Annotated in this window: 49 protein-coding genes, 1 tRNA gene, 2 pseudogenes and 1 riboswitch (2 of these 53 cut by a window edge); of the genes and pseudogenes, 30 read left to right on the top strand and 22 right to left on the bottom strand. The window is 45.8% G+C overall.

Translation table 11 applies throughout. From position 1 onward, the window contains the following. Positions 1-1,330 carry the 3' portion of an ABC-F family ATP-binding cassette domain-containing protein gene (locus ACESON_RS10185; RefSeq protein ID WP_373109672.1) on the top strand. 308 nt of this gene lie to the left of the window's left edge, so only the last 1,330 of its 1,638 coding nucleotides appear in the window; the start codon falls outside the window, past its left edge; the stop codon is at positions 1,328-1,330. Between the two features lie 90 nt (positions 1,331-1,420). On the opposite strand, the gene ACESON_RS10190 is transcribed toward ACESON_RS10185, so the two are convergent. Then, positions 1,421-1,666 carry an HPr family phosphocarrier protein gene (locus ACESON_RS10190; protein WP_177958978.1) on the bottom strand — a complete coding sequence of 82 codons (246 nt, stop codon included), beginning with the start codon at positions 1,664-1,666 and terminating at the stop codon, positions 1,421-1,423. Positions 1,667-1,965: 299 nt separating this feature from the next. Between ACESON_RS10190 and ACESON_RS10195 the strand changes: the two genes are divergently transcribed. The 7 genes from ACESON_RS10195 to gdhA all read left to right on the top strand — a co-directional run bounded on the left by ACESON_RS10195 (position 1,966) and on the right by gdhA (position 11,114). Continuing rightward, positions 1,966-3,831 carry an ABC-F family ATP-binding cassette domain-containing protein gene (locus ACESON_RS10195; RefSeq protein WP_373109674.1) on the top strand — a complete coding sequence of 622 codons (1,866 nt, stop codon included), beginning with the start codon at positions 1,966-1,968 and terminating at the stop codon, positions 3,829-3,831. A gap of 270 nt (positions 3,832-4,101) precedes the next feature. Further along, positions 4,102-4,314: a FeoA domain-containing protein gene (locus ACESON_RS10200; RefSeq protein WP_177958980.1), complete on the top strand. Its 213-nt coding sequence runs from the start codon at positions 4,102-4,104 to the stop codon at positions 4,312-4,314. A gap of 92 nt (positions 4,315-4,406) precedes the next feature. Continuing rightward, complete coding sequence (gene feoB, locus ACESON_RS10205; RefSeq protein ID WP_373109676.1) at positions 4,407-6,413, top strand: ferrous iron transport protein B; 2,007 nt, start codon at positions 4,407-4,409, stop codon at positions 6,411-6,413. Positions 6,414-6,481: 68 nt separating this feature from the next. Next, the gene (locus ACESON_RS10210) at positions 6,482-6,859 is read left to right on the top strand and encodes a cation transporter (RefSeq protein ID WP_177958982.1); all 378 of its coding nucleotides are present in this window, start codon (positions 6,482-6,484) and stop codon (positions 6,857-6,859) included. A gap of 133 nt (positions 6,860-6,992) precedes the next feature. Next, positions 6,993-7,295: a DUF6110 family protein gene (locus ACESON_RS10215; protein ID WP_373109677.1), complete on the top strand. Its 303-nt coding sequence runs from the start codon at positions 6,993-6,995 to the stop codon at positions 7,293-7,295. 80 nt (positions 7,296-7,375) lie between these two features. Continuing rightward, complete coding sequence (locus ACESON_RS10220) at positions 7,376-9,502, top strand: heavy metal translocating P-type ATPase (protein ID WP_373109679.1); 2,127 nt, start codon at positions 7,376-7,378, stop codon at positions 9,500-9,502. Between the two features lie 277 nt (positions 9,503-9,779). Continuing rightward, positions 9,780-11,114 (top strand): NADP-specific glutamate dehydrogenase, encoded by a 1,335-nt coding sequence (gene gdhA / locus ACESON_RS10225; protein ID WP_177958991.1) that lies wholly within the window; start codon positions 9,780-9,782, stop codon positions 11,112-11,114. A 173-nt stretch (positions 11,115-11,287) separates the two neighbouring features. On the opposite strand, the gene ACESON_RS10230 is transcribed toward gdhA, so the two are convergent. Continuing rightward, positions 11,288-11,461 (bottom strand): hypothetical protein, encoded by a 174-nt coding sequence (locus ACESON_RS10230; protein ID WP_177958985.1) that lies wholly within the window; start codon positions 11,459-11,461, stop codon positions 11,288-11,290. Positions 11,462-11,677: 216 nt separating this feature from the next. Between ACESON_RS10230 and ACESON_RS10235 the strand changes: the two genes are divergently transcribed. The 5 genes from ACESON_RS10235 (at position 11,678) to ACESON_RS10255 (ending at position 16,195) form a co-directional block, all read left to right on the top strand. Then, on the top strand, positions 11,678-13,315 hold the full coding sequence (locus tag ACESON_RS10235; RefSeq protein WP_373109681.1) for a DUF4118 domain-containing protein: 1,638 nt from the start codon (positions 11,678-11,680) through the stop codon (positions 13,313-13,315). Beyond that, positions 13,308-14,018 (top strand): response regulator, encoded by a 711-nt coding sequence (locus ACESON_RS10240; RefSeq protein WP_177958987.1) that lies wholly within the window; start codon positions 13,308-13,310, stop codon positions 14,016-14,018. The genes ACESON_RS10235 and ACESON_RS10240 overlap by 8 nt, the downstream gene beginning before the upstream one ends. Positions 14,019-14,440: 422 nt before the next feature. Continuing rightward, positions 14,441-15,319, top strand: a complete 879-nt coding sequence (locus tag ACESON_RS10245) for a DUF3881 family protein (protein ID WP_177958988.1) — start codon at positions 14,441-14,443, stop codon at positions 15,317-15,319. A 302-nt stretch (positions 15,320-15,621) separates the two neighbouring features. After that, positions 15,622-15,693: transfer RNA gene (locus tag ACESON_RS10250), tRNA-Arg, on the top strand. Positions 15,694-15,970: 277 nt separating this feature from the next. Further along, positions 15,971-16,195 carry a helix-turn-helix domain-containing protein gene (locus ACESON_RS10255; protein WP_373109683.1) on the top strand — a complete coding sequence of 75 codons (225 nt, stop codon included), beginning with the start codon at positions 15,971-15,973 and terminating at the stop codon, positions 16,193-16,195. Between the two features lie 248 nt (positions 16,196-16,443). Here ACESON_RS10255 and ACESON_RS10260 read toward each other — a convergent pair whose 3' ends face one another. Continuing rightward, entirely contained in the window at positions 16,444-17,262 is an 819-nt protein-coding gene (locus ACESON_RS10260; protein ID WP_373109685.1) for a MerR family transcriptional regulator, read from the bottom strand. 82 nt (positions 17,263-17,344) lie between these two features. On the opposite strand from ACESON_RS10260, the gene ACESON_RS10265 reads away from it, so the two are divergent. Continuing rightward, entirely contained in the window at positions 17,345-18,040 is a 696-nt protein-coding gene (locus ACESON_RS10265; protein ID WP_373109686.1) for a YitT family protein, read from the top strand. Between the two features lie 96 nt (positions 18,041-18,136). On the opposite strand, the gene ACESON_RS10270 is transcribed toward ACESON_RS10265, so the two are convergent. After that, positions 18,137-19,153 (bottom strand): DUF4349 domain-containing protein, encoded by a 1,017-nt coding sequence (locus ACESON_RS10270; RefSeq protein ID WP_373109688.1) that lies wholly within the window; start codon positions 19,151-19,153, stop codon positions 18,137-18,139. Between the two features lie 225 nt (positions 19,154-19,378). Between ACESON_RS10270 and ACESON_RS10275 the strand changes: the two genes are divergently transcribed. From ACESON_RS10275 to ACESON_RS10300, 6 genes are all read left to right on the top strand, one after another. After that, positions 19,379-20,416 (top strand): ABC transporter ATP-binding protein, encoded by a 1,038-nt coding sequence (locus tag ACESON_RS10275; protein WP_373109690.1) that lies wholly within the window; start codon positions 19,379-19,381, stop codon positions 20,414-20,416. Positions 20,417-20,439: 23 nt separating this feature from the next. Next, positions 20,440-21,381: a carbohydrate ABC transporter permease gene (locus ACESON_RS10280; RefSeq protein ID WP_373109692.1), complete on the top strand. Its 942-nt coding sequence runs from the start codon at positions 20,440-20,442 to the stop codon at positions 21,379-21,381. Positions 21,382-21,404: 23 nt separating this feature from the next. Further along, complete coding sequence (locus ACESON_RS10285) at positions 21,405-22,223, top strand: ABC transporter permease subunit (RefSeq protein ID WP_177958767.1); 819 nt, start codon at positions 21,405-21,407, stop codon at positions 22,221-22,223. Positions 22,224-22,303: 80 nt separating this feature from the next. Then, on the top strand, positions 22,304-23,650 hold the full coding sequence (locus tag ACESON_RS10290; RefSeq protein WP_177958766.1) for an extracellular solute-binding protein: 1,347 nt from the start codon (positions 22,304-22,306) through the stop codon (positions 23,648-23,650). Between the two features lie 20 nt (positions 23,651-23,670). Further along, positions 23,671-24,969 (top strand): alkaline phosphatase family protein, encoded by a 1,299-nt coding sequence (locus ACESON_RS10295; protein WP_177958765.1) that lies wholly within the window; start codon positions 23,671-23,673, stop codon positions 24,967-24,969. Continuing rightward, positions 24,962-25,828, top strand: coding sequence for an HAD family hydrolase (locus ACESON_RS10300; protein WP_373109695.1), 867 nt, complete (start codon positions 24,962-24,964; stop codon positions 25,826-25,828). The genes ACESON_RS10295 and ACESON_RS10300 overlap by 8 nt, the downstream gene beginning before the upstream one ends. 66 nt (positions 25,829-25,894) lie before the next feature. On the opposite strand, the gene ACESON_RS10305 is transcribed toward ACESON_RS10300, so the two are convergent. From ACESON_RS10305 to ACESON_RS10315, 3 genes are read right to left on the bottom strand one after another with little or no spacing between them, the layout of a single operon-like run. Continuing rightward, positions 25,895-27,637: an ABC transporter ATP-binding protein gene (locus ACESON_RS10305; protein WP_373109697.1), complete on the bottom strand. Its 1,743-nt coding sequence runs from the start codon at positions 27,635-27,637 to the stop codon at positions 25,895-25,897. Continuing rightward, complete coding sequence (locus tag ACESON_RS10310; protein ID WP_373109699.1) at positions 27,634-29,358, bottom strand: ABC transporter ATP-binding protein; 1,725 nt, start codon at positions 29,356-29,358, stop codon at positions 27,634-27,636. Before ACESON_RS10310 ends, ACESON_RS10305 begins: the two co-directional genes overlap by 4 nt. A 43-nt stretch (positions 29,359-29,401) precedes the next feature. After that, positions 29,402-29,950 (bottom strand): GNAT family N-acetyltransferase, encoded by a 549-nt coding sequence (locus tag ACESON_RS10315; RefSeq protein ID WP_177958761.1) that lies wholly within the window; start codon positions 29,948-29,950, stop codon positions 29,402-29,404. An 85-nt stretch (positions 29,951-30,035) separates the two neighbouring features. Here ACESON_RS10315 and ACESON_RS10320 point away from each other — a divergent pair, with 85 nt between their 5' ends. Together ACESON_RS10320 and ACESON_RS10325 are read left to right on the top strand one after the other, a co-directional pair. Beyond that, positions 30,036-30,887, top strand: a complete 852-nt coding sequence (locus ACESON_RS10320) for a MerR family transcriptional regulator (RefSeq protein ID WP_177958760.1) — start codon at positions 30,036-30,038, stop codon at positions 30,885-30,887. 90 nt (positions 30,888-30,977) lie between these two features. Continuing rightward, positions 30,978-31,076, top strand: a riboswitch (purine riboswitch). Between the two features lie 22 nt (positions 31,077-31,098). Continuing rightward, positions 31,099-32,472 carry an NAD(P)/FAD-dependent oxidoreductase gene (locus tag ACESON_RS10325; RefSeq protein WP_373109701.1) on the top strand — a complete coding sequence of 458 codons (1,374 nt, stop codon included), beginning with the start codon at positions 31,099-31,101 and terminating at the stop codon, positions 32,470-32,472. 66 nt (positions 32,473-32,538) lie between these two features. Here the strand turns inward: ACESON_RS10325 and ACESON_RS10330 are convergent, their stop codons facing one another. Both ACESON_RS10330 and ACESON_RS10335 read right to left on the bottom strand, forming a co-directional pair. Next, positions 32,539-33,375 carry an alpha/beta hydrolase fold domain-containing protein gene (locus ACESON_RS10330; protein ID WP_177958789.1) on the bottom strand — a complete coding sequence of 279 codons (837 nt, stop codon included), beginning with the start codon at positions 33,373-33,375 and terminating at the stop codon, positions 32,539-32,541. 55 nt (positions 33,376-33,430) lie between these two features. Beyond that, the gene (locus tag ACESON_RS10335; protein ID WP_177958788.1) at positions 33,431-34,804 is read right to left on the bottom strand and encodes an extracellular solute-binding protein; all 1,374 of its coding nucleotides are present in this window, start codon (positions 34,802-34,804) and stop codon (positions 33,431-33,433) included. A 315-nt stretch (positions 34,805-35,119) separates the two neighbouring features. Here ACESON_RS10335 and ACESON_RS10340 point away from each other — a divergent pair, with 315 nt between their 5' ends. After that, complete coding sequence (locus ACESON_RS10340) at positions 35,120-36,118, top strand: substrate-binding domain-containing protein (protein WP_177958787.1); 999 nt, start codon at positions 35,120-35,122, stop codon at positions 36,116-36,118. Between the two features lie 82 nt (positions 36,119-36,200). After that, complete coding sequence (feoB, locus tag ACESON_RS10345) at positions 36,201-38,588, top strand: ferrous iron transport protein B (RefSeq protein ID WP_373109704.1); 2,388 nt, start codon at positions 36,201-36,203, stop codon at positions 38,586-38,588. A gap of 93 nt (positions 38,589-38,681) precedes the next feature. Here feoB (ACESON_RS10345) and pdxA read toward each other — a convergent pair whose 3' ends face one another. From pdxA to ACESON_RS10370, 5 genes are all read right to left on the bottom strand, one after another. After that, the gene (pdxA, locus tag ACESON_RS10350) at positions 38,682-39,686 is read right to left on the bottom strand and encodes a 4-hydroxythreonine-4-phosphate dehydrogenase PdxA (protein ID WP_373109830.1); all 1,005 of its coding nucleotides are present in this window, start codon (positions 39,684-39,686) and stop codon (positions 38,682-38,684) included. A 131-nt stretch (positions 39,687-39,817) separates the two neighbouring features. Beyond that, on the bottom strand, positions 39,818-40,774 hold the full coding sequence (locus tag ACESON_RS10355; protein WP_177958781.1) for a 2-keto-3-deoxygluconate permease: 957 nt from the start codon (positions 40,772-40,774) through the stop codon (positions 39,818-39,820). Positions 40,775-40,816: 42 nt separating this feature from the next. Then, entirely contained in the window at positions 40,817-41,947 is a 1,131-nt protein-coding gene (locus tag ACESON_RS10360) for a glycerate kinase (RefSeq protein ID WP_373109705.1), read from the bottom strand. Positions 41,948-41,967: 20 nt separating this feature from the next. Then, positions 41,968-43,245 carry a nickel-dependent lactate racemase gene (larA, locus tag ACESON_RS10365; protein WP_177958779.1) on the bottom strand — a complete coding sequence of 426 codons (1,278 nt, stop codon included), beginning with the start codon at positions 43,243-43,245 and terminating at the stop codon, positions 41,968-41,970. 34 nt (positions 43,246-43,279) lie between these two features. Further along, on the bottom strand, positions 43,280-44,503 hold the full coding sequence (locus ACESON_RS10370; protein WP_373109707.1) for a four-carbon acid sugar kinase family protein: 1,224 nt from the start codon (positions 44,501-44,503) through the stop codon (positions 43,280-43,282). Positions 44,504-44,678: 175 nt separating this feature from the next. On the opposite strand from ACESON_RS10370, the gene ACESON_RS10375 reads away from it, so the two are divergent. Both ACESON_RS10375 and ACESON_RS10380 read left to right on the top strand, forming a co-directional pair. Continuing rightward, entirely contained in the window at positions 44,679-46,484 is a 1,806-nt protein-coding gene (locus tag ACESON_RS10375; protein ID WP_373109709.1) for a PrpR N-terminal domain-containing protein, read from the top strand. Positions 46,485-46,618: 134 nt separating this feature from the next. Then, the gene (locus tag ACESON_RS10380; protein ID WP_177958776.1) at positions 46,619-47,491 is read left to right on the top strand and encodes a shikimate dehydrogenase; all 873 of its coding nucleotides are present in this window, start codon (positions 46,619-46,621) and stop codon (positions 47,489-47,491) included. 24 nt (positions 47,492-47,515) lie between these two features. On the opposite strand, the pseudogene ACESON_RS10385 reads toward ACESON_RS10380, so the two are convergent. Beyond that, positions 47,516-47,887 (bottom strand): annotated as a pseudogene (locus ACESON_RS10385) (zinc-binding dehydrogenase); the annotation flags it as partial. 110 nt (positions 47,888-47,997) lie between these two features. On the opposite strand from ACESON_RS10385, the gene ACESON_RS10390 reads away from it, so the two are divergent. Beyond that, on the top strand, positions 47,998-48,462 hold the full coding sequence (locus tag ACESON_RS10390) for a sigma-70 family RNA polymerase sigma factor (protein ID WP_177958775.1): 465 nt from the start codon (positions 47,998-48,000) through the stop codon (positions 48,460-48,462). A gap of 25 nt (positions 48,463-48,487) precedes the next feature. Next, a complete protein-coding gene (locus ACESON_RS10395) occupies positions 48,488-49,627 on the top strand; it encodes a DUF3298 domain-containing protein (protein WP_177958774.1) in 1,140 nt (379 codons plus the stop codon). 29 nt (positions 49,628-49,656) lie between these two features. Here ACESON_RS10395 and ACESON_RS10400 read toward each other — a convergent pair whose 3' ends face one another. The 6 genes and pseudogenes from ACESON_RS10400 to yedE all read right to left on the bottom strand — a co-directional run bounded on the left by ACESON_RS10400 (position 49,657) and on the right by yedE (position 54,266). Beyond that, complete coding sequence (locus tag ACESON_RS10400; RefSeq protein ID WP_373109712.1) at positions 49,657-50,775, bottom strand: suppressor of fused domain protein; 1,119 nt, start codon at positions 50,773-50,775, stop codon at positions 49,657-49,659. A gap of 190 nt (positions 50,776-50,965) precedes the next feature. Then, a complete protein-coding gene (locus tag ACESON_RS10405; protein WP_373109714.1) occupies positions 50,966-52,126 on the bottom strand; it encodes an RNA-guided endonuclease InsQ/TnpB family protein in 1,161 nt (386 codons plus the stop codon). Then, positions 52,074-52,199, bottom strand: a pseudogene (locus ACESON_RS10410) (IS607 family transposase); the annotation flags it as partial. The pseudogene ACESON_RS10410 and the gene ACESON_RS10405, both read right to left, overlap by 53 nt. A gap of 532 nt (positions 52,200-52,731) precedes the next feature. After that, positions 52,732-52,974, bottom strand: a complete 243-nt coding sequence (locus tag ACESON_RS10415; RefSeq protein WP_373109716.1) for a DUF3343 domain-containing protein — start codon at positions 52,972-52,974, stop codon at positions 52,732-52,734. Further along, complete coding sequence (locus ACESON_RS10420) at positions 52,974-53,177, bottom strand: sulfurtransferase TusA family protein (RefSeq protein ID WP_177958074.1); 204 nt, start codon at positions 53,175-53,177, stop codon at positions 52,974-52,976. Before ACESON_RS10420 ends, ACESON_RS10415 begins: the two co-directional genes overlap by 1 nt. 3 nt (positions 53,178-53,180) lie before the next feature. After that, positions 53,181-54,266, bottom strand: coding sequence for a YedE family putative selenium transporter (yedE, locus tag ACESON_RS10425; protein WP_177958075.1), 1,086 nt, complete (start codon positions 54,264-54,266; stop codon positions 53,181-53,183). 268 nt (positions 54,267-54,534) lie between these two features. Here yedE and ACESON_RS10430 point away from each other — a divergent pair, with 268 nt between their 5' ends. Continuing rightward, positions 54,535-55,692 carry an aminotransferase class V-fold PLP-dependent enzyme gene (locus ACESON_RS10430; protein WP_373109717.1) on the top strand — a complete coding sequence of 386 codons (1,158 nt, stop codon included), beginning with the start codon at positions 54,535-54,537 and terminating at the stop codon, positions 55,690-55,692. Between the two features lie 68 nt (positions 55,693-55,760). Beyond that, positions 55,761-56,693, top strand: a complete 933-nt coding sequence (locus ACESON_RS10435; RefSeq protein ID WP_373109719.1) for a selenium metabolism-associated LysR family transcriptional regulator — start codon at positions 55,761-55,763, stop codon at positions 56,691-56,693. Positions 56,694-56,759: 66 nt separating this feature from the next. Here the strand turns inward: ACESON_RS10435 and ACESON_RS10440 are convergent, their stop codons facing one another. Continuing rightward, on the bottom strand, positions 56,760-57,671 hold the 3' portion of the coding sequence (locus ACESON_RS10440; protein ID WP_177958078.1) for a TRAP transporter large permease subunit. It continues 390 nt past the right edge of the window; only the last 912 of its 1,302 coding nucleotides appear in the window; the start codon falls outside the window, past its right edge; the stop codon is at positions 56,760-56,762.

The following is a 57,671-nucleotide window of genomic DNA, read 5'->3' on the forward strand; positions in this document are numbered from 1 at the left end:
TATGAAAGAGGATTTCTCTGACGAGGACGGTATCCGGGCTGCAGAGCTGGAAGGTGAGTTTGCAGAGATGAACGGCTGGGAAGCCGAGTCTGACGCAGCGAACCTGTTAAACGGTCTGGGCGTTGATACCAGCTTCCACTACAGCCTGATGAAGGATCTGACTGGTGCCCTGAAGGTAAAGGTGCTGTTAGCGCAGGCGCTGTTCGGAAATCCGGATATTCTGCTTCTGGACGAGCCGACTAACCATCTGGATCTGGATGCGATTGCATGGCTGGAGGAGTTCCTGATTAATTTTGAAAATACGGTAATTGTCGTTTCTCATGACCGTTACTTCCTGAATAAGGTCTGCACTAATATTGCTGATATTGACTATGGCAAGATTCAGCTTTATGCTGGTAACTATGATTTCTGGTATGAGTCCAGTCAGCTGATGGTTAAGCAGATGAAGGAGGCAAACCGGAAGAAGGAAGAGAAGATTAAGGAGCTGCAGGAATTTATTCAGCGCTTCTCTGCCAACGCTTCCAAGTCCAAGCAGGCAACCTCCAGAAAGCGTGCCCTGGAAAAAATTGAGCTGGACGATATTAAGCCTTCCAGCCGTAAGTATCCGTATATTGATTTCCGTCCCGCACGCGAGATCGGTAATGAGGTTCTGAAGGTAGAGAATCTGACAAAGACCATTGATGGTGAGAAGATTTTAGACGGCCTGACCTTTACTCTGAACCGGGATGACAAGGTTGCCCTGGTTGGCCCGAATGAGCGTGCCAAGACCGTTCTCTTCCAGATTCTGGCAGGAGAGATGGAGCCAGATGAGGGTTCCTATAAATGGGGACTGACCACAAGCCAGTCTTATTTCCCCAAGGATAACAGCGCTGAGTTTGACAGTGATGATACGATTGTAGACTGGCTGACTCAGTATTCTCCGGAAAAGGATGTTACTTATGTTCGCGGTTTCCTGGGACGTATGCTGTTTGCCGGCGAAGACGGCGTAAAGAAGGTGAAGGTGCTTTCCGGAGGTGAGAAGGTGCGCTGTATGCTTTCCAAGCTGATGATTTCCGGAGCCAACGTTCTGATGCTGGACGAGCCGACCGACCATCTGGATATGGAGTCAATCACTGCCCTGAATACAGGTCTTGTAAAATTCCCGGGCGTGCTGATTTTCTCTTCCCGTGACCACCAGATCGTGCAGACTACGGCAAACCGCATTATGGAAATTGTAAATGGCCAGCTGATTGATAAGATTACTTCTTATGATGAGTATCTGGAAAGCGATGAGATGGCAAGAAAGCGTTTTGTATTCTCTGTATCAGAGAAGCAGGAGGAGGACAACTAAAAGCGACAGCCCTATTCGATTTCATCATTGGAATGAAATGGAAAAGGGCTGTCCTTTTTCTCTTTGGATTGTCTGGGTTATTCATTGTTGTTATGCCTGAAAAATCCTTTCGATAGTTTTTTCTGCGTCCAGCTCATCCTGACCGTTAAAGAAAAAACGGAGAGTTTTGCCGTGGAATCGCAGGTTGCGAATCATCTCGTCGTAGTTTTTTACATTGACCTGAATATTGTCGCATTCTACAAAAATATCACAAAGGAATGCGTTGGCTGTGTCAATGAGAAAGGAAAGCGGCACCGGTCTGTAGCGCCGGCATGTGTCTACCTGCCTGGATATCATAATAATTCCCCCTTGGTATGCACAAATATCCTTTTGCAGAAGCCGGGTGAATGGGTTACGGTGCAAGTGAACGGGTGACAGAAATGAAATACAAATGCTTCAGATAAAATCAGATATAAGCAGTTTAACATAAACTCTTTTAGAAAACAATGTTTTTATAGAGAAAATGCATTAAGATTTCGATAAAAAGCGATGAATAATTATAATTATCGCACAATATTACTTTATTTTTTTAAGTTCTTGTCAGATTTTGGCAAAACAGCTCCTGTTACAGGAAATATAAAGGGAGAGATACCGCAATGAATTTAATTAATATTGAGAAGATAACAAAGGTGTTTGCAGAACGGAAAATATTTGATCAGGCATCATTTTTCCTGCAGGAAGGAGAAAAGGTCGGGATCATCGGCATTAACGGAACCGGAAAGACTACGCTTCTGAAAATGCTGGCTGGAATGGAAGAGCCGGATGAGGGAACGATTACAACAGCTAATCATGTGGTTATCCGCTATCTGCCTCAGCATCCGGAGTTTGAACCGGAGATGTCCAGTCTGGAATGCGTTTTGGCGGGCAATGTGTCTGAGGAAAACCGCTGGACGATCGAAAGTGATGCAAAGACCATGATGACCCGTCTTGGAATCCGGGATTTTGAACAGCCGGCAGGTCAGCTTTCCGGAGGACAGAGAAAGCGGCTTGCGCTGATTTCCGTTTTGCTTTCCCCGGCAGATATTTTACTGCTGGACGAGCCGACTAACCACCTGGATAATGATATGGCGGACTGGCTGGAGGAGCACCTGAAAAAATGGAGAGGCGCTCTGATTATGGTAACCCATGACCGCTATTTCCTGGACAGTGTCTGCAATCGAATTGTGGAAATAGACAAGGGCGCGGTATACAGCTACCAGACCAATTATTCCGGCTTTCTGGAGCTGAAGGCTCAGAGAGAGGACATGGAGGCGGCCAGTGAGAGAAAACGCCAGTCTATTCTGCGGGTAGAGCTGGAATGGATGCGCAGAGGGGCAAGGGCCCGTTCTACAAAGCAGAAGGCTCACATTCAGAGATATGAGGAGCTGAGGGATCGGGAAGCTCCGGTACAGGATTCAAAGCTGGAATTAAGCTCGATTTCCACACGTCTGGGAAAGACAACGGTTGAGCTGGATCATATCTGCAAGGGATACGGGGAAAGAAAGCTGATCGATGATTTCAGTTATATTTTCTTAAAGGGTGATCGGGTAGGCTTTATTGGCTCTAATGGATGTGGAAAGTCCACGCTGATGAAAATAATTGCAGGGCTGCTTGCTCCGGATTCTGGTCAGGTTGTTGTGGGGCAGACGGTGAAAATGGGATATTATGCCCAGGAGATTGCATCGGAAGTGCCGGAGGAGGACGCAGACAGCCATGGCATTGATTTTTCTTATATGAATCCGGAGCAGAGGGTGATTGATTATGTGAAGGATACGGCAGAGTATATTCAGACCGTGGATGGAGTTTTATCTGCTTCGGCTATGCTGGAAAAGTTTTTATTTACACCGGAGAAACAGTACAGTCCCATTGGAAAGCTGTCCGGCGGTGAGAAAAAACGGCTGAACCTTTTGCGTGTGCTTTGTTCTTCTCCTAATTTTCTGCTGCTGGACGAGATTACCAATGATCTGGATATTGCCACTCTGACGATTTTGGAGGATTATCTGGATCGCTATGAGGGAATTGTGGTTGCCATATCCCATGACCGTTATTTCCTGGATCGTACCATGAAGCGTATTTTTGCCTTTGAGGGAGATGGAAAGCTCAGACAGTATGAGGGCGGATATACGGATTATGCAGCCAGAAAGGCAGCAGAGGCTGCCCTGGAAGAGGAAGAACAGGGCGGCAGCAGAACAGCGGCAAAGCAGGAAACGCCTGTAAAAGAAAAGGGACAGCGGACCCGCGGCCCGCAGAAGCTGAAGTTTACCTACAGAGAGCAGAAGGATTATGAAACCATAGAGGCGGATATGGCAGCTCTTGAGGAAAAGATTGCCGAACTGGATCAGGCTATAGAGGCCTCTGCCCATGATTTTGTAAAGCTGAATCAGCTGATGGCGGAAAAGGAGGAGGCAGAGACTGCTCTGGAGGAGAAAATGGAGCGGTGGATGTATCTGGAGGATCTGGCTGCAAGGATTGCGGAGCAATAAGGGGATTATAGAATTCTGGTTTAAAGGGGCTGTTGCACTAATTTGCGATAGCCCCAAGCTTGTTTCCAGAACTTTATGGGATTCGGTTATTTCTGATATGGATTTTGAGAAGAAACTTATGTGATATGTTACATGAAATTAAAAAAACGCAAAAAAGTAATTGACAATAAACTGCAATTAGAGTAAACTAACTTAAGTGAGAATAAATTAATCAATCAATGGAAAAAGGTTTTCAGTGCCGAAGGCGTTTAAAGGAGTGAATTTATAAAAATGAATCTGCTGAATGCAAAAGAAGGGGAAGAATATATCGTAAAGGATATTGCAACAGAGGATGAAGAACTGACCGCTTTTCTATTTTCCTTAGGCTGTTACAGCGGCGAGCCGATTACAGTAGTTTCTCATCTGAAAGGCGGATGCGTCGTTTCTATTAAGGATGGACGTTATAATATGGATACTGATTTAGCGAAGGCTATTTCAATATAAGAACAGCATCAAGACTGTTATTTTTTTGGGAACACAGTTAGTGTATGCTAATTAAGGTTAGAAAATTATAATACCATAAGGGAGGCAGGATTATGAGGATTGCTTTTGCAGGAAATCCGAACAGTGGAAAAACCACCATGTATAATGCCCTGACCGGCAGAAATGAGCATGTCGGCAACTGGGCGGGAGTTACAGTGGAGCGAAAGGAAAGCCCGATAAAAAAGAGCTATTATAACGGAATGGAAGAGATTGTTGCGGTTGATTTACCGGGCGCCTATTCCATGTCTCCGTTTACGTCAGAGGAAAGCATTACCAGTGCGTATGTGAAGAATGAGAAACCGGATGTCATTATTAATATTGTGGACGCCACGAATTTAAGCAGAAGCCTGTTTTTTACTACGCAGCTGCTGGAACTGGGAATTCCGGTGGTGGTTGCATTGAATAAAAGCGATCTGGTGGAAAAGAAGCAGACGAAGATTGATGAAAAGCTTCTTTCTGAAAAGCTGGGATGCCCGGTTATCAAGACGGTTTCAACTTCTTCCGGTCATGAGGGATTGAAGGAGGCTGTTCATGCCGCGGCAGAGCTGGTTGGAATGGGGCAGAGAGCGCCTTATGTCCAGGCAGATATTGATTTGAAGGATAAGGCGGCTGTAGAGGCGGAGGATCGAAAGAGATTCGCTTTTGTGAACAGCATTGTAAAGCAGGCAGAAAAGCGAAAGGTATTTACGAAGGATAAAAATATTCAGGATAAGATTGACGCCATCATTACTCATAAGATCATTGGAATTCCGATTTTTGTGGCTGTGATTTTCCTGGTATTTTATATTTCACAGACAACACTGGGAACCTGGATTGCTGACTGGCTGGTAGGATGGATTGAAGCCTTCCAGGGCTGGGTTGGCGGAAAGATGGAAAATGCCAGTCCTCTGTTATATGCGCTTCTTGTTGATGGTATTATCGGCGGCGTTGGCGCAGTGGTTGGCTTCCTTCCGCTGGTTATGGTGATGTATTTCCTGATTGCACTGTTGGAAGATTGTGGATACATGGCAAGAGCAACCGTAGTTCTGGATCCGATTTTTAAGCGTGTCGGACTTTCCGGTAAATCTGTCATTCCGATGGTCATTGGTACAGGATGTGCGATTCCCGGTGTTATGGCCTGCCGTACCATTCGTAATGAAAGAGAGCGCCGGACTACGGCCATGCTGACACCCTTTATGCCCTGTGGAGCAAAGATTCCGGTTATAGCGCTGTTTGCGGGGGCGTTTTTTGCAGATGCATGGTGGGTTTCTGCAACCATGTATCTGGTTGGAATTTTGCTGGTGCTTCTGGGCGCTCTGCTGGTGAAAAAGATTACCGGTCAGAAATACAGAAAATCATTTTTTATCATTGAGCTTCCGGAGTATAAAATTCCAAGCCTGAAGAGAGCCTGCATTTCTATGCTGGAGCGGGGGAAGGCCTATATTGTCAAGGCTGGAACCATTATTCTGGTGTGCAACACCGCAGTACAGATTATGCAGAGCTTTAACTGGCAGCTTCAGCTGGTTGGGGAGGGAGCAGAAGGAACCTCCATTTTGGCTTCGATTGCCCATCCCTTTGCCCTTCTGTTTATTCCGCTGGGATTTGGCGCATGGCAGCTTGCGGCAGCGGCAGTAACTGGTTTTATTGCAAAGGAAAATGTGGTTGGTACACTGGCAGTGGTATATGGTGTGACAAGTTTGATCGATACGGAAGAGCTGGCACTGGTTGGAAGCGGAAGTGAAGTGGCAGCGGTTATGGGACTGACGAAGGCAGCGGCTCTGGCTTATCTGATGTTTAACTTGTATACACCGCCCTGCTTTGCAGCTCTGGGAGCTATGAATTCTGAAATGAAGAGTGGAAAATGGCTGCTGGGCGGAATTTGTCTTCAGCTTGGCACAGGCTATACCGTGGCATTCCTGGTATATCAGATCGGCACATGGGTAACAACCGGTTCTCTTGGAACTGCATTTGTTCCCGGACTGATTGCAGTTCTTGTATTTGCGCTGATTGTTCTGTGGAGAATCCGCAAATCTGAGAAGGAATTTGCTTCTGAATACAGCTTACATGCTGCACGATCATAAGGAATATTCGGGTGGCGGGCGAAACCTTGCTGTTTTGCCTGCCGCTTTTCAATTAGAGGAGGGATACTATGGAGAATCTGATAGGAGCAGCTGTTCTGGTTGTTCTGGTAGGAGGAGCGGTAGCTTATCTTATCAGGGCAAAACGAAGAGGAGTAAAGTGCGTGGGATGTCCTGCTGGAGGCACATGTCATAACAGCCAGAAAGTGAAAAGGAAAAAACTGGAGGGATCTGTAATTGACAGAAAAACCATGATGATTTCAGGAATGCACTGTGCCCGCTGTGTACAGAGCGTGTCGGATGAGTTGAACAGAATAGAGGGTGTTTCTGCGCAGGTAGATCTTGAGAAGGGATGTGCAAGGCTGGCATTTGATCGGGAAGTGGAGGAAGACGTATTGATTCAGGCTGTAGAAAAGGCTGGATTTACGGTGATTTCGATTCAGGAATAAGCCTGCTTCTGCATTGGAAAGGAGGTGAAGACAGTAGTGAAACAGCATAGGTTTTGGGCCTGGGCTGCAGTTTTTTGCTTTATCATGGTATTTTATACGGGCTATCAACACAAATAATCAGGAGGTATTTATTATGTTTAGTGATTCTGCTTTGAAGAAAATTGGAATTTTTGCAGGAGGAGTCCTGTTTGGAACTGCGGGAGTAAAGCTTCTTACCAGTAAGGATGCAAAAAGAGTGTATACAAACTGTACAGCGGCTGTTCTGCGGGCAAAGGAGTGTGTAATGGAAACAGCGGAGGCTGTTCAGGAAAATGCGGAAGATATTCTTGCAGAGGCGCAGCTGATTAATGAAAAGCGGGCCGAAGAGGCGGCCATGCAGGTTCAGGGAGGGCTGTTCGAAGATGCCGGTGAGGAAGAGCAGGAAGAGGAGAAATAAGGAAAAAACAAATAAGAAAAACTAATAAGAAAAACAAATAAGACACAAACAAATCAGAATAAATCGTACAGGTAATTCACATGAATTTTATTATTAAGCATGAAATAAAAGGCCGCCTTCGCATTCACGTCGTTCGGAGCAGGATGACGTATGCGGAGGCGGATACTCTTTGCTGGTTTCTGGAAAAGCAGGAAGGCATTACAAACGTAAAGGTGTATGAGCGTACCGCAGATGCAGCAATCTGCTATACAGGAGACAGAGAAAAGCTGATTTGGATTTTAAGGCGGTTTCGCTTTGAAACTGCGGAGATACCGGAGCAGGTTCTGGCATCCTCAGGCCGGACGCTGAATACCTTTTACAGGGAACAGCTGATTGAAAAAACATTGCTTCATTATGCAGGAAAGCTGATTCTTCCCAGTCCGGTCAGAAAACTTTGGCTTGGATGGAAAGCAGTAAGATACATAGGAAAAGGAATTGGGTGTCTGGCCAGAGGAAAGATCGAGGTGCCGGTTCTGGATGCTACAGCTATTAGTGTGTCTGTATTGCGGGGGGATTTTAATATAGCCGGATCGGTTATGTTTCTTCTCGGAATCGGAGAACTGCTGGAAGAATGGACCCACAAAAAATCAGTGGGAGATCTAGCGCGAAGCATGTCGGTTCAGGTAAAAAAGGTATGGCTTAAACGTGGAGAACAGGAGATCCTGGTTCCTTCCTCGAAGGTTTTGCCGGGAGATACGGTTGTGATATATATGGGAATGGTGATTCCCTTTGACGGAGAGGTGTCTGCCGGGGAAGGTATGGTGAATCAGGCTTCTTTAACCGGTGAGGCGCTTCCTGTAAGAAGGACGGAGGGTCAGTCAGTATTTGCAGGAACTGTTTTGGAAGAGGGAGAGTTGGAGATTGTGGTCAGAGCGGTTTCCGGTTCAACCCGGTTTGAAAAAATCGCGGCTATGATTGAGGAGTCGGAAAAACTGAAATCCGGTCTGGAAAGCAAGGCAGAGCATCTGGCAGACCGCCTGGTGCCATATACCCTTTTGGGAACAGGCGCGGTCTGGCTGATGACCCGGAATGTGACAAAGGCTCTTTCCGTTCTTATGGTAGATTTTTCCTGTGCTCTGAAGCTGGCTATGCCAATTGCCGTACTTTCTGCAATCCGGCAGGCAGGGCAGGCCGGACTGACGGTAAAGGGCGGCAAATATCTGGAAGCGGTGGCAGAGGCGGATACGATTGTATTTGATAAGACAGGTACCCTGACGAGGGCAAAGCCGACAGTAAAAGCGGTGGTTGTTTTTGGAGATTATCCGGAGTCGGAGGCACTGCGCATTGCGGCCTGTTTAGAGGAGCATTTTCCGCATTCTATGGCCAGGGCTGTGGTGGAGGCTGCAAAAAAGAGAAAACTGTACCACGAGGAAATGCATTCAAAGGTAGAATATATTGTGGCCCATGGAATTTCTTCTTATATAGAGGAAAAGCGGGTAATTGTGGGAAGCAGGCATTTTGTTTTTGAAGATGAGAAATGCCGGATACGTCCGGAATACCAACAGAGGTTTGAGGAGCTGCCGGAGGAGTATTCCCATTTGTATCTGGCAGTAGACGGAGAACTGGCGGCAGTTATCTGCATTGAGGATCCTCTGCGGGAGGAGGCGAAAGCGGTTATTCAACTTCTTAGGGAAGCAGGCATTTCAAAAATTGTCATGATGACGGGAGACAGTGAGAAAACGGCAGCATCCATTGCCCAGCGTGTTGGTGTGGACGAGTATTATTCAGAGGTTTTGCCAGAGGATAAAGCGGATTTTATTGAAAGAGAAAAGGCGGCAGGCAGGAAGGTAGTGATGATTGGAGACGGAATCAATGATTCGCCGGCTTTGTCTGCTTCAGATGCGGGAATTGCTGTCAGCGGTGGTGCGGAGCTTGCCAGAGAGATTGCGGATATTATGATTGAGGCGGAGGATCTGCACGAAATTGTTATGCTGAAATATCTTTCTGATGCCATGATGCGGCGGATTCATAAAAATTACAAAGAAATTATTGGAATTAACAGCGGACTGATTGTTTTGGGCGTAGCTGGATGGATTCAGCCGACAGCCTCTGCTCTGCTGCACAATATGTCTACACTGACAATAAGCCTGAATAGTATGAGAAGTCTTCTTTGTGACAAGGGACATAGTCTGCCGAAAAAGAGTGAAAAATCTTTCCAGACATATTGACTTTAGAAGATTAAGTTGCTATAATTTTTCTACGAAAAGAAACGAGCGAAGGGGCTCTGCCGTATGGCAGAGCCCTGTCTTTCTTTCATAGGAAATTGCGTCCTGTGAAAGAAAGCGCTTCGCAGGGATCGCCATGCGGCGGAAGAGAATTTTACCGCAAGGCTGCGCATTGTGCGCCAGTGGAAAATGGCTGTTGATACAGCTGTGCTTCAGCGCGAGAATGTACCGAAGCACATTCTTTCTTAATTTTATGGGAAATGCAAGGAGGAGAATGAAAATGTCCTATGTTGATGAGATCTATAACAGAGTTGTTGAACAGAATCCGGGCGAGCCGGAATTCCATCAGGCAGTAAAAGAGGTATTAGACTCTTTAAAGCTGGTAATTGACGCAAACGAAGAGAAATATCGCAAGGCTGGTGTTCTGGAGCGTTTTACAGAGCCGGAAAGAATTGTTTCCTTCAAGGTTCCGTGGGTGGATGACAAGGGAAATGTACAGGTGAATAAGGGCTACCGTGTACAGTTTAACAGCGCTATCGGACCTTACAAGGGCGGTCTGCGTTTCCATCCGTCTGTAAACCAGAGTATTTTAAAATTCCTGGGCTTTGAGCAGACTCTGAAAAATTCTCTGACCGGGCTTCCCATGGGCGGCGGTAAGGGCGGCTCAAACTTTGATCCCAAGGGCAAATCTGATCGTGAAATCATGGCCTTCTGCCAGAGCTTTATGACTGAGCTGTATCGCCACATTGGCAAGGATACCGATATTCCTGCCGGCGATATTGGTGTTGGCGGAAGAGAGGTTGGCTATATGTTCGGCCAGTATAAGAGACTGACTGGATTATACGAGGGTGTTCTGACTGGTAAGGGTCTGACCTTTGGCGGTTCTCTGGCAAGAACTCAGGCAACCGGCTATGGACTGATTTATATTCTGGATGAAATGTTAAAGCACAATGGAAAGACTCTGGAGGGACAGCGGGTTCTGGTATCCGGTTCCGGAAATGTGGCAATTTATGCGACAGAGAAAGCGCAGCAGCTGGGCGCAAAGGTTGTTGCCATGAGCGATTCCAACGGTTATATTTACGACAAGGACGGTATTAAGCTGGATGTTGTAAAGGAGATTAAGGAAGTACGCCGCGGACGTATCAAAGAGTATGCAGATGCTGTTCCGGGCGCTGTATATACAGAAGGCAAGGGCATCTGGACCATTCCCTGCGACATTGCTCTGCCCTGTGCAACCCAGAATGAACTGAATCTGGATGATGCAAAGGCATTAAAGGCAAACGGCTGCTTCGCAGTTGCCGAGGGTGCGAATATGCCTTCCACCAGAGAAGCAACCGATTTCTTCCTGGCAAACGGAATGCTGTTTATGCCGGGTAAGGCAGCAAATGCAGGCGGCGTGGCAACCTCCGGTCTGGAGCAGAGCCAGAACAGCCTGAGAATGTCCTGGAGCTTTGAAGAGGTAGATGCAAAACTTCATGACATTATGGTAAATATCTTCGCAAAAGTGGATGATGCCGGAAAGCGCTACGGCGTAGAGGGCAACTATGTGGCAGGCGCCAACATTGCAGGCTTTGAGAAGGTTGTAGAAGCCATGATTGCTCAGGGTGTTGTATAAATCGGGAAGTATTTGTTTCCCTTGTCCCGGCAGAAGGTATTTTCAGTCTGCCGGGACAGAAAATTCTGCTGAATCCCCCATACCATAAGCAGAAAAAGGATGAGAAATGGGCTGCGGAAAACAGTTTTTGTTTTCCGCAGCCCATTTTGCTTCAGAACCATAGGAAAAGAAGGTCAGGAGGCCTGTTTCAAGGTCATATGGAACGAAAAACGGCGATTTTTTCGATCCAGGATTTCCTCCTCCTGCACGCAGGCAGAGGTGCTGAGAAATCCGTCAAATTTCTCCATAAACCGATACCCCATAATAAACAGAAAACAAATGATTGCAATAATGATTACCGCTGCCATAATGTCACCTTCCTTTCCTGGCTTCTTTTTTATTGTGTCAGTTTAGTTGTTATCTTTAATTATATTATAAAGGATTCTGCATTAGTTTTGGATTGGCGTTTGGGCGCTCCTGTTAAGATTTTATAAATATGAAAATGGAAATTTGATAAGGATTCCTGATTTTAATGAAAGCTTAATGTCAGTGGAACAGATAGGGCGAAATACAGGATTTCTTCTGTGGGAGAAACGTGTTATAGTTATAAAAGAAATAAGCGGTGCAGAGGAGGAAGTATGGTGGCGCAGGGGTACAGAGGGGAAAGAATTACCAGGATTGGCGATATTGCAAAAAGCATTCTGCTTCTGGCAGCGGCAACGGGCACAGGAACGCTTTTTCAGAAGATAAATCTGCCGGAATCCAATATTATTATGGCTTATATTATTGGCGTGCTGTTTATATCTGTGGCAACATCCCGGAGGATTTACGGGCTTATTTCCTCGGTGTTCAGCGTACTGGCCTTTAATTATTTTTTTACTGTGCCGTATTTTACGCTGAAGGCCTACAGTGATGATTATCCAGTTACATTTCTGACCATGTTTTTGACAGCATTTATTACCAGTACGCTGGCAGTACGTATGAAGCAGCAGACAAAGGATGCGTCGGAGGCAGCCTATAGAACGCATATTCTTCTGGAAACCAATCAGCTGATCCAGCAGCAGGGGGAACGCAGAGAAATGCTTCGAGTGGTTGCAGGACAGCTGGTGAAACTTCTGAGGCGGGATATTATTTTTTATATGGCAGAAGCGGACGGCTTGTCGGCGCCGTATATATTCCCGGCAGAGCCGGAGCATGAGACAGGAAATCTGGAGCAGAAAATGCTGCGCCATGCAGAATACAGCAGCAAAAAGGAGCGGCAGGCAGCAGAGCAGGCGTTTTGCAGCGGAGAACCGGCCGGGGCAGGAACGGAGATCATGCCGCAGACACGGTGCCGCTACCTGGCAATTCGTTCTGGAGACAGGGTTTATGGGGCTGTCGGCATTCCGATTCCAGGTCCGGAGGAAGAGCCGGAAAAATTTGAGTACAGTATCACGATTTCCATTCTGGGAGAATGCGCTCTGGCATTGGAAAAGGAGGAGGCGCTGAGGGCCAGGGAGGAAAGTGCTCTTCTGGCGAAAAATGAGCAGCTTCGAGCCAATCTTCTCCGCTCAATTTCCCATGATTTGAGGACGCCGCTGACTACGATTTCGGGAAATGCGGGGATTCTGCTGTCGAATGAAAACAGTCTGGACAGCGGCAGCCGCAGACAGCTGTATGAAAATATTTATGATGATTCCCTGTGGCTGATTAATCTGGTGGAGAATCTTCTTTCTGTTACCAGAATTGAAGATGGAACTATGCAGCTTCATTTATCTACAGAGCTGATGGATGAGGTGATTACAGAAGCACTGCAGCATATAAATCGGAGAAAGACGGATCATGAAATTTTGGTGGTGCCGTCAGAGGAATTTTTCCTGGTGAAAATAGATGCCAGACTGATTATGCAGGTGATTATTAATATTGTGGACAATGCCATGAAATACACGCCGCCTGGTTCCCGGATTACCATATCTGCCAGAAGGCAGGAAAATTGTGTGGTGGTGGATATTGCCGACAACGGAAGGGGGCTTTCTGATGAAGCAAAGGCCCGGGTTTTTGACAGGTTTTTTGTTGCAGGCGAAGGAGTGGTAGACAGCAGGAGGAGCCTGGGATTGGGATTGTCTTTATGCAGGTCTATTATTATGGCACATGGGGGAACGATAGAGGCGCTGGATAATCAGCCCCACGGCGCGCTGTTTCGTTTTACATTGCCAGAAGAGGAGGTAACATTACGTGAATAAACCGTTGGTACTGGTGGTAGAGGATGACGGAGCGATCCGAAATTTGATTACAACCACCCTGGAGACAAGAGATTATAAATACTGTACAGCGGAAAATGGCGGGCAGGCAATTATGGAAACGGTATCGAGAAATCCGGAGGTGATGCTTCTGGATCTGGGTCTGCCGGATATGGATGGAGTGGATGTTATTCGAAAGGTGCGCAGCTGGTCGAAAATGCCGATTATTGTGATCAGCGCCCGCAGCGAGGAGACGGATAAAATTGAAGCTCTGGACGCAGGTGCAGATGATTATCTGACCAAGCCTTTTTCTGTAGAAGAGCTGCTGGCCCGCCTGCGGGTAACCTTTCGACGTCTGAATTATATGGCGGCAGCAGGTGAAGACAATCATTCTGTGTTTGAAAATGGAGATTTGAAGATTGATTATGCGTCCTGCTGTGTTTTTCTGAACGGAACTCAGCTTCATCTAACTCCGATCGAATACAAGCTGCTCTGCCTCCTAGCCCGGAATGTGGGAAAGGTGCTGACGCATTCTTATATTACCAAAGAAGTCTGGGGAAGCAGCTGGGATAATGATGTGGCGTCTCTGCGGGTATTTATGGCAACATTGCGGAAAAAGATTGAAAAGGATCCTTCGGATCCTCAGTATATCCAGACTCATGTGGGAATCGGCTATAGGATGCTGCGGGTGGAGACAGACGATTAGCTATAGAGGAAGTAGAAGGAATGCGGGGAGGGAGCGGAATGCCCGAGCGGGGAGGCCAGTCGAATGTGCGGAGACGAGGAAGTCTGGTAATGCGGCGGTGAATAAGGAAAAAGCAAAGGTTACAATTGAAAAAAGAGAAGCTATCATGTATAATGATTGGGTAGATGTAAGGCGAAGGACTTTCTTCGCCTTTTCCTGACTCTGAAAATGAGAAAGTGAATGAAAAAGACAGCAGAAAGTGAAGGCCTTTCAGTAAGCGTTATTTTTTCGGTCAACGGAACCGTCTGTAAGCTGGAACAGGCGGTAAGTTGGAAGATCTGGTAAGTGGAATTGACCGATAAGCTGGAACAGGCGGTAAACAGGAATAGCCGATAAGCAGAGAATGCAGAGCTGATTCCGTACAAAGAAAAGAAGGTGAAGGAATGCATAGATTTTTGAGAAGTGTTGGATTTCGTACTTATATAAAAAAGCGGGATATTGAGAAAATGCTTTTAGAGCTGGAAAAGACAGCTCTGAGACGGAGAATCGAGATAGATACCGATGAGAATCTCTGTGAGCTGAGAGCAGAGCTGGCTCCCGGTATGGGGATTGTTCTGGTAGGGGAGATGGATGAACAGGGAATATTCCATCGGGAGTTTTATTATCCCTATCTGAGCAGCAGCGATATATCATCAAAAGCAGAATGCTCCATTCAGCGGCACACAGAAAAGGAAACCTATGCCGGCCTTCTGGATGAATATCGAGTAGGAATTTCTCTGATTTTTTATTTAGAAAATGGTTTTGAATATCGGGAACGGAAGCTGAATAAATCATCCCGCCAGGTAGAAGCTGTGAATCTGACCGGTCTGGCGATGGATGGCAAAATTCTTCTTCCGCTTCACAAAACGAGAAAGCAGATTGAGCTGGCAAAGGTGGCAGCAAAGGATCGCACAAACCTGATTGAGGCGGCAAAAAACGGAGATGAGGATGCCATGGAGACCCTGACCATTGAGGATATTGATATGTATTCTCAGATCTCCAGGAGAGCCATGAAGGAAGATTTGTATTCCATTGTAGATTCCTGCTTTATGCCCTGTGGAATTGAGTGCGACCAGTATTCTGTGATTGGCGAGATTACCCACATTGAAGAAAAGAAAAACAGCTTTACAGGAGAAATGGTTTACGATCTGACGCTGGACTGCAACGATATGCTTTTTCATGTAGGTATCGGGGCGGAGGACCTGATGGGCGAGCCGAAGGTTGGCCGCCGGTTTAAAGGGCAGATCTGGATGCAGGGAGCTGCAAAGTTTGTGGAAGGCTAGGGCAGAGGCCTTGGGCGTAGAGACGGGAATGATCACAGCGCTGTGAAGCTGACAATTCCGGAGCTGGAACGGGCTGCGGATACAGTAGACTGGGTGAATGTGTGCAGGGAATAAAGGAAATGTGGGAAAACACCCTTGACGATCAGGGTGTTTTTCTTTATAATAAGCAAAGTGGGGATTGCCTTTGCAGTTCTCAGGATAGACTGGGATAGTTTCAGTCCCAGAAAAATGAATGGTCCAGATACCGATTTCGAAGGCAGAAATCATAGAAAATCTTGATTTTAAACTGAAAATCGGCATTGGTTTCCTTAGTTAAATGGATATAACAAGCGCCTCCTAAGCGCTAGTTGTGGGTTCGATTCCCGCAGGAAACGTACTAAGCGGATTGATTAGAAAATATTCTAAATCAATCCGTTTTTTTCATTTTCGTTACGATTTTGGGCTGGTAAGCAGTCAGCCGTTTGACGACCACCCTATAGAGTATACTCCCAGGGGGGAGGACAAATATAGGGAATGCTTATGTACTAACTTTGATTTTATCAAGGATGTTGTCCCTCCAATCAACAAACTTCAAAAAATGTTTCCTGTTTGATATACTTTAGCCAAGTTAAATAGCTTGATTAAAGGATGTCACAAGTAGGAGGGAAAATTATGTTTGAAGAAAAAATCGAAGAGTTAAATCAGTTGTTAGAAAGTAAGCAGGGAGTATTTGATAAAAGAACCTATACGGTTGATGAAATTCAGGACATTCTGAGTATCAGCAAACCAAGTGCTTACAATCTGGTAAAACAAGGCTTATTCCGTTCTGTTCGTATCGGCGGCTCTATCCGAATTTCTAAAAAGAGCTTTGATGAATGGCTGGATGGTCAGCTATAAAATTTACATAGACCTATTATGTGGTGAAGAAAAATTATTTTAAGGTTGTTACTGTAGGAACCACGATGCGAGTCATGGCTTCCAGTTTTGAAGAATGGTGCGCAAACCAGAGATGTACTCCTAGTTTTATCAGTTATAACTGATAAAAACTATAATTCATCAAACTTTGACAGTTATAAAAAGGAACAGACGAAGCAAGTTCAATGCATCATTTGCGAAAAAATCAGAAAATGCCGCATACCACCCATTTACTCCACATAAAACATAATTTTTGTAATATATTCATCCTCATCTCCAGTAGAGAGATAATCATTGATTGCAAATTCGTAGGAATCTGAAATAATATGCAAATGCTTATTTCTGCAGTATTCCAGGATTCGTTCATATGCTTTTCCGATAGAAATATAAGTTCCTGTATGATAGGTAAATACACTTTTTCCGGCAGGAAGCTTGACAACGCCAGGAACGTGATCGATTTTTTCAATGGGAAGAAAGGCAAATGCCGCTTCGGTGTATCTGCCATTTAAAATATGCTCATAGGGAACGATTGCCCCGCTTTGGAAGAAGATGGGAAGCTGTTCCCTGAAGGAGCGGACAAAACACTCTTTTGTAGCGATACTGACGCTCTCCAGGGTGTGAGGAGAGGGAACCTCCTGGATCAGAATATACTGGTTTTTTACGTTTTCTAAGGCAACAATATCACTGCTGTTACGAATAGCGACTGCATGTTCCAGCTGCCGGCAGCGATGCTCCACACGGTTTCTTATCATTTGCAGCTCCTGGATTTGCTGCTCAATGATAGTAAGCTGTTTGCGCAATGTGACAATAGAATGGTCAATGGTGTAGTTTTCCATGTATGTCTTGATTTCATTCAGAGAAAATCCGATTTTTTTCATAATACAAATGGTATCTAAATAATCGAGCTGACTGGAACTGTAATATCGATACCCATTTTCCGGATCAACATAGGCAGGAGGAAACAGGCCGATTTTATCATAAAAAATTAAAGTCTGGCGTGAAATATTTTGTTGTTTTGACAGTTCTCCAATGGAAAATAGATTTTTCATAAAATACCCCTTGACTGTATAGTTGCTATATAGTTTATAACTATATCATAAAAGTATAAACCAATCAAGGAGGTTGTTTTTGTTGTTATCTTATATATCTGAGCTTTGGAACAAGGTGAAGGATGGGCTGACTGTCAAAAAAATATTGTTGATTATGCTTGGGGCAATGATATATACGTTTGGCGTTCACAATATCCATCAGCGAACAAATATTACAGAGGGCGGCGTTATCGGTCTGATGCTGCTTATTGAGCATTGGCTGCAAATGTCTCCGGCTTATATTACTCCGATTCTTGATCTTGCCTGTTATCTGCTGGCGTTTAAGTTTCTGGGAGGAAATTTTATTAAGGTATCCATTATTTCGACCATGTTTGTGTCAGGCTTTTATAAAATCTGGGAGCTGTTTCCTCCAATGCTTCCTGACTTATCGGAATATCCCCTCATTGCCGCTGTGTTAGGTGGTATTTTTGTGGGTGTAGGTGTTGGATTGATTGTAAGGCAGGGGGGATCCAGTGGAGGTGATGATGCATTGGCATTGACAATTTCTCATATCCTTCATTGGCGTTTATCACGGGCATATTTGTTTACGGATACGGTGGTTTTAGTATTATCTTTAACGTATATTCCTGTTGCGCGGATTGTTTTTTCACTGATTACTGTGAATCTTTCTTCTTTATTGATTGACTGGATCCAGGAGTATCGGAGTCGGGAAGAGACGGGGATTGAGAAGTGTTATGCTACAGAAGCTGTCGATACTGGCCGTGCGGGGAGACTATAAACGGAAGAGAATGATATTGCAGTATAGGAAAAATATTGGAAAATACCAGATGCAGGGCGGGGACGAAGGTCCCCGCCCTGCAGTATTATAGAGAACTTATGAATTGGATTCACCCTCCTGCGGGGTGGATTTTTTCTTTTTCCGGAAGAAACATTTGGCATTGCCGACTTTCCTTCTAAGGAGCCAGATAAGCAGAAGAATAAGGAGAACAGCCGGAACCCAGAAGGGCGCCAGGGTCAAAATACTGATAAGTAAATTGAGAAGAAGCTGTCCCATAGAAGCCAGATTGTTTTGAAAATCGCGGCTGATTCGCTGGGCGGCAGTCAGTGGCTTAGATGGAGTCAGGCGGCTTTCGTCTGCTTCATAAAGGGTTAGATGAACGGTGCTGTATTCCACCTGATTGTTGTAAAGGCGAAGGCGTGCCTCCAGGGATTCCAGTTCATAACGGATTTCTGAAAGCCGTTCTTCCAGAGCAATAACAGATTCCAGACTTTCTGCTTTTTCCAGCAGGGCCCAGATACGTTCCTGCTCAATTTCCAGAGATTTTTTTCGGCTTTCTACATCAGAATATTGAAGAGTAACATCCTCTGTGGTTTCAGATTGGCTGACAACATTACCGCTGGCCTGAGCTGCCTGGAGAAAGGCTTCCAGGTGTTTGGTGGGAATTCGGACAGTCATGGAAGCGTGACGGAGAATCGGTTCTCCGGCGTAATTGAGACGGCTTCCGGTAACCTCAGACTGTTCTGTATAGCCTTCCAGAGCGGAGATTTTTTCATGGACAGACTGAATGGAGCTGTCAAAATCGGTTGTTTCCATGTCCAGCCATACGGTGCGGATCAGCTTTCTTCCAGCCTGTACCGGAGTGGGCTGACTGCTTTCGTTTTGGGCAGGCATTTCGCTTCCCGCGCTGGTGTCTGCAGCGGTTCCGAAGTCGGCGCTGCCATTTTCTTCAAGGGCGCCTTCAGGGGAAGGGGATCCGGCAGCAGGGGCAGCGGCGGCAGTCTCAGCTACAGTGACGCTTTTTTCCGATGAGGCCCCGCAGCCAGTCAGGGCAAGGGCGGCGGCCAGAAAGAAAACAGGGAGATGAAGAAAGTTTGACGATCGTATTTTCATAATATACCTCCTCTTTGAAACAAACACGCATATTTTCTGATGTAAGAATACCATAAAAAGATGGACAATTTCAATGAATATTAAAAAATGTAAGAAAATTTCATTTGTTTTTAAGAGATGAGTTTACTTAAAATTTTCAAATTTGCGGTAGTGGTTTTTACCTGATGCCTGTAAATTATTCATACAGAGAAGACAAACCAGGATGAAATCAGAAAGGAAAATTGAGTGGAAAGTAAAATCGTTTTGGAGAATATTGAGAAGTCATATGGGAAAGAAGCACCTGTTATTGAAGGGTTAAATCTTGAAATTGGAGAAGGAAGCTTTACCGTATTGCTCGGGCCGTCCGGATGTGGAAAATCTACAACACTTCGCATGATTGCCGGACTTGAAGAGGAGACGGGAGGCACCTTATATATTGACGGGAAGGATATGAAGGAAGTGAAACCTGGCGACAGAGATATTGCAATGGTTTTTCAGAATTATGCTTTGTATCCGACCATGACCGTGAGGGAAAATATTGAATTTGGACTTAAAAATGCAGGGGTTGCAAAGAAAGAGAGGGAGGAACGTATTTGCGAAGTCAGCAGATCGGTTGGACTGGAGGAATACTTAAATCGAAAACCCAGCGCTTTATCAGGAGGACAGCGTCAGAGAGTTGCTTTGGCAAGAGCGATGGTAAAAAAACCGGGAGTTTTTCTTATGGATGAACCTTTGTCCAATCTGGATGCCAAGCTGCGCTCACAGCTGCGGACAGATTTGATTGAGCTGCATAACCGGCTGGGCTCTACGTTTGTATATGTGACTCATGACCAGGTAGAGGCCATGTCTATGGGAACGCAGATTGTTTTGATGAATAAGGGAAAAATCATGCAGTGCGGGACTCCTCACACAATTTATCACGACCCGGATAATGTGTTTACAGCTCAGTTTATTGGAACACCGCCTATGAATATATTGAAACAGAATCAGGTTCATTATGAGCATTTGCCGGTTGAAAATGTCTGCTATCTTGGCTTTCGCCCGGAGTATGTAACCTTTTATGAGGATGTGCCAGATGAAAAACAAAAGGGATTGATAATTGACGGAAAGGTGATTACCCATGAAATGCTGGGCATAGAAACTCTGTATAAAATTGATACCTGTTATGGACGGATTCAGGCAAAAATTTTTGATGATAAGAAAGCTGTTGACGGGAATGTAAAGATGTTTATTCCTCACAATAGAATCTTGTATTTTGATGAGGAAGAACAGAGAATCCGATAATTTTAAGCGAGAGGAAGGAGATTATGATGGATGCAGGCGTAATAAATAGCAGAGTCAAACTGCAGTCAGAGCATGTGGAAATCGGCACTTTATGGAAGGATGGAGTGAGGAAAGGGCTGCCCTATTTGATGATAGCTCCCGCAATGGCAGTCAGCCTTGTGTTTCTTGTATATCCGATATTATACATGTTTAAATTGGGCTTTTATAAATGGAATATGGTTGGAGAAATGAAGTTCATCGGACTGGACAATTATGTGTCACTGATGACAGATCCGGAGTTTATGCAGGTGCTGAAAAATACTTGTCAGTTTTCTTTTTGGACCGTGGCAGGCTGCATTACACTGGGGATGATTTTTGCTCTTTATCTTAATAAAAATGCCAAATTTGAACGGCTTGTACAGGTGATTATGTTTACACCATATGTACTTCCTATGATTTCCATTGCCTTTATCTGGATGTGGATTATGGATGGAGATATTGGCCTTTTAAATTATATTTTGGGATTCTTTGGAATCGAAAAAATAAGGTGGCTGGACGATCCTCAAGTGGCAATGTATTCCCTGATTTTGGTTAATATCTGGAAGGGAGTTGGCTATTACACATTGATTATTTTATCTGCGCTTCAGAGTATTCCAAAGTATATTTATGAGGCAGCAGAGCTGGATCAGGCACATCCGGTTACGACATTTTTCAAACTTACTCTTCCTATGTTGTCACCGACTTTGTTCTTCCTGTCTATTACAGCTGTTATCAGTTCCTTTAAGGTTTTTGAAACAGTAAATGTGATGACTGCCGGAGGACCGCAGAATTCAACTACCAGCCTGGTATATTACATTTATCAGTATGGATTTCAGTTTTATAAGATCGGCTATGCATCTGCTGTTGGTGTAATTTTAATGGTAATTGTAGGTATTTTTACCCTCGTATATTTTGGATGTCTGCAGAAAAAAGTTCACTATCAATAACATAAAAGCATAGGAGACGGAGTATGAAATATATATCAAAAGCTGTCAGATTCATGATAAATCTGCTTTTGACAGCCATCTTTTTTGTTCCCCTTTACTGGATGGCATTAACAGCCTTTAAGACGGCGGCGCAGGCCCTTCAGTCGCCGCCAACATTCTGGGTAAGTGATCCTCAGTGGGAAAATTTTGCAAGGGCAATTGAGGTAATTCCATTTTTTCATTTTTTGAAAAATTCGCTTATTGTAACAGCTGGAATTATGGTTTTGCAGATGGTGACGGTGATTCCCGCTGCTTATGCGTTTGCCAGATATGAATTTTTGGGAAAGAAACTGTCTTTTGGAGTGATTCTGGCGACTATGATGATTCCCTCGCAGCTGATTTTTCTTCCGGTATTTTTAATGCTGAGTAAGTGGGGACTGATCAATACCTACTGGTCCCTGATTCTTCCGCAGGCTACCAGCGCATTTGCAATTTTTATGCTGCGGCAGAATTTTAAGCAGATTCCGGAAGAGCTGATTGAGGCGGCGCGGCTGGATAAAGCCGGAGAATTGAAAATCATCACGCATATTATGCTGCCCATTGCAAAACCAACAGTTATTATGCTGGGAATGCTGACATTTGTTGGAACCTGGAATGATTATTTTTGGCCGATGGTTTTGACGACAACGGATGCAGTACGGACACTTCCGGTTGGATTGACGATGCTGCGGAGTGTAGAAAATGGAGTATACCAGCACATTTTAATGGCTGGAAATGTACTGCTGATGGCGCCGATTATTTTTATTTATATGATTGCCCAGAAGCAGATTATCAAAGGTTTTACCTATATGGGAGTAAAGTAAAAATCATAAAAATTTTCCCAAAACAGGGTTAATATAAAACAGCTAAAAGAGCGAAAAGAACAAATAAAGAGGAGAAGAAAATGAAAAATCAAAAGAGAATTTTAGGCGCAGCAGCAATGGCATGTATCGTTGCAGGAACTTTGGCAGGATGCGGAAATTCCGGGACAGATAAGGCAGAAAGCAGCGCTGTTGTGTCCAGTGAGGCAGGAAAAAAAGAGGAATCTACCGCAGACGGAAATGTAACGGAATTAACCTACTGGTATTGCTGGACAGACAAAATTCAGGAAAATAATCTGGAGATGACAGAGTTATTTAATGAGACAGTAGGAAAGGAAAAGGGCATTCATGTTACAGCAGAATACCAGGGAACCTACGACGAGTGTCATCAGAAGCTTCAGGCAGCATTTGTTGCCAATGAGATGCCGGATGTCTCCGTTATGGAGATTAGCTCGATTCGCAGATTTGCTGAAAATGGGGTGATTGAACCATTAGATTCCTATATTGCGGCATCTGGAGTGGATATGACAGATTTTTACGATGCTCTGCTGTTAAACGGTGAGGTAGATGGTTCCTGTTATGGTCTGCCCTATTTAAGAAGCACTCCAATTATGTACTACAATAATTCTTTGCTGAAAGAAGCTGGATACGACGGTGCAAATTTAAAGACCTGGGATGATTTGAAGGAAATGGCAACTGGTGTACATGAAAAAACTGGAAAATACGGGATTTCTCAGTACAGTTATACCTGGACTTTGGATGCCTTTATGATTGAACATGGAAGCTCTATTTTAAATGATGATGAGACAGCTACCAATCTGAATTCAGAGGCAGGAAAAGAAGTAATTGGGTTTTATCGTGATTTGATTGATCAGGGTGTAGTACATGCTTTTAACAGTAATGAATCTGATAAAGTAACTGCAGATGTGCAGAATGAAGACACAGCTATCTGGTTTAGTTCTACCGGTGATTTAACGAAATTTGCATCTATCGCAGATGAGCTGGGCTTTGAACTGGGAGTAGGATTTATTCCTATGGATCAGTGCTACGGAACCCCTACCGGCGGCTGCAATCTGGTTATGATGAGCAAGATTCCTGACAAGAAAAAGGAAGCAGCCTGGGAGTTTATTAACTTTATGACTGACACAGAGCAGACAGTGAAATCTTCGATTAAAACTGGTTATTTACCAGCCAGAAAGAGTGCCGGGGAATCGGATACGATGAAAGCTTATTTTGCAGAAATGCCTATGGCTCGAGTAGCATTAGATCAGCTGGCTTATGCAAATCGTGCAGCATATTCCAATCCGAATTATACAGAGGCGACAGAGGCAATTAAAAGCGCTTTGGATGCTATTTATATCAACAATAGCGATATAGATACAACCCTGGCTGATATGGAAACAAAGGTAAATAAGATTTTAAATCAGTAGGTAATCAGAAGGAGAAAAGAATGAAAAATAAGTTGATTATACTTTCAGCAGATGCCATGGTAACAGAGGATTTGGAACTGTTTTCCACTTTGCCTGGATATCAGAAATATTTGGATGGAGGATGCAGAATTAACCGTGTGGAGTCTATTTATCCAACGGTTACTTATCCCTGCCACACAACAATGATGACAGGAAACTATCCCAATCGCCATGGAGTTACCAGCAACTTTGTTCTGGCCTTTAATCAGAAACCAACACCCTGGAATCGTTATGCAGACGTGATCTGTTCACGGGATATTTTTACAGCATGCAAGGAAAAAGGCCTGACTACAGCTGCGGTGTTCTGGCCGGTAACGGGATGTCATAAGGATATTGATTATAAGATTCCGGAGTATGTTCCGGAAAATGGTGAAACCATAGAAGAGGCATTTCGTAAGATGGGCTGTGATGAGGACATGATTCGAATTGTGGAAAAAAACAGTTCGATTCTGAAACATTGGGGACATCCTTATATTGATGAGTTTATTATTGCCTGTGCCTGTGATATTCTGCGGGAAAAACAGCCAGACGTGCTTTTGATTCATCCGGCAAATATTGACGGAGCAAGACATCAGTATGGGGTATTTCATGAAATGGTGGATCGGGCTGTAGTGGATACCGATCGGTTTGTTCAGCAGCTGATGGGAGTGCAGGAGGAGCTGGGGCTTGCAGAGCAGACGAATCTGGTAGTGACTAGTGATCATGGCCAGATGGAGGTTCAGCGGATTATGAATTTGAATGTGATGCTGGCAGATTATGGCTTTCTGGATGTAAGGAAAGACGGATATGTTACAGACTGGAGAGCTTACTGCCTGTCTAACGGACTTTCTGCAGTCGTATACCTTAAGGATCCTTTGGATGAAAAGCTGTATCAGAGAGTATTTCAGCTGCTGCGCTGGATGAGAGAGGAAGGAATTTATGGAATCAGCGAGGTTCTTACCGCAGAGGAGGCAGATGAAAAATACAGACTGAACGGGCCATTCTCTTTTGTAATTGAGTCTGATGATTATACCTCCTTCGGAGAAAGTACATCTGGCCCGCTGGTAGAAAGCTTTGGAGACAGGGACTACCGGTATGGAAGAGCTTCCCATGGATATTATCCCCAGAAAGGCCCACAGCCGGTTTTCATGGCCAAGGGACCGGATTTTGCAGAGTCTGCAGTGTTGGAGAAGGGACGTCTGATTGACCAGGCCCCGACCTATGCAAAGCTTTTGGGCGTAGCTCTGCCGGATACTGATGGGACACCAATTGATGAATTTGTGAGGGAAAAACATGCATAAAACAATCAGAATCATAGCAACCGATCTGGATGGAACCATGCTTCACCATGATAATGAGGTTTCTGTAAGAAATTACAGGGCAATTGAACATGCGGTAAATGAAGGAATGCTCTATGTAGTTGCCACTGGAAGATGCCGCTCTATTGTGCCGATTTCAAATCTTCCGGTTATGGATTATCTGATTGCAGAAAACGGCGCTGTCATTTACCGGGGCGGCACTGAGCAGGTGCTGTATCGTCAGGCAATTTCTGCCGCTCAGCTTCGGGAGGCGATCAGAATTGGGAAAAAGTACCATGCCTTTGTGGAACTTGTTTCAGATGGCAGAATCCTGATAGAGGAGGAGCTTTTAAGACAGACCGGACAGCTTCGTCTGACTAGAATTCAGGAAGAATTTCTAAGAGAAAAACGATATCTTATGATAGATTCCTTTGAAAAATATTGCAGCAAAGTGCAGGAAAACCAGGATGGAGAGGAAATTTTCCGCAAATTCCAGGTTACAAAAATCAATATTATCTGCCAGGAGGCAGAGGCCTGGCAGGGCGCTGCAAAGGAGCTGGAAGCATATGGCTTGTTTACGATAACCTCAGACGGATATGGTCTGGAGCTGACAAAAAAAGGAGTAAGCAAGGGAAGCGCAATGAAATGGCTCTGCAGCCATCTGAACCTGGATCTGAGCCATGTGATGGCATTTGGCGATGGCAGCAATGACGCCGTGCTGCTGAAGAAAGCAGGCATCGGCGTCGCCATGGACAATGCAGGAGAGGCGGTAAAGCAGTGTGCAGATTATGTAACTGGCTGCCACTACGAGGATGGAGTAGCCCAGTTTGTGGAGCAGTATGTGTTAAAACAGGCTATTTAAAATCATAAAAACGGGGCATTTCTGTCTGCACAAAAAGACAGGAATGCAGGCAGCAAATGCCCTGGTTTAAGAGAATTGGCTTCGATAAAGAGAGGCATATTTTTCGTTTTTTTCCATAAGCTCGTTGTGGGTTCCCACCTCTTTGATATCCCCGTCTTCCATGTAAAGAATCTTGTCTGCATCGCGAATCGTGGACAGCCGGTGGGCAATTACAAAGCTGGTACGGCCCTTCATAAGCTCGGCCATTGCCTTCTGAATCAGGACTTCTGTATGGGTATCTACATTGCTGGTTGCTTCATCCAGAATCATGATTTCCGGATCAGATGCAATGGCTCGGGCAATGGTTAAAAGCTGTCGTTCTCCCTGAGAAATATTCTCAGCACCTTTGCCAAGAATCATATGATATCCGCCAGGAAGGGTCTTAATAAAGCTGTGGGCACAGGCTGATTCTGCGGCAGAATAAATGCTTTTTTCGGTCATATTTTCTTTGGCATATCCGATATTTTCGGCAATAGTACCTTCAAAAAGCCAGGTATCCTGAAGCACCATTCCAAAACGACTTCTAAGTTCTTTTCGAGGCATCTTTTGAATATCTATTCCATCTACGAGAATCGATCCGCTGTTTAGTTCATAGAAGCGCATTAACAGGTTAATCAGCGTGGTTTTTCCAGCTCCAGTCGGGCCTACAATCGCAATTTTTTCTCCCGGTTCTACGCATAAATTAATTCGTTTCATTAACAGCTTATCTGGAGAATATCCAAAGGAGACATCCTGAAAAACGACAGATCCAAGGCGCTTTTGAGGGATAATACCAGGTAAGGAATCCGGGATTTCTTCTTCTGCATCCAACAGAGAAAAGAGCCGGTTTCCAGCAGCTGCAGCAGCGCTGAAGCTTCCAGACATTCCGGCAATAGCGGAAAAAGGATCCGCAAAACGCCAGGTGTATTCCAGCATTGCCTGTACATTTCCTACTGTGATTTTTCCGGTAATTGCACCAAGACAGCCAACGACAGCGCAGAGGACATATCCCAGATCGTTGACAAGCGTTGTAATCGGACTGACAGCTCCGGCAGTTATTTCTGCTTTCCGAGAACTGACTTTTAAGGCTTCATTATACGTCTCAAAAGCTTTTTTAGCCCGTTCCTGATAGTGAAAAGACTGAACAACAGTTTGTCCCTGATACATTTCTTCGATATAGCCGCCCAGCTGTCCTAAAAGCTCCTGCTGTTTCACATAATGTTTTTCACTGGCTTTCATTACACCCGCCGCGCTGAAGAGGGAGAGGGGAACCATAATGAATGGGATCAGGGAAAGGGCAGGGCTGATTGCAAGCATCATAAGGAGAACACCGACAGCGGTAGTTACCTGAGTTACCAGGGAGGTCAGATTCTGACTGATGGCATTGTTGATGGTATCCACATCATTGGTAAGAATACTGAGCAGCTCGCCGCGGGTATGGCTGTCGTAATAACTGAGCTTCATACGGTGCATTTTTTCGCTGATATCCTGACGAAGCTTCTGCATAACCTGGGCCGTGATTTTTGCCATCAGAAAGCCTTGTAATAACGAAAAAGACTGGGAAACCAGATACAGAAAAACAAGGGAAGAAAGCAGCTTTATAATAGTATCCCAGTAAAAAATACCGTCCTTTATACTGGAAAAAAGAGTTGTTGTTATCTTTCCTATAAGGAAGGGGGCAAATACCATAAAACCGGTGCTGATAACAGCAGATACAATTACAAAAATCAGCTTTGCCCAGTGAATTTTCAGATAACCTAGCAGCCGTCTGCATACTTCTGTGTGTTTCATATCAGAGAACCTCCCAACTGTAATTCTGCAATTTCCCGATAGAGCGGACAGGTGCTTAACAGTTCCTGATGCGTTCCATTTCCGATAATTTTGCCGTCATCTACAACTAAAATCTGATCTGCATCCAGAATACTGCTGATTCTCTGAGCAACAAGAATGACAGCAGCATTTCCCGTGTATTCTTTCAGATTTTGGCGGAGTCTGTGGTCTGTTTTCATGTCTAAAGCAGAGAAACTGTCATCAAAAACATAGATTTCCGACTTTTTCATAAGAGCCCGGGCGATGGCTAAGCGCTGACGCTGACCACCGGATAAATTGGCGCCTCCCTGGGCTACTGGTTCATGGAAGTCCTGTTCTTTTTTTGTAATAAATTCATCGGCGCAGGCGATTTTTGCAGCAATATTCCAATCCTCTTCCCGGCCATTTTCTTTTCCAAAATTCAGGTTTTCTGCAATATCTCCGGAAAACAGAACGTTTTTTTGAGGAACATATCCAATCAGAGAACGCAGATCCTCTATACGGTATTCTTTGGCATTGATTCCGTCAATCAGAACCTGTCCGGACAGGGGATCATAGAGTCTTGAAATTAATTTTAAAATGGTGGATTTTCCACGCCCGGTTCCTCCGATTATGGCAGTAACTTCGCCAGGGCGGGCAGTAAAGCTTACGTCCTTTAAAACTGGTTCATCAGCTCCGGGATAGGAAAAAGTCACATGGGAAAATTCAACGGTGGAACGCAGAGGACGGTTTTTCAGCGGAAAATTTCCATCTTTAATAGAGGGCTTCGTGTCCAGAACCTCAGCAATCCGGCGGGCGCAGGCATAGGTAGAAGGAAACATCATAATCACAAGCGAAAGCATCATAACAGCAGTAAGAACCATGCTGATATACTGACTGTTTGCTACCAGAGAGCCAATTTCCATTGCTCCGGATTCTACATAGCGGGCGCCGATTCCAAGAACAGCGGCAGTTGTTACACCGAAAATAACACTAATGGCAGGCATCAAAAGACTGGTAATGTGTCCGGAGGCTATGGCCGTAAGCGCGTAGTCTTCATTGGCCTTTTCAAAGCGTCTGCATTCTGCATCCTGCCTGTTAAAGGCGCGGATGACACGGACTCCTTCCAAAGACTCCAGAAACAGACGGTTCATGTGATCCAGCTTTTTCCGCAGGCGGACAGAACAGCGGGATGCAAGGGTAATGAGAAGGGTCAGCACAGCCAGTAAAACAGGGATGGCGGTCAGAAGAACAGAGCTGACTTTTCCGCCTGTAGATGCAGAAAATACCAGTCCGGCAGCGGCCATCATCGGAGCCATAAGACCTATGCGAAGAAGCATTGTCAAAAAATTCTGCACATTGGCAATGTCAGAGGTACTGCGGGTAATCAGGCTGGCAGTGCCGAAGTGATCCATCTCTGCGGCGGAAAATTCCAGGACAGAGGAAAAGACCTTTGTCCTAAGCTGTGCTGCGAAATCCGTGGAAACAGACGAGGCTGTTTTGACAGAAAGAAAGCTGATAATACAGGAAAGTACAGTAATTCCTGCCATAACAGTTCCATAAATCAGGATGACAGAGTCAGCGCCTGCGGCAACTCCGCGGCTGATCATTTGAGAGAGAAAAGCCGGCAGAAGCATCTGGCACAGGGAAGATGCAAGAACCAGAACCAGAAGTCCTGCAAGAGCGGCTTTTTTCAATTTTACAGTTGAAAATATAGTTTTCATGAAGCTGTGAAAGACCTCCTGTTGGTGTGGGAAATAGTCAGCATTAGGAAGCGGTTTCGTGGATAATGCGGATATGGGACAGCTTGAAAAACAGGCTTCCAAGGGCATATTTCTGAAGACTCAGATATTCCTCCTGGGAAACCCTGCCGCCGTAATTCAGGATTTCCATCTCTCCGCTTGTGCCTGTAATAAAGAGATCCGAGGAGGAAAATCCGTTTTTCAGATAGAATTTCCGGCGGGCAATTCGCTGGCTGCTGTTGTCAGCAGCGTCATCCAGGCGTTCAATCAGAAGAACAATCTTTTTGTCTGAAAAATGCTTACAAACCTGTTCCATGATATAACTTCCGGTTCCCCGGCTCCGGATTCGGGAGGATACAGCCAGATAATCGACCATTACCATATCCTGATAAGGAATGAGGACGGTAAAGCCCAGAAGCTGATTGTTTTCGGAGGCTGTCATAAGAAGCGCTTTTCCCTTTTTGACAGAATGACGGAGCGATAAATATGGCTTTCGCTCCGCTTTGGGAAAGGCTTCCAGGTAGATTTTCTTAATTTCCGGCCACTGATTTTTGTCTGCATAGGTAAATTCCATAAAAGTTTTCCTCTCTGAATTGAATTATTGGTTGTCGTAGGGTATCATACTATGTACAGTAACTGTACGGTCAAGAGGTGCTTTTATGAAAAGAAATGATTATTTGTATCCTTCCGGAGAATTTGCCAGATTAACAGGGGTAAATAAGCGGACGCTTCACTATTATAATGATATCGGTCTTTTTTGCCCGGAAATCATCGGAGAAAACGGCTACCATTATTATTCCTGCTTTCAGTTTGCACAGCTGGAGCTGATTCTTACATTGAGAAAAATTGGCCTGTCGATTGAGGAAATACGGGAATATGTGACAGGGCCGTCAGACGAGTCTTTTTCCCGGATGATGGAAAAGAAGAAGCAGCTTATTGATGCGTCCATCCGTCAGCTGTTGTCGGTTCAGGCCTTTTTGGAGCAAAAATCACAGCGGCTGCAGGCAGGCTTTGAGGCGCGGCATGGAGAGATTGAGCTGTGTACGCTTCCGGAGAGAAAGATTATCTGTTCCGCTCCGATTTCCGGAAAGTACGATGAAGAGGATTTTTCCGTTGCGGCAGAATTTTCCCTTCGCCTGAAAAAGCTGTTTCATCTTTATGACAGCTTTGGAAGCCGGATTTCCATGGATGCGGTGCGCAGCGGAGAATTTAACAGTTACGATTCCTTTTTTGCGTATTGTCCTGGCAATTCCGAGATTTATGATGAGGTTTTGCCGAAGGGAGCATTTCTGAGAGCCTATTGTGTAGGCGCGTGGGAGCGGCTTCCGGAGGTTTATCAGAAAATTCTGGATTATGCAGAGGAGAGGAACCTGGCGCTTACAGGGTATGCTTATGAGGAGGGCTTAAATGAAATGGCCATTCGGAGTCAGGAGGACTATGTGACAATGATCACGATTCCATGTGCAGATTCAGCAGCTGTTCAGATGCCCAACGCTTCTTGTCCGCTGTAAGCGGGCAGGAAGATGCATGGCTGAACTGTTACGATTATGCAGGCAAAGACGGCTGATTATAAGTTGAATTACGAGGATATCCATGATACAATCAAAGATGGTAATATGCATGTGTATAAGCCCATAATATGGATGGGTGTTTCTACCAACCGCCGGAAATGGTTGACTACAATGCCTTTGTAGTTGACCTTATTTTTTAGGAGGTATTTTTATGCGGTATGATGTTATTATCATTGGAGCGGGGCCGGGCGGAATTTTTTCAGCATATGAATTAAGTCAGAAGAGCCCAGATTTAAAGGTTGGGGTATTTGAGGCGGGCCATGCCCTGAGCCGGCGCAAATGTCCCATTGACGGGGAAAAGATCAAATCCTGCATTGGCTGTAAGAGCTGTTCTATTATGAGCGGGTTTGGCGGAGCCGGAGCATTTTCAGATGGAAAGTACAATATTACCAATGATTTTGGCGGTACTCTGTACAAATATATTGGTAAGAAGCAGGCTCTTGATTTGATGTATTATGTAGATGATATTAATCTGCGTTATGGCGGGGCAGGAACGAAGCTGTATTCTACTGCCGGTTCCAAGTTTAAAAAAGAATGTATTCAGCATGACCTTCATCTTTTGAATGCATCTGTACGCCATCTGGGTACAGATATTAACTATCTGGTTCTGGAAAATCTGTATGCGGAGCTGAAGGAAAAGGTGGATTTTTATTTTGATTCTCCTGTAGATTCTGTTGCGGCAGTGGACGGAGGTTATCAGATTTTCAGTAACGGCCAGACCTATGAGTGCGAAAAGTGTATTATTTCTGTAGGAAGAAGCGGAAGCAAATGGATGGAGTGGATCTGTCAGGAGCTGCAGATTCCCACCAGCTCGAACCGGGTTGATATTGGAGTCCGGGTAGAGCTTCCGGCCGATGTATTTTCTCACCTGACAGATGAGCTGTATGAAAGTAAAATTGTGTATCGGACACAGAAATATGGAGATCAGGTGCGGACCTTCTGTATGAATCCCAAGGGCGCAGTTGTTACGGAGAATACCAATGGTATTATTACGGTAAACGGACACAGCTACGAGGATCCTTCCAAGCATACGGAGAATACCAACTTTGCCCTTCTGGTAGCAAAGCACTTTTCTGAGCCGTTTAAGGATTCCAATGGATATGGCGAATCCATTGCCCGTTTAAGCAATATGCTGGGAGGCGGAGTGATTGTTCAGCGTTTCGGGGATCTGATTCGAGGACGGCGTTCCACTCCGGCAAGAATTGAAGAGGCGTTTATTACGCCGACCTTAAAGGCTACGCCGGGAGATCTGAGCCTGGTGCTGCCGAAACGGATTTTGGACGGCATTATGGAGATGATCTATGCTTTGGATAAGATTGCGCCTGGTACGGCCAATGACGATACCCTTCTTTATGGCGTTGAGGTGAAGTTCTATAATATGGAGGTGCAGGTAAATGAGAAGCTGGAATCCTGCCATAAGGGACTTTACATTATTGGAGACGGAAGCGGAATTACCCATTCTCTGTCTCATGCTTCGGCCAGCGGAATTTATGTGGCAAGAAATCTGTTAGAAGGAAATGAATAAGGACTGAAGATAAATTCGGCGGAGCGGCTAAAAGCCGCTCCGCCGGTTTTTGATCCAATGATAAATTTAAAAATGCTCCAGCCAGGTTTTTAAAAGAGAAATCCAGCTCTGGCACTGGGGCTCTACGTAGCGGCCATCAGCGGAGGAAACCTCTTCGGTTGCCAGTGACAGACCATGGCAGCCAACGGGATAAATATGGAGCTCCAGGCTGACCTGATGGCGAGTCAGAGCTTCTGCAAGCAGAAGGCTGTTTGCAACAGGAACATTGCTGTCAGATGCCGTATGCCACAAAAAGGTTTTTGGCGTATGGCTGCCTACCTGGTGTTCCAGAGAAACCAAGCGGCGAAGGTTTTCATCATTGGCATGTGTTCCCAGCAGATTCTGGAAGGAGCCCTGATGGCAGTGAGCGCCGGAGGTGATGACCGGATAACAGAGAATCATACCGTCAGGACGGATTTCATCGGCCTTTTTATTTAAGGGCTTCCAGAGAAATTCCTGATTCCAGAAAGCGCCTAAGGAGCAGGTCAGGTGACCTCCGGCAGAAAATCCGCAGACCAGGATCCGGTCTGGATCAACCATCCAGGCATCTGCATGGGCCCTGATTTCGGATATGGTTTCTGCCAGCTCCATAAGACTGGCAGGAAACACATCCGGCGCGAGGCTGTATTTCAGGATGAAAGTGTGAATGCCCATGGCGGCCAGCTGCATGGCAACAGGCTCACCCTCCCGGTCGGACAGATGTCCGTATCCGCCGCCGGGGCAGATGATTACAGCCGGTCTCCGTCTTGTAGCTGACAGAGAGACAGGATCCAGAAGGTATCCGGTTACAGAGGCCGGAGGTGTCAGCTTTTCATATCCAAGCTGTTCTTTTGTTAAACTAATTTCCCAGGTTAATATGTTCATTTTTTTAGATTCCTTACTAAGTTCGTGTCCCGGAACAGTTTTTTCAGAGAAGGATTTACTGTTCCAGAATTTCTGTGATGCCCTCGCAGAGGGTTTTCGCGCCTTCCTCCGGAGTAATGTCGCCGGAGCTGAGAGTTCCAAATACCTTGTAGTACAGACCGTCAGGATTTGCCTTCAGCTCGCTGTTGTCAAACTGAGGATCCTGAGAAAACTGACTGTAGCCAAGAACCTTTGCATTGGCTTCTTTTACAAAGGAATCGCCAATTCCTTTTTCATCAAGAATGGAAATAGCAGCCTTTGAACAGGGAATTCCGCGCTCGGTGGAGCAGATTTCTACGCCCTCCGGCTCGTTTAACAGGAAGTTTACAAGCATGGCAGCTTCCTTTGGATGCTCTGTGGAGGATTTAATAGCAAAGTCCATAGAACGTTTGGTAAAGCCGCCCTGGTATTCGCCGAATTTGATGAAATCACCAATGACAAATTCCTGATTGGGTTTATTTACACTGCCTTCCATAGCGTCTTTTACTTTTGTAACAGCAGAATCCCATTCCATTAAGCCGGCATATTTTCCATCAATCCATTTTGCATTTTTATCCAGAGAGTCAGACATATCGCCGTTGATGGTTGCAACAGATGGAATCACGTGCTCAGCTTCCAGCTTGTTCATGAATTCCAGGCCTTCCTGTACTTCTGCTTCTGTATAATTCATCTTTCCGTCAGTTACCCAGTCTTTTCCGTATTTGGATTCCAGATAATAGACCATAAAAATCATTCTGTCGTATTCGCCCAGAGCAAGGGGATAATAGTCCTCATTATATGCCTTGAAGGCAGCGCCGGCAGCCATCAGAGATTCTTCATCGGTAGGAATGGGAACACCAACCTCATCAAAGGTTGTTTTATTCCAGTAGAACAGACGGCCGGTCAGAGAAATCGGAATAGCCATCAGTTTTCCATTTATTTCGTCCTCTTTTAATTTGTCCTCCGGGAACTGGGTTAAATCAATAATGTCGCTGTACTGGTACAGATCAAGGAAGGATTCGCCGCCCTTGGAGTAATCATGAACCCAGTTAGAACCGATCTGAAGCACATCAGCACAGTCGCCGCTCAGAATACTTAAGGACTGCTTTTCCTCCCAGCCAGTCCATGCGCCGTATTCACATTCAACGGTGATATGGGGATATTTTTCCATAAAGGCCTGCACTGCTTTTTCTGTAGCAGCATGACGGGAATCGCCGCCCCACCAGCAAAAACGAATCGTTACCGGTTCCTCGGAAGCTGTAGCTTCTGTAGTTTCCTGTGCTCCCTCAGCCTTTGTTTCAGCAGCTGTGGTCTGTGGTGCTTCTGCCTGTTTTCCGCCGCATGCAGTCAGGGACAGTCCCATAGCAGCTGCTATACTGAAAGAAATCATCTGTTTTGTTCTTTTTTTCATTGATATTCTCCCTTCTGAATCAAACGTACTTGATAATATTTTTTTAACATATTTTTTTAAATGGGGAAAGGGGAAAAGTGAACAAAAATATTTTAAATTAATATGCATATTATACTATATATCGAATGGAATAATATGGATTTGTTATATTTTGTCGCGTAAAATGCAAAATAAAAGAGGAATATGGAATAAATATTGTTTAATATTAATTGTTTTTTGCTGAAAAAGTGAAATCCGTTTCACTTTGCATTTTTTTATGATATACTGTTTCTAATATCAGCAGTTGGAGATATCTGAACAGGAGGAGAGAAGAAATTGGCTGTTACGATTACAGATATTGCACAAAGGGCGGGAGTTTCCCGTTCTATGGTATCCCGGGCCTTAACAGGAAATGGCCCTGTGAAGGCAAAAAAGAAAGAAGAGATTATTGCGCTGGCTCAAGCCATGGGATATATGCCCAATCAGGCAGCGCTTCATTTGAGACACTCGAAATCCCGTATTATTGGCCTGTATTTTTCCAGTATCAGTGCAGCGACCTCTCCATATGTGCTGCACAGTGTTCTGACAGGAGTTTATGGAGTGATTGGAGGGCGTTATCAGATTGTGGTAAAGGGAATAGATCTGCATGAATCGGGAAGTCTGAATCCCAGCCAGTATGACGGGCTTTTGATTATGTCACAGAGAGATCAGGATCTGGATTTTTTGGAGGAGGCCTTTGCTCTTCATATACCTATGGTAGCACTGAGCCGCCGGGTTCCGATTGATATTCCTGTGGTGACAACCAATGAATCCAGAGGAATGGAAAAGGCAATGGGGTATCTGTTAGATCATGGGCATCGAAATATTGGGATCATTGAAGGGCCGCCGAATCTGGAGGCAACTATTTTTCGGCATCAGGGCTGGATTCATGCGGCGCGAAAACGGGGATATTCGATTCATCAGTTTCCTGTGGTTCATGGAAATTACCGTTACAACAGCGGCTATTCAGCGGCCAATCAGCTTATAGATGCACATCCAAATCTTACTGCAATTTTGTGCTTTAATGATGAAATGGCAGTGGCTGCAAAGAATGCCCTCGCCAGACGGGGACTCAGGGTTCCCCAGGAGATTTCTCTGGTTGGCTTTGATAATCTGGAGCTGCCGCGGTATGCGGATCTGCAGCTGACAACAGTAGAGAGAAATGCCAGCCAGATTGCGGCAGCAGGCGCCGAAATGCTGCTTGGATATATGGAAAATGGAGTACGGCCGCCGGATCGAGAACTGGAAAACAGACTGGTAGTCCGGGAGAGTGTATCTGACAGAATAAGCCTGTAAAGAGCATATTGACTTTTTTTCTCATTTAGCGTATAGTAAAAGCGCAAAGTTAGATAAGACTAATATGGAGAGGATAAGAAGCATGAAACTGAGTGAATTGCAGATTGGAAGGACAGCGACCATATTTGCAGTAGGCGGAAGCGGTGCGCTGCGCCAGCACTTTCTGGATATGGGACTGATTCAGGGAACAGAGGTAACGGTTGTCAAATATGCACCGATGGGAGATCCCATTGAGCTGCGCATTCATGGCTATGAATTGACGATTCGTCTGGAGGATGCAGAAAATATTGAGATCAGCGAACCCCACGAGGCCCGGGAGCATGGGGAGCTTTCCGGAAAGCAGGCGGAAAATGGAAAGGCGTCAAAAGCAAGAGAAGGCTGGAAAAATCCCCAGAAAAAGGAGAAGCTTCATCCGGGATACGGCGAGGGCGGAAAGTTCCACAACCGGAAGGAGGAAAAGCCGCTTCCGGACAGTGAGGTTTTGACCTTTGCGCTTGTGGGAAATCAGAACTGCGGAAAAACCACATTGTTTAATCAGCTGACCGGTTCCAAGCAGCATGTGGGAAATTTCCCGGGAGTTACTGTAGATCGAAAGGACGGGGTTATCCGCGGCCATGAAAATACGCTGATTACAGACTTGCCCGGAATTTATTCCATGTCTCCCTACAGCAGCGAGGAAATCGTAACAAGAGAATTTGTAATCCGGGAAAAACCGAAGGGCATTATCAATATTGTGGATGCCACGAATATTGAACGGAATCTGTATCTGACCATGCAGCTGCTTGAGCTGGAAATTCCCATGGTAGTGGCTCTGAATATGATGGATGAGCTGAGGGAAAATGGCGGCTCTGTCAAGGTGAATGAGATGGAGGAGGCTTTGGGAGTTCCGGTTATTCCCATTTCTGCTGCTAAGGGAGAGGGCATTGAGGAGCTGATTCGCCATGCGCTTCATGTGGCCCGGTATCAGGAGCGTCCCCTGGAGATTGATTTTTGCAAGCGAGAAGAGGGGATTCACAGAGGAATCCATGCAGTGATGCATTTGATTGAGGATCATGCCGCTCAGGCGGAGATTCCGGTCCGGTTTGCAGGAAGCAAGGTTATGGAGGGAGATCCAAAGATTCTGGAGCAGCTGAAGCTGACAGATAAGGAAGCCATGATTCTGGAGGAAATTTCCCGGCAGACAGAGGAAGAAACCGGCATGGATCGGGCGGCAGCAGTGGCTCAGATGCGGTTTGATTATATTGAAGATGTGTGCAGGGAGGGAGTGGTCAAGCCAAGAGAAAGCAGGGAGAGAACCAGAAGCAGAAGGATTGACCAGTTCCTTACGGGAAAATATACGGGAATTCCTGCGTTTATTGGAATTATGGGTCTGGTATTTTGGCTGACCTTTAATGTAATTGGAGCATTTTTCCAGGGCATTTTGGAGTCGGGTATCACAACACTGACAGATGCGGTGGATCAGGCCATGCAGGCGGCGCAGGTGAATGAAGTTGTTCACTCTCTGGTGATCGACGGTATATTTAACGGCGTTGGCGGCGTACTGAGCTTCCTGCCGATTATTGTAACCCTGTTCTTCTTCCTGTCTCTTCTGGAGGACAGCGGATATATGGCCCGCGTTGCCTTTATTATGGATAAGCTTCTGAGAAAGCTGGGACTTTCCGGAAGAAGTATTGTGCCGATGCTGATTGGATTTGGCTGCACTGTGCCGGGAGTTATGGCAAGCCGGACTCTTCCCTCTGAGCGGGACAGAAAAATGACCATTCTTTTGACGCCCTTTATGAGCTGTACGGCGAAGCTTCCCATCTATGCATTTTTTACAGCGGCATTTTTCCCGCAGCATGGAGCATTGGTGATGATTGGGCTTTATCTGTTTGGAATTATTATGGGAATTATTATGGCTTTGATTTTCAAGAAAACAGCCTTTAAGGGAGAGGCGGTGCCTTTTGTTATGGAGCTGCCCAACTACCGTATGCCAGGGGCGGGGAATGTGCTTCACCTTTTATGGGATAAGGCAAAGGATTTCCTGCAGAGAGCCTTTACCGTTATTTTTCTTGCAACCATTGCCATCTGGTTTTTGCAGAACTTTGATATGGGACTGAACATGGTGTCAGATTCCCACAACAGCATTCTGGCTCTGGCAGCCGGCTGGCTGGCTCCGCTGTTTGCACCGGTAGGCTTTGGAGACTGGCGGATTGTAACAGCCCTGATTTCTGGATTTATGGCAAAGGAGAGTGTGGTATCCTCTCTGACTGTGCTGTTTGGCAGTACAGAGGCCCTTTACAGCAGTCTGACGATTGCAGGAGCAGCGTCTCTGCTGGTATTCTGTCTGCTGTATACCCCCTGTGTGGCAGCGATTGCGTCTGTGAAGCGGGAGCTGGGCGGCAAATGGGCAGTGGCTATGGTGATTGGCCAGTGCGTTCTGGCATGGATTGCAGCTTTGGCAGTCTATGGAATTGCAGGAATGATGTAATACAGGGGCAGTATAATACCCCATGCTCTTTCGAGCGGATTCAGTCAGTAAGTCCTACTGCACGAATCCGCTCGATTACGTTTCCGTATTAAGCTATTTCCGATTTTCCGCAAACATTACAGCATACTCGATGGAGTTGCGCAGGCTCAGTTCACTGGCGGTTCCGGTTCCGGCCTGATCGAAGGCTGTGCCGTGATCGACGGATACCCGGATAATGGGCAGACCCAGTGTGATATTGACTCCGGCTACGGCGTCCCAGGCTTTTTTGTCGTGGTCGTAGACAAAGCCTACGACCTTTAAGGGAATATGTCCCTGATCGTGATACATGGCGACAACGATATCGTACCAGCCGCCGCGGGCCTTGGAAAATACTGTGTCCGGCGGAACAGGGCCGTCTGCGCAGATGCCCTCTGCCTGAGCTGCTTCAATTGCAGGAATAATTTCGTCAATTTCCTCCCGTCCGAACAGGCCGTGCTCACCGCTGTGCGGATTTAACCCGGCAACTCCAATGCGGGGCTTTTCGATTCCCAGATCGCGGCAGGCCTGATCTGCAATGCGGATCACATCGAGAACCCGCTGTTTTTTTACCCGATCGCAGGCCTCGCGGAGAGAAACATGAGTAGAAACATGAACCACGCGGAGGTTTTCATGGGCCAGCATCATAGTATAGTTTTTGGTTCCAGTCAGATCGGCATAGATTTCTGTATGTCCGGAATAATGATGGCCAGCCAGGTTGACGGCTTCTTTGTTAAATGCATTGGTAACAGTAGCGTCAATTTTTCCTTCCATGGCCAGCTCAATCACCTTGGTAACATAGCGGAAGGAAGCGTCACCGCATTCTGCGGATACCTGGCCGCGCTGCAGCTGGGCGGCGTCAATCAGCCCCATATCGAAAACATCAATGGTTCCAAAGCGAAAGAGGGCATCAGAGACATTTTGAATCCGATGAATTTGTAGCTCCTTATGATTTACAATGGAGAGGGCGGCTTCCATAACATTGGCGTCACCGACAACCAATGGGCAGCAAAGCTCATATAATGACGGATCAGCAAAGGCCTTCACAGTAATTTCCGGTCCTATGCTGGCCGGATCCCCCATAGTAATTCCAATGATTTTTTTATTGTTCATAAGAGTTTTCATTCCTTTCCTGAAATACGCACAGCCGGAGCAGTAAACAGGTACTGTTCCGGCTGGTTTTGGTTCACAGAGAAATACATTCCGGCTTCCGGTTATTTTGCAGCTCTTTTCTTCTCTTCGAATTTATGGAGCCAGGAAACCAGAAGCGGACAGCAGATTGCAGTTACGATAATTGCTGCGGTAATCTGAGCGGTTGCGGCTTCAGCAACAGCCAGAAGGGTTGCGTCAACTGCAGCAACAGAAGCGGGAGTTGCTGCGGCATTGCCTGCGGTGGTTCCGATAGCGCCGCCTACCTCCGGGCGATCCATGTGGAGGAGCTTATATACCAGATAACCTCCGATACCGGTAATCAGGGTACATGCAATACCCAGAAGGATACCAGGTGCGCCTGCCTTTAACAGGTTCATGATATTTAAGCCTGCTCCCAGCGGGAAAGCGAAGAAGGGAATCATCATGGAAGCACCCGGCTCACAGAATTTCCGAATATCCTCATCCAGATTTCCAAGGATACAGCCCACAATAACAGGAATGATACAGCCTACCAGAATGGACATGGGGATCTTTGCAACGCCTGCAGCGCCCAGGGCCACCATAGTAAAGAAGGGACCGTCGTTAATGGACAGAATAGAAACTGCGCCTACGTCAGTTGCATCTCCGTATTCACCGGCCAGAGCAGCGTAAAGACCTCCATTGGAGTTGGCCAGAGCGCCTACGATTGCCAGCGTGGACAGACCCAGGAAACCGGCTTCGCCAAACAGCTTGCCGCAAATCAGGCCGATAATGATTCCAAGTCCTACTTTTACGGCTGTGATAACAACGCCTTTATAAACGGTTACACCGGCTTTTTTAAAGTTAATGGTAGTAGCGTTACAGAAGATAAATACGGCCAGAATCGGCATAGCGCCGGATTTCCACAGATAAGTGGTAAAGGTTCCGTCAAACATGGTCCATATGGTTCCGCCAAAGAAGGTATTGACAATGGCGCCCAAAAGAAGCGGAACAACCATAAGACCTCCGGGAATTTTTTTCACAGTCTGTAAAATCTTCATTAAAGTATCCCCCTTTACAAATTCAATTGGTAATCGGTATTTCTATTTGGCAGCAATCAGCCGAAGAATGTTGTCTGTGGTGTAGGCAAGGTTTTCCTGGCTGTGATGCCTGCTGACAGAGAAGTCCTGAGGCAGACGGTTAATAGGAAATACAGAAGTAACTCCCATCTCATAAGCCCGGGCAATTTCGCTGTCATCTGCGCCGCCTACCACGGCGATAACCTTTTTGTTCTGCTTCTTTGCTCTTTCAGCTATGCCAATGACAACCTTTCCGCGGAGACTCTGAGAATCCAGTTTTCCTTCTCCGGTAAAAATATAGTCTGCATCAGCAATCATTTCGTCAAATTTTACGGTGTCGAGAACAGTCTGAATTCCCATCTGAAGCCGGGAGCCAAAGAAGGCAATCATACCTGCGCCCATAGCTCCGGCAGCGCCGGTTCCCGGAATCTGGCTGATGTCCTGACCGGATGCATCCAGAATCACGCGGCTTAAATTTTTAATTCCTTCATCCAGTTCCAGAACCATAGCTTCGTCTGCGCCCTTCTGCGGTGCAAAAACATGGGCAGCGCCGGTGGGACCGTACATGGGATTATCAATGTCGCACATGGTTACGATCTCTACCTGATTCAGAATTGTTGCTTTCTGGTTCAGATCAATGCGCTGAATATCGATAACAGTGCCGCCGGTGGGAATAAAGGATTCCCCGTTTTTGTCGTAGAATTTTACGCCGACAGCTGCGGCAGCTCCGCAGCCGCCGTCATTGGTGCAGGAACCGCCCAGTCCCACAATGATTTTTTTAACGCCGCTTTCTGCGGCAGCCAGGATCAGCTGGCCTACGCCGTAGGTTGTAGTTTTTTTCGGATTTTTCCGATCCTCCACCATAGGAAGGCCTGCGGCGGCAGCCATTTCAATGACAGCAGTGTTTCCGTTGTCGATCAGCCCGTAATAAGATTCTATGTCTTCAAAATAAGGGCCTTTCACAGGAACCATAACTTTTGTGCCTCCAACGGCAGTGATAAAGGCGTCTACAGAGCCTTCTCCGCCATCGGCAACCGGTACGCTGACAGACTCAGCGCCGGGAAAATGGAGATCCACTTTTTCTTTTATAATTCCGCAAATCTGAGCGGAGCTTAATGTACCCTTAAAAGAGTCCGGTATCAGGATAAATTTCATAGCACAGAACCTCCCTGATTTTATTCTTTTACAATGACGGAAACACCGTCCGGGATTACCGTTACCTTATAGTCTTCTTTTCCAACGATAGCTTTTGCCTTTTCCATAGCCTCTTCCATGCTGTGTGCCGGAACCATGTGAAGATCCTCTACCAGCTGATCATCACAGGAGGAAATGAAGATTACAGTTGCTTTCAGCAGAAGCCGGGCAAAAATCTGGGACTGCCACTGATCGATGATAGTTTCTTCCGGCTTTCTGTCCAGGAAGGTTTGCATCATCCGGTTCAGATCCTTTTCGTCCCGGAAGGTCTCATGGAAATATTTGCCGCCGTGTCCGTCAGCAGCTTTGGAAAGCATAATGATTACGCCGCCTTCTTTTACCGTGGCTTCACCGGCAGTCATACCTTTTACAGACTGATAAATATTCTGATCCAGAGGATATCCGCCGTTAGTGGAAATAACAATGTCAGCAGGAACCGCGTCTACCTGACACTTGGAAGCCAGGAATTCACGTCCAACTCTGTGAGCCAGATCGCAGTCGCCGGCAACAGCAAAAATGGGATCGTGGGCAGCATCAATAACAACATTAACGATAAAGTCCAGTCTGGCAGCCCGTGCCGCATACAGCATGTCATTGTGAATCGGATTGCCTTCAATCACTCCAGTGCGGGCATGAGGATCGGCAATAAAGCCAGAGTTGTGGTTGTACATAACGGTTTCACGGCTTGCAACGCCGGGAAGCACACTCTTTCTTCCGCCAGAGAAGCCGGCAAAGAAGTGAGGCTCAATAAATCCCTCTGCCACAAGAAGATCTGCTTCTGCAGCAAGGCGGTTAATGATCAGGTTGCCGCCGGAAGGAAGTTTGCCTAAGTATACCAGGTTGTCATTGTCATCACAGTTGTGAACAATGATTTTTTCATTTGCCATAATTTCCGAGCCAAATTTGTCAGCCAGCTCTTCCTGGGTAGTGGTTCTGTGAAGTCCGGTGGAAATCAGGATGGTAATGTCTGCATCCGGATTGCCTTTGCGGATTTCAGCCAGGATCAGCGGCATCATAATGTGACTGGGAACGGGTCTGGTATGGTCAGAGGAGATGACTACAATGTTTTTCTTTCCAATAGCCATATCACAGAGTCTGGGAGTACCGATAGGGTGTTCCAGAGCGTCCTGAACCAGTTCAGAACCGCTTTTTGGGGCCTTGTAGCTGTGCAGCTCAGAGAGCAGGACGCCGGCCAGATGCTCTTCTTCAATAGCTGCGGTCAGTTTTTCTTTTCCATAGGGCAGTAAAAATTCTTTCATGTGAATACCTCCTCGTATTATGGATGTGTGATATTTATAAATGTTCCTTTAATTTTCTCATGGCAAAGGCAATGGCGTTATCTGCGCCGAAGGCTCCGGCTTTTGTAACCAGCTTCAGCCCGTCAAATTCGCCGCCCTTTACCTGAATCAGGGGAATTCCCACCATAATTTCTGACAGGATTTCCGATCCGTCAGCCCCAATGTTCATCAGCAGGCCGAGAGCGGTGTCTCCGCCAGTAAGGAAAACTCCGGAAACCTTTGCCTGCCTGAGAATTTCCGTGGCTCCGTGACCGATAATTGAGCGAACCCGATCACCAATTTCCAGAGGGGTAAGACCCAGGGTGTCACCGGCCTGATAGGAAAGCTCCAGAAACTCTCGATCATAGGCAGTGTCTGTGAGAAAGATGGTGTCCTCGCCGCGGTTCAGGGCTTCAACAGCCTTCTGAACATAATGCTCTGCCGTGTCGCTTCCCTGCAGGATTTTGTCTACAGGAAGCTTGATTAAGGTAATGCCCTGCTGTTCACAGAAATGCATCTGGCGGTTGGTTACGGTGCTGATGCTGGCGGCGACTCCAAGGGAAGGGAGGGACGGCTGCTCCAGCTTCATAAGGCTGTCGGCAATGCCTGCGGTTCCGATGTAGAGAGCTGTTTTTTGGCTTCTTCTGGTAGCCTGAACAATGCGGGAAAGATCCTCGTCTGTTTCTGCATCACATACAAAAATACGGCTGTCAGTCAGAGAAAAGGAGCTGCTTCTGATTTCAGGAAGGCGTTTCAGCTGAATCCTCTCTTCATAAATCCGCCCCAGAAGGCTGACCAGATTGTCTTCTACCACAGGATTTTTTGGATCCCGGGAAAGCTCTGTTTTGCAGATTTCCACACCATGCAGGCGCTGAACCCCGTCCACAGTGGTTCTGCCCAGAGCCGGAAGGGCAGGAGCAAAGACGATAAGCTCCGGGTGAAAGGCCTCATCGACTGCCCGGATTTCCATGGCTATATTTCCGCGCATGGTTGAGTCAATTTTTTTAATAATATGGCGGAACTGGGAAAAATCAACCTGCTCCAGGGCATGGGACACGATTTCATAGGCGTGATCCGGATGAACCGTTCTGGATTCTGTGTCAATTACAACGGATTTATCCTGGCAGACTGGCTTTCCGCTGAACAGAACCTCTGTGGGAAATCCCCGCCTTCTTAACTGGACGCCGGTATCGTTGGCTCCGGTAAAATCATCTGCAATGATTAAATATCGATTATCCATGGTTTTGCTGCCTTTCTAAAGTGTTTAAAAATGAAACAATTAAAAATGAAACACATCGTTTCTTCTAATATAACTCAATTTTTCTTTCAATTTCAAGGATAATACAGTATAATATTGTTTATAATTGAAACAAAAGCTTGTACATGAACGATAACAAACAGAAAGAGGGAGAGAAATGAGAAAAGTACGAATTCTTGGAATTGCACCGTATCGAGGACTTGTTCATTTGATGAATCAGTGCGCAGCCCATTATCCGGACATAGAGTTGAACGCCATGCTGGGAAATATGGAGGAGGGGCTGGCGCTGGCAAAGAAATATTATTCTGGATATGATATGATTATTTCCCGGGCCAATACAGCCAGTATGATTTCCCAGGCAGTTCCTGTGCCGGTGGTGGATATTGGAATTGATTATTATGATGTTCTTCGATGTATTAAAATAGCAGAAAATACGGGAACAAAATTTGCAATTCTGGGATTCCATTCTTTAACAGATATTGCAAAAAATCTTTGCGATTTGCTGAAAATCAAGATTGATATTTTTTCTTTTTCTATCAATAACTGGTCAGATTCCGGAAGCTTACTGGATCGAATGAAGGAACAGGGATATGAGACAGTGATTTGTGATATGATTCCCTACGAATATGCAAAGCTTATCGGAATCACCCCGATTTTACTGACCTCCAGTGTGGAGAGTCTGAAATCAGCGATTAACCATGCGGTTGACAGCTGGTCGAAGCATGAAAAGCTGTATGATTCCTTTTCTATGCTGGAAAATCTGGTTCGCAGCAGTTCAAACCGTTATCTGATTCTGGATATAGAGGGAAAAAATCTTTATTCTACTTTGGTGGAGGAGACGGCAGAGGAGATGGCGCAGCAGCTAAGAAAAGAATTGACCCGGTGTCGTTCCGGAAAACAGCGCTCTTTTTTTGTGACTCTGGGGGGACAGATGTATTCTGTCCGCTCTCAGCGGTCTGATACAGGAGATATGGATTATGTGATTTTCCGGGTTATGCCCTCTAAAATTCCCATGGCCTATTCCAAATACGGAATTACGATTCTGGATAAGGAAAGGGCTCTCCAAAATTTCCTGGAGAGCTTTTACAGTAATACAGAACGGGCCAGGGAGATTGTTGCAAGTACAGAAATGATGTCAGCCAATGCTTCGCCGCTGATGATTACAGGCGAGGTGGGGACGGGGAAGGACCGGGTGGCCTGTATTTATTATGCAAAAAGTGCCTGGAGAGACAGCCCTCTTTATGTGGTAAACTGTTCTCTCCTCAATGACAAGACCTGGGAATTTTTGATTAACCATTACAATTCTCCTTTTACAGACAACGGAAATACCATTTATATCTGCAACCTGGAATCCCTTTCCCAGGCGCGTCAGAAGCGTCTGCTGTCCATTATTCTGGATACCAACCTTCATGTGAGAAACCGGCTGATTTTTTCCTGCACACAGCCCCGGGGAAAGGGGGTTCCTCACACAGCGCTGGAATATACGAATATGCTGGGAGGAATCCATGTGGCTGCAAAGCCTCTGCGGGAGCAGCGGGAGGATCTGAGCTCATCTGCCGCCATTTATATTGACACATTAAATCAGGAGCTGGGCAGACAGGCGGTAGGTCTGGACGAGGATGCAGTCCGGATGCTGAAGAAGTATGATTATCCCTGTAATATTACACAGTTTAAGCGAATTCTGAAGAAGGCGGTGCTGGAGACAGAGCAGGCCTATATTTCTGGAGAAACCATTGAACGGATTCTGAAGGAGGAGGGAGAATTTTTCGTTGAGACTGCCGATAAACAGAAGGCAGAGAAACCGGCCAGCCAGGATTTTTCTCTGAATCTGGAGCAGTCGCTGGACAGCATGAACAGGGAAATTGTCCTTCATGTATTGAATCTGTGTGGAGGAAATCAGACTGCGGCGGCAAAAAAGCTGGGAATCAGCAGAACAACCTTGTGGAGATATGTAAACCGTTAAAGCAGGGGGGAAGACAGAAAAATAAAGTTACAAGAGAAAAATAAAGTTACAAAAGAAAAATAAAAACAGGTCTGGAAAAAAATCCTTTCTCAGTGTAAAATGGGAAAACAAAAGGATTTGAGGAGGAGTTTGCGATGGAAAACAGAATTACAGGACATACGAAGCTTTACTGCCTGATTGGCTCTCCGGTAGGTCATTCCGGTTCCCCGGCCATGTACAATTACAGCTTTGCCCGTACAGGCGAGGACGGCGCATATCTGGCATTTGATGTACCGCTGGATCAGGTAGGAAAGGCTGTTGAGGCGATCAAAACTTTTCATGTAAAGGGCTTCAATATTACCATGCCGGACAAGACGGCAGTGATGGATTATCTCGATGAGATCAGTCCGGCGGCCCGTCTGATTGGCGCCTGCAATACTGTAGTTGTGTCAGAGGATGGAAGGCTGATCGGATACAATACAGACGGCCAGGGTTTTACAGACAACCTTCGCGCCCACGGCGTAGAGGTGAAGGGAAAGAAGCTGCTGATTCTGGGAACCGGCGGTGCAGCCAATGCTATCAGCATTCAGACTGCCCTGGAAGGTGCAGCTGAAATTACGATTTTCAACCGCAGAGATGAGTTCTTTGCCAGCGGTCAGAGAATTGTAGAAAAGCTGGCCAGAGAGGTTCCGGACTGCCGCGCAGAGATGTGTGATCTGGAGGATCAGAAGCGTCTGGCGGAGGCGGTAAGAGACAGCGATATTCTGATCAACGCAACAAAGGTTGGCATGAAACCGATGGACAAAGACACACTGATTCCGGCGGAACTGCTCCATCCGGGGCTGATTGTGGCCGATACGGTTTACAATCCGCTGGAAACCCGCCTGCTTCGCGAGGCGAAGGAGGCAGGCTGCCAGGTAATTGGCGGAATCGGTATGCTGCTTTGGCAGGGCGCCGCTGCATTCCGGCTGTTTACTGGAAAGGAAATGCCAGTAAAAGAGGTGGAAGAGCGCTTCTTTGCTGAGTAAATTGGAACTGTTCAGGATGGGGAATCAGGGCTTTACAGCGACCTTGATTACTCCGTCCTTTTTTTCTTCAAATATTTGATAGGCTTCTTCAATCTGGTTCAGGGGCAGGGTGTGCGTGATCAGCGGCGTGGTGTCAATTTTGCCTTCTTCAATCAGCTTTAAAATGGCCTCGCAGTCGCAGCCGTCCACCCCTCCTGTTTTAAAGGTCAGATTTTTTCCGTACATATCAGGAAGCGGCAGAAGCTGAGGGCGGTCATAAAGTGCAACGACAGTTACAATGGCATTGGGGCGGGCGCATTTCCAGGCCATTTCAAAGGTATTTTCTGCCCCTGCAGCCTCCAGAACCACATCAGCCCCTCCATGGTCAGAGTGAGATTTTACAAATGCTTCCATATCAGTTACTTCTATTGTACCAGTAATCAGAAAAAAAGAAAGCCAAGATGAAACTTTCCCGGAGGCGGAAGCGTCAAATAAATAGAAAACAAAAAAGAAAGGCACAAAATAACATGAACAGCTGTGAAAAAATAATAGAAGATGTGCTGACGGAAAATTACAGGCAGCTTTATCGGCTGGCCTACGGATATGTGAGAAATGAGGAGGATGCCCTGGACATTGTTCAGGAAAGCGCATATAAAGCCATTCGGGAGGCAGATAAGCTGAAAACCCCTGCTTTTGCAAAAACCTGGATTTACAGAATTGTAATCAATACAGCAATCAGTCAGCTGAGGAAGCGGCGGGAGATGGTATCTCTTGATGAGGCGGAAACTCTTTCTGTTTATGCACAATACAAAAATTCCGATCTGCAGAACGCATTGGCCAGTCTGACAGAGGAACAGAAGACCTTGATTCTTCTTCGTTTTTTTGAGGACAGGAAACTGGAGGAAATTGCAGAAATGACAGATGAAAACGTTAATACCGTAAAGAGCAGGCTGTACCGTACTCTGCGGGAACTGAAGCAGAAACTGGCATGAGCATAGAATATTGGAGGAAAGCAGTATGAAGGAGAGAAGGGAAAACGTGAGAACAGAAAAAATAGAAAAAGAAAAAATAGAAAAAGAAAAAATAGAAAAAGAAGGGACAGAATATCTGGAAGAGCTGGAGCTTTTGGAAAAGGAATTTAAGCAGAGGACATTGGATATGAAAATAAAATATGGAGAAATTCCGGTGCCGGAAGCAGCCAGAGACAGAATTCTTTCTGGAATCCATCAGGCTAAAGCAGAAAAGGAAAGGATTCTTTCTTTCCAGGATATTCAGCGTCAGGCTGAAGCATCTAAGCAGATAAAAAAAGAAGCTTCTGCAGATAAAAAACAGGCAGAAAATCATAGACAGCAGCAGGAAATAATGACTGGAAAAGAGCAGAAAAAAGACATCAGGAAAGGACAGAACAGTATGAAACGATACGGAATTTTTAAGAAAACAGCAGCGGCGGCAGCGGCAGTTCTGGTAACAGTAGGTACTCTGGCAAATGCAAGTCCCATAACAGCAAATGCGATGGAAAATCTGCCGATTATTGGCGCACTGGCCAGGGTTATGACCTTCCGTACCTTTGAAGACAGTCAGGGAAGCTTTGAAGGAAAAGTAGATATTCCCCGGATAGACAGCGAAAATGGTTCAGAAATTGCAGCCAATCAGGCGCTGGAGCAGTATGCGGACTCTCTGATTGCCATGTATGAAAATGATCTGAAGGAGTCTGAGGGGCAGGGAAATTATGCGCTGGAATCTTCTTATGATGTAGTATTTCAGAATGAAAAATATATATCTATCCGTATTAATACAACAGTAATTATGGCCAGCGGAACCCAGTATGTAAAGGTATTTACGGTCAATAAGGCCACAGGCGAAGTGGTTTCTCTCAGCAGCCTTCTGGGCGGAAATAAGGAACAGCTGGAAGCAATCAGTGAGAATATTAAGCAGCAGATGCAGGCCCAGATGGATGCGGATGAGAATATTGCTTATTTCTTAAACAGCGATTTGCCGGATTCCGATTTTAAGGGAATTACAGGAGAGGAAAGCTATTATTTTAATGAAAATGGAGAGCTTGTCATCAGCTTTGATGAGTATGAGGTGGCCCCCGGATATATGGGAGCAGTTACCTTTACCATTCCGTTAAATGTAACAGGAAAGCTGGCAGAATAGAACTGCGGCACAAGCTCTCTTTTGGATTTTTACAAGCTGTTATTATGCTGTTTCCACTCTTCCCATCTCTGTTCTATGATGCAGGAAACAGAGCTGATATAGTCATCGCAATAAGGCAGGAAAAGATAAGCTTCCTCTGGAAAAGAAGCGTAGAGGGCAGCGTATTTGGAATCATCTGAATGGGAATATTCCCGGGCGAGGAAGTCCATATCAGAGAGAAAACAGGGACCGTTTTCTCCGCTGTAATAGCTGTCTGCAAAGTCCTGAACTTCGTTTACAAAATAAGAGCGGAGAAGCTGTCCATTGAGCTGATCCAGAATAAATTCCCGGAGGCTGCCGCAGTCATCCGGGAGTTTTTGCTCCAGAGCCGGGTTTAAAAACTGATGTTTTTGAAACCAGTGAAGCCAGGCGGCCATGTGGCTGCAGGCAGAAAGTGTGCCTGCAGAAAGCTGCTTTTCCTGTATAGATTCCAGATGCCAGGAAACGTCGTCCAGAAGAATTCCGTCTGCCTCCTCCTGGCTGATTTCATCCCAGTCCAGAAAGTCTTCACGGAAAGGAAAGAGGATGGATTTTTGGATATTCAGCCGGTTAAGAAGTTCTGCAGCTCCGACGGCATAGCCGTATTCTGCCTCGTCAGGATAGAGGGGAACTGCCTGATAAAAATGTATGGTTTTTCCTTCTGGAAGCTTGCAGCAGCAGCCATCATGGGAAGAAAATGAAGGCGTAAGCAAAATGGCATGGGACATGGGTATTTTTTCCTGGAAAGCAGGAGCAGTTTTCAGGATCGTGCCATGGGCCAGAGGCTCAGAAAAGCAGCCTGCAGCAGCAGTCAGCTCGGTCAGCAGTTGAACGGGCCAGCGCTGTTCTTTGCAGTCATCATTGGGATTCCAGTCTGGGGGGAGGAACAGCAGAAGCAGGATGCTGTCATTTTTTTCCTGTTCCTGAGTCTGGGCGGAGGGAGTGCTGTATTCTCCCAGAGAAACCAGTGTGTGATAATTGCGATCTCCAGAAGGAGGAATCACACAGATATCTGTGGAGATACCAGGAAAGGAGGTTTCGTGCAGTATTGTTTCAAACCTGCCGAAGAAGGCTTGAATGTGGTTTTCCAGCAGGCGGCGTTCCTGCATGAGATGGGATTCAGGTTTCATAGGCGTGGCTGCCACTCAAAATGTGATTAAATATACTCACATCGAGATAATGTAGACTTTCGCAAGTTCTACTTACTGCTTCTTCGTGTATGCTTTTGATTGACTAAAGCCATATCTACTCACAGGTTCCTGTACACTCCACAGTCGTCAATTCCCGAAATAGCCTTCGGTACATACTTACGTTTGCGTTTCATGATACAACTTCGTAAGTCTTCGCATCTTTCAAATTGAGAGCAGCATTCATATCTCTGTCTTCGACGTAACCACAATTACATCGAAAGATTCTATCTGAAAGCTTTAAGTCTTTCTTAATAGTTCCACAACAGTGGCAGGTTTTTGATGATGGATACCATCTGTCTGCTACTCGTAATTCAATACCATTCTCCTTACATTTTGCCTGAAGTTTCACTTTAAATTCATAAAACTTCTGAGAAGCAACTGCTTTTGAAAGATGCCTGTTCTTCATCATTCCTGATACATTCAAATCCTCAATCGTTATATAAGATGGCTTGGTTTTTACTATCTCTGCGATTGTTTTGTTCATGTAATCCCTGCGGACATTGTCTATCCGATGATAAAGTTTCTGTACCTTAAGCTTTTGCTTTTGTATATTTGTTTTTTGAGTGGACTCTCCTTTCTTTAAATTTTCATACTTACGGGAGAGACATCTCTGCTCCCGAATCAGTCGTTTTTCAAGTTTTTTTAATCTTGCCGATTTGTTAATATTTTTATATGTCTTACCATTTGAAATAATGGCAAAATCCTTTAACCCAAGGTCTATGCCAATTGCTTCACTGTAATCATTGGTAGTTATCTTGCTATCCGGTATTTCTGCCAGAACTGAAACATAAAACCTGCCAGCTTTCATGGAAACCGAACCGCTTTTTATGACATATCCATCTTTTGTAACAGGGATATATCCCTTTTCCTTCACTCTAACCCATCCAAGGGATGGAATGTTAATTCTATGTCTTTCGCAGCGGCAATCCTTTGGATTATTCTTTACGAAATACATTTTTACATCTGATTTTCCCTTCTTTTTAAACTTAGGAAAACCACTTTGATGTTTGAAAAACTTTTTAAATGCGGTTTCTCCATGATTTACTGACTGTGTGACTGTTTTTGAATAAGACTCCTTAATCCATGCATATTCTGGGTGATTTGGTATATATTCATTGTTAAGCCAGATTCTGAATTGATGGCTGCTCATAAACCTTTCACTATTTTCATGAAGCTCTTTATTATGAGCAAGATAGAAATTATAGATAAATCTACAGGTTCCTATCGTCTTACGAATCTTAACCTTTTGCTCCTCGGTTGGATTTATTTCCGTCTTGAAGCTCTTTAGCAATCTCCCCATCTCCTTCTATTTGTTTTTTATACTTACGAAGTCCATACAACCTACAGGAGAATACTTGAAGGATTCTTGTAGATACTCTGGCATAAATAACTATCTGACGATTATCGTGTTCTGTATAAATGCCTTTAAACTGAAGGTATTGGTCATAAGTGTAATAACGTTTATCAGTTGGAGTACGATTTGATTAGTGATATTAGAAATGTTCATAAATAATTCCTACACGGGCATATTTAAACACTTTTAAGCACTAATATCAATTATTTTAATTACTTAATATTTCCTCCTTTGCATTTGATGTGGAACTATATGATCATGTTACTAAGAAACAGACAGGATTGCAATATCTATTTATTGAAATATTATATCAATTTATTGAACTATAAAAAGCCGGACTGACTTATATGGTTTTCAGCCAGCTGGATTAGCTCTCCAGATGTTAATCAAAATCCATGCCATACGCCTGTCGCTCCTAGGATCCGGCTGAAAAGCTAAAAGAAAAAGCTATATTTCCCCTTGTTTATCTCAGCCACAAGGAAAAATATAGCTTTTGTGTTTCTTATGCTATCATACTTTTATAGTTGTGTCAAGGACAGCGTTCAGCTGTCCTTTGCCTGATAGATCCGGCGATAGCCGGTTTCTGTTTTTTCAACGATTTGTTCCACTTCCTCCAAAAAAGCTCCGTCCGGTGTAAGATATGCTCCCTCACAGCAGACGCAGGTGCCGCAGCTGCTGCTTAAGTCCCTGGGAACCGGCATAACATGGGCGGGAATATTCCGCTCCCCGCAAAGCCGCTTATAGCGGATGGCGCCGAAATGGGAATAAAAAGTAGCGATATACATTATTTCGTGAAGGTCAGGGTGTATTCACTGCCCTGTTCCTGAACAGCTACCTGGTATCCCTGGGACTTGCCGTAGCGGGATGTATTTTCCTTGGCAGCGTGGTTGTCTACGATCATCTGGCAGGGCTCTCCGCCAGCCAGGGCCTTTCTCAGCATAATAACCGGCTCAGGACAGGAAAGTCCTCTTGCATCTAAGGTTTTCATTGCTTAATCCTCCTTTTGAAATGTATTGAAGCAGGCAATTGCAGTAACAACGGCAAGGCCGATGAGAACAGCGATTTTTCCGTTGGCGGTAGGGCCATTTCCGCTGGAAGCAAGGCCAAAGTTGTGAGCAAATGCGGCTCCAACCATGAGACCGATAACGGTAATGGCGCTGTCTGTGTTGCCTTCACCGGAGAGAATCAGCTGACGCAGGGGACATCCGCCAAGCAGAACACAGCCGTATCCGGTCAGGAACATGCCCAGGAAGTTCCAGAGGCCGTCTGTATGGGAAACTGCCTGTCCTTCCATGCCCAGCTGGAAAAAGGTTCCTCCGCCGGCTGCGGTGAGAATCAGGTTGCCTGCCAGAGCAGCTGCAAAAACAGAGATAAATCCCAGAAGCAGACGAGATTCTTTGAACAGTACCATATCACGGATGCCGCCTACCATGCAGAGACGGGTTCTCTGAGCCAGAGCGCCTACAATCAGGCCTGCTCCCAGGCTGACTGCAATGGCAGCGTGGCTGCCTCCAGGACCGCCGCCAGCTTCTGTAAAATGAATGAAGGCCGGAGCGGCAACCAGAAGAATCAGAAGGGCCGCTTCTATGGCAGGGAGAATCATTCCCTCTGTTTTGGGAAGCCGGTAGGTTCTCTTTAAGGTATAGCCCTTATTCAGGAAGAAGATTCCGGTAAGAATTCCAAATACGAAACCGGCCAGACCGAACAGCGCGTTTAAATCGCCGCCTGCAAGACGAAGAATCATACGGAAGGGGCAGCCTAAAAACATCAGGCAGCCGATCATTACAAAAAATGCAATAATGAAACGGGTAACAGGAGAGCTTCCTCCTTTTGCCTGAAATTCTTTCCGGCTTACAGCCAGAATCAGGCTTCCCAGAACCAGTCCGATGATTTCCGGACGGATGTACTGGACTGCAGCTGCGGAATGAAGGCCCAGGGCGCCGGACTGATCCCGCAGAAAGCAGGCAATACAGAAGCCCATGTTGGATGGATTCCCCAGAAATACCAGTGCCGCGGAGATAAGGCCGATGATACAGCCAGCAGCTATGATTGTTTGTTTTTCTTTTGTCTGAGACATAACGCTACACTCCTTTTTTCTTTTTATGACAATAGCTTTTTCGTAAAAATAGTGAAAAAAATGTCATAAATTCATTAATCTTATGATAACATGCATAAAAAATGAAGTCCAATAGCAGTTATTAATATTTTGGATTGATTTATTTGATTATTAAATAAGTGTGTGCTATGATGAAAGAAAAACACAGAAAGAAAACCGCGGCAAAAGAAAGCGCAGCGGGGAAGCTGCGGTCAGGCTAATCGCTGCAGAAGAGGAGGAAAAAGAGGAGATGGATGCAATTTATCTGGACAATGCAAGCACAACCTTTCCCAAACCGAAGGCGGTGCCAGAGGCCATGTATCATTATATGACAAGATCTGGCAGTAATATTAATAGAGGGTGTTATGATCGTGCGTATGCTGTTGAGGAGCTGGTTTATGAAACCAGACAGATGCTTTGCAGCTTATTTGGCGGGGAAGACTGCAGAAATGTGGCATTTACAAAAAATGTAACAGAAAGCCTTAATGTGATTTTAAAGGGGCTGTTAAAGCCGGGAGACCATGTGCTGGTTTCTTCTATGGAGCACAATGCGGTGATGCGTCCCCTGGTGCAGCTGGAAAAGCAGGGGATTTCTTTTTCCCGGATTCCCTGCCGCAGAGATGGAAGCCTGATTCTGGAGAAAATGGCTCCTCTGGTGAAAAAGGAAACCAGGGCGGTGGTAATGACCCACGCCAGCAATGTGTGCGGAACGATGATGCCTTATGAACAGGTGGGAGCATTCTGCCGGGAGCGCGGTCTTTTGTTTATTGCTGATACAGCCCAGACAGCCGGAGTGTGGCCGCTGGATATGGAACACATGAAGATTGACGCTCTGGCTTTTACCGGCCATAAGGGGCTTCTGGGCCCCCAGGGAATCGGCGGCTTTCTTCTGGGCGAGAAGCTTCTGCCTCAGATGGAGAGTTTGATTGCGGGAGGAACAGGAAGCATCAGCCATACTGAGGTTATGCCGGATTTTATGCCGGATCGGTTTGAGGCGGGAACTATGAATCTGCCGGGAATTGTGGGGCTTCATGCAGGACTTGTCTGGATCCGTGAAACAGGGATGGAACAGATCCGCAGTCATGAGCTTGCATTGACCAGACAGTTTCTGGAGGGATTGAAATCTATGGATCCGTATGAGAAACGGCTTCGCGTTGTGGGGAAAAAGGATACAGAGGGACGGACAGGAGTGGTGTCTGTTCAGATGGTGCGGCGGGAGCTTGCCCAAACAGCCTATGAGTTGGATGTCCAGTATGGAATTATGACACGGGTGGGACTTCACTGTGCACCTTCTGCTCATCAGACTCTGGGCACCTTCCCCACAGGAACCATTCGCTTTTCTTTCGGATGGTGGAATACCAGGGAGGAGGTTGCGCTGGCGCTTCAGGCGCTGGACGAGCTGTCATAGAGGAAGGCGTGCTGGCGCTTCAGGCGCTGGACGAGCTGTCATAATGGAAGATTGCAGGAGGAAAGGGTATGGATTTTAAACAGCTTCAGTCATTTGCTGCAGTTGTAAAATATCAGAGTTTTACGAAAGCGGCAGAGATGCTTTATATTTCTCAGCCTACTATCAGCACCCATATTCGTGCTTTGGAGGAGGAGCTGCAGTCCCGCCTGGTGCTGCGCACCACCAAGGATGTGGAGATTACTCCGAGAGGGTGGGAGCTGTATCAATGTGCAGAGAAAATATTTCTGCTGAGGGACAGTCTGGTGGAGAGCTGGCAGATGGAAACAGAGCAAGTCATTAATCTGGGAGCCTCTACGATTCCCTCCGTCTATATTCTTCCTGAGGTGCTTCCCGGCTTTTTAAAAGCAAATTCCGGGATTCAGATTCATATTCACCAGGGAGACAGCCGAGAGATTATCAGCCAGGTTCTGGAGGGAAATATTAAACTGGGAATGGTTGGAATGAAGGTTTCTGATGAAAATCTTACGTTTCTGCCTTTTTACAGAGACACGATGGTTTTGATTACTCCGGCGACAGAGTATTATCGGAAATGGAAGGATGAGGGGGGAGTTTCTATGGAGAAGCTTCTTGCAGAGCCTTTTCTTTTGCGGGAACAGGGGAGCGGAAGCCGCAAATGCATGGAGAACTATTTCCTTCAGACAGGAATCCGGGAACAGGATCTTCATGTGGCGGCCCGGCTCAACGATCAGGAGGCAGTAAAGCGCCTGGTTTCCTGCGGCCTGGGAGTTTCTATTATATCGGCAAAGGCGGCAGAAAATGATTGCCAGGAGGGAAAGCTTCTTTCGTTTCCTCTGCCTGGGCTGGGGGCAGCAAGGAACCTGTATCTGGTCTGGCGGAACCAGTTTATTCTCAGTGAACAGATAACCAGGTTTATGGGATATGTGCAGGAGCTGTATGAAAGGGAAGGGAAAATAAACAAAATAAATGCTCAGATGCTGTGAAAAAAGGCGCCGTTCCATCATTGTCTGGTGTGGATGATGGAACGGCGCCCTTATGCCTGTCTTTTTTTACAGAAGTCCCATCATAGATGGAATGCCCAGAGACAGAGCAGGAATATAGGTAACAGCCAGAAGCAGCAGGAGAAGAACAGCAAAGTAGGGAAGCAGAGTTTTTGTAACCTCCTCAATGCTGATCTTACTGATTCCGCAGCCTACGAACAGTACAGAACCTACCGGCGGAGTGATGTTGCCCATGCACATGTTAAAGATCAGCATAACGCCGAACTGAATGTTGGACATGCCCAGGCTTTCTGCAATAGGCAGGAAGATGGGGGTGAAAATCAGGATAGCCGGTGTAATATCCATAAACATACCTACAATCAGCAGAATAATGTTCATCAAAAGAAAAATCACATATTTGTTTGTGGATACAGACATAATGGCTGAGCTGATTGCCGCCGGAATTCCAGAGTATGCCATAACAAAGGACATGGCGGAGGAAGCGGAAATCAGAAACAGGATAATGCCGCTGGTGCAGGCGCTGCTGACCAGAATTTTCATAAAGGACTGTACAGTCAGGCTCTTGTAGCAGACAGACAGGATCAGGCAGTACAGTACGCAGATACCTGCGCCTTCTGTTGCAGTGAAGATACCGCCTACAATACCGCCGATTACAATGACAATCAGCAGCAGGCTGGGAAGAGCCTCCAGCGTAACCTTAAGAGCTTCCGAAGCAGATGCTCTTCCGGATACCGGATAGTTGTGCTTTTTCGCATACAGGAAAGCAACAACCATAGAACCAAGACCCATGAGAATACCGGGAATATATCCGGCCATAAACAGAGTGGAAATGGATACGCCTCCTGCTACGGTAGAGTATACAATAAATGCGCTGGTTGGCGGAATCAGAAGTCCTGTGGGGGCAGATGCAATATTGACAGCGGTGGCAAAAGCCGGATCATAGCCCTCGTCCTTCTGGAT

It is taken from the genome of Lachnoclostridium sp. Marseille-P6806 (assembly GCF_964238185.1).
Taxonomy (GTDB): Bacteria; Bacillota; Clostridia; order Lachnospirales; family Lachnospiraceae; genus Brotaphodocola.

Coding starts and splice junctions, on each gene's coding strand:
- ACESON_RS10190 (WP_177958978.1), bottom strand. CDS start 1,666: ATGATATCCAGGCAGGTAGACACATGCCGGCGCTACAGACCGGTGCCG.
- ACESON_RS10195 (WP_373109674.1), top strand. CDS start 1,966: ATGAATTTAATTAATATTGAGAAGATAACAAAGGTGTTTGCAGAACGG.
- ACESON_RS10200 (WP_177958980.1), top strand. CDS start 4,102: ATGAATCTGCTGAATGCAAAAGAAGGGGAAGAATATATCGTAAAGGAT.
- feoB (WP_373109676.1), top strand. CDS start 4,407: ATGAGGATTGCTTTTGCAGGAAATCCGAACAGTGGAAAAACCACCATG.
- ACESON_RS10210 (WP_177958982.1), top strand. CDS start 6,482: ATGGAGAATCTGATAGGAGCAGCTGTTCTGGTTGTTCTGGTAGGAGGA.
- ACESON_RS10215 (WP_373109677.1), top strand. CDS start 6,993: ATGTTTAGTGATTCTGCTTTGAAGAAAATTGGAATTTTTGCAGGAGGA.
- ACESON_RS10220 (WP_373109679.1), top strand. CDS start 7,376: ATGAATTTTATTATTAAGCATGAAATAAAAGGCCGCCTTCGCATTCAC.
- gdhA (WP_177958991.1), top strand. CDS start 9,780: ATGTCCTATGTTGATGAGATCTATAACAGAGTTGTTGAACAGAATCCG.
- ACESON_RS10230 (WP_177958985.1), bottom strand. CDS start 11,461: ATGGCAGCGGTAATCATTATTGCAATCATTTGTTTTCTGTTTATTATG.
- ACESON_RS10245 (WP_177958988.1), top strand. CDS start 14,441: ATGCATAGATTTTTGAGAAGTGTTGGATTTCGTACTTATATAAAAAAG.
- ACESON_RS10255 (WP_373109683.1), top strand. CDS start 15,971: ATGTTTGAAGAAAAAATCGAAGAGTTAAATCAGTTGTTAGAAAGTAAG.
- ACESON_RS10260 (WP_373109685.1), bottom strand. CDS start 17,262: ATGAAAAATCTATTTTCCATTGGAGAACTGTCAAAACAACAAAATATT.
- ACESON_RS10270 (WP_373109688.1), bottom strand. CDS start 19,153: ATGAAAATACGATCGTCAAACTTTCTTCATCTCCCTGTTTTCTTTCTG.
- ACESON_RS10280 (WP_373109692.1), top strand. CDS start 20,440: ATGATGGATGCAGGCGTAATAAATAGCAGAGTCAAACTGCAGTCAGAG.
- ACESON_RS10285 (WP_177958767.1), top strand. CDS start 21,405: ATGAAATATATATCAAAAGCTGTCAGATTCATGATAAATCTGCTTTTG.
- ACESON_RS10290 (WP_177958766.1), top strand. CDS start 22,304: ATGAAAAATCAAAAGAGAATTTTAGGCGCAGCAGCAATGGCATGTATC.
- ACESON_RS10295 (WP_177958765.1), top strand. CDS start 23,671: ATGAAAAATAAGTTGATTATACTTTCAGCAGATGCCATGGTAACAGAG.
- ACESON_RS10300 (WP_373109695.1), top strand. CDS start 24,962: ATGCATAAAACAATCAGAATCATAGCAACCGATCTGGATGGAACCATG.
- ACESON_RS10305 (WP_373109697.1), bottom strand. CDS start 27,637: ATGAAACACACAGAAGTATGCAGACGGCTGCTAGGTTATCTGAAAATT.
- ACESON_RS10310 (WP_373109699.1), bottom strand. CDS start 29,358: ATGAAAACTATATTTTCAACTGTAAAATTGAAAAAAGCCGCTCTTGCA.
- ACESON_RS10315 (WP_177958761.1), bottom strand. CDS start 29,950: ATGGAATTTACCTATGCAGACAAAAATCAGTGGCCGGAAATTAAGAAA.
- ACESON_RS10320 (WP_177958760.1), top strand. CDS start 30,036: ATGAAAAGAAATGATTATTTGTATCCTTCCGGAGAATTTGCCAGATTA.
- ACESON_RS10325 (WP_373109701.1), top strand. CDS start 31,099: ATGCGGTATGATGTTATTATCATTGGAGCGGGGCCGGGCGGAATTTTT.
- ACESON_RS10330 (WP_177958789.1), bottom strand. CDS start 33,375: ATGAACATATTAACCTGGGAAATTAGTTTAACAAAAGAACAGCTTGGA.
- ACESON_RS10335 (WP_177958788.1), bottom strand. CDS start 34,804: ATGAAAAAAAGAACAAAACAGATGATTTCTTTCAGTATAGCAGCTGCT.
- feoB (WP_373109704.1), top strand. CDS start 36,201: ATGAAACTGAGTGAATTGCAGATTGGAAGGACAGCGACCATATTTGCA.
- pdxA (WP_373109830.1), bottom strand. CDS start 39,686: ATGGGGGATCCGGCCAGCATAGGACCGGAAATTACTGTGAAGGCCTTT.
- ACESON_RS10355 (WP_177958781.1), bottom strand. CDS start 40,774: ATGAAGATTTTACAGACTGTGAAAAAAATTCCCGGAGGTCTTATGGTT.
- ACESON_RS10360 (WP_373109705.1), bottom strand. CDS start 41,947: ATGAAATTTATCCTGATACCGGACTCTTTTAAGGGTACATTAAGCTCC.
- larA (WP_177958779.1), bottom strand. CDS start 43,245: ATGAAAGAATTTTTACTGCCCTATGGAAAAGAAAAACTGACCGCAGCT.
- ACESON_RS10370 (WP_373109707.1), bottom strand. CDS start 44,503: ATGGATAATCGATATTTAATCATTGCAGATGATTTTACCGGAGCCAAC.
- ACESON_RS10375 (WP_373109709.1), top strand. CDS start 44,679: ATGAGAAAAGTACGAATTCTTGGAATTGCACCGTATCGAGGACTTGTT.
- ACESON_RS10380 (WP_177958776.1), top strand. CDS start 46,619: ATGGAAAACAGAATTACAGGACATACGAAGCTTTACTGCCTGATTGGC.
- ACESON_RS10390 (WP_177958775.1), top strand. CDS start 47,998: ATGAACAGCTGTGAAAAAATAATAGAAGATGTGCTGACGGAAAATTAC.
- ACESON_RS10395 (WP_177958774.1), top strand. CDS start 48,488: ATGAAGGAGAGAAGGGAAAACGTGAGAACAGAAAAAATAGAAAAAGAA.
- ACESON_RS10400 (WP_373109712.1), bottom strand. CDS start 50,775: ATGAAACCTGAATCCCATCTCATGCAGGAACGCCGCCTGCTGGAAAAC.
- ACESON_RS10415 (WP_373109716.1), bottom strand. CDS start 52,974: ATGTATATCGCTACTTTTTATTCCCATTTCGGCGCCATCCGCTATAAG.
- ACESON_RS10420 (WP_177958074.1), bottom strand. CDS start 53,177: ATGAAAACCTTAGATGCAAGAGGACTTTCCTGTCCTGAGCCGGTTATT.
- yedE (WP_177958075.1), bottom strand. CDS start 54,266: ATGTCTCAGACAAAAGAAAAACAAACAATCATAGCTGCTGGCTGTATC.
- ACESON_RS10430 (WP_373109717.1), top strand. CDS start 54,535: ATGGATGCAATTTATCTGGACAATGCAAGCACAACCTTTCCCAAACCG.
- ACESON_RS10435 (WP_373109719.1), top strand. CDS start 55,761: ATGGATTTTAAACAGCTTCAGTCATTTGCTGCAGTTGTAAAATATCAG.